The 56,063-nt window shown below is 54.3% G+C and carries 65 protein-coding genes and 1 tRNA gene (2 of these 66 running past the window's edge); 2 read left to right on the forward strand and 64 right to left on the reverse strand.

Features of this window, described 5'->3' with window-relative positions:
- From ACAF76_RS11760 to ACAF76_RS11850, 19 genes are all read right to left on the reverse strand, one after another.
- On the reverse strand, positions 1 to 674 hold the beginning of the coding sequence (locus tag ACAF76_RS11760; RefSeq protein WP_400163740.1) for an AAA family ATPase. It extends 847 nt beyond the left edge of the window; only the first 674 of its 1,521 coding nucleotides appear in the window; its start codon is at positions 672 to 674; the stop codon falls past the left edge of the window.
- Entirely contained in the window at positions 667 to 1,194 is a 528-nt protein-coding gene (locus ACAF76_RS11765; protein WP_400163741.1) for a hypothetical protein, read from the reverse strand. Before ACAF76_RS11765 ends, ACAF76_RS11760 begins: the two co-directional genes overlap by 8 nt.
- A 165-nt stretch (positions 1,195 to 1,359) precedes the next feature.
- Entirely contained in the window at positions 1,360 to 1,839 is a 480-nt protein-coding gene (locus ACAF76_RS11770; RefSeq protein ID WP_400163742.1) for a DUF5590 domain-containing protein, read from the reverse strand.
- A 33-nt stretch (positions 1,840 to 1,872) separates the two neighbouring features.
- Positions 1,873 to 2,568, reverse strand: coding sequence for a hypothetical protein (locus tag ACAF76_RS11775; RefSeq protein ID WP_400163743.1), 696 nt, complete (start codon positions 2,566 to 2,568; stop codon positions 1,873 to 1,875).
- 371 nt (positions 2,569 to 2,939) lie between these two features.
- On the reverse strand, positions 2,940 to 4,238 hold the full coding sequence (locus tag ACAF76_RS11780) for an amidohydrolase (RefSeq protein ID WP_400163744.1): 1,299 nt from the start codon (positions 4,236 to 4,238) through the stop codon (positions 2,940 to 2,942).
- 18 nt (positions 4,239 to 4,256) lie between these two features.
- Entirely contained in the window at positions 4,257 to 4,880 is a 624-nt protein-coding gene (locus tag ACAF76_RS11785) for a redox-sensing transcriptional repressor Rex (RefSeq protein WP_400163745.1), read from the reverse strand.
- A gap of 16 nt (positions 4,881 to 4,896) precedes the next feature.
- Positions 4,897 to 5,796 carry a ComEC/Rec2 family competence protein gene (locus tag ACAF76_RS11790; RefSeq protein ID WP_400163746.1) on the reverse strand — a complete coding sequence of 300 codons (900 nt, stop codon included), beginning with the start codon at positions 5,794 to 5,796 and terminating at the stop codon, positions 4,897 to 4,899.
- 43 nt (positions 5,797 to 5,839) lie between these two features.
- A complete protein-coding gene (gene dinG, locus ACAF76_RS11795; RefSeq protein ID WP_400163747.1) occupies positions 5,840 to 8,737 on the reverse strand; it encodes an ATP-dependent DNA helicase DinG in 2,898 nt (965 codons plus the stop codon).
- Positions 8,738 to 8,830: 93 nt separating this feature from the next.
- On the reverse strand, positions 8,831 to 10,297 hold the full coding sequence (locus ACAF76_RS11800; RefSeq protein WP_400163748.1) for a tetratricopeptide repeat protein: 1,467 nt from the start codon (positions 10,295 to 10,297) through the stop codon (positions 8,831 to 8,833).
- Between the two features lie 84 nt (positions 10,298 to 10,381).
- Positions 10,382 to 10,765 carry an aspartate 1-decarboxylase gene (gene panD / locus ACAF76_RS11805; protein WP_400163749.1) on the reverse strand — a complete coding sequence of 128 codons (384 nt, stop codon included), beginning with the start codon at positions 10,763 to 10,765 and terminating at the stop codon, positions 10,382 to 10,384.
- Positions 10,766 to 10,809: 44 nt separating this feature from the next.
- A complete protein-coding gene (gene panC / locus ACAF76_RS11810; protein ID WP_400163750.1) occupies positions 10,810 to 11,670 on the reverse strand; it encodes a pantoate--beta-alanine ligase in 861 nt (286 codons plus the stop codon).
- On the reverse strand, positions 11,667 to 12,527 hold the full coding sequence (panB, locus tag ACAF76_RS11815) for a 3-methyl-2-oxobutanoate hydroxymethyltransferase (protein ID WP_400163751.1): 861 nt from the start codon (positions 12,525 to 12,527) through the stop codon (positions 11,667 to 11,669). The genes panC and panB overlap by 4 nt, the downstream gene beginning before the upstream one ends.
- A gap of 266 nt (positions 12,528 to 12,793) precedes the next feature.
- On the reverse strand, positions 12,794 to 13,777 hold the full coding sequence (locus tag ACAF76_RS11820) for a biotin--[acetyl-CoA-carboxylase] ligase (protein ID WP_400163752.1): 984 nt from the start codon (positions 13,775 to 13,777) through the stop codon (positions 12,794 to 12,796).
- Positions 13,767 to 14,993, reverse strand: a complete 1,227-nt coding sequence (locus ACAF76_RS11825; protein ID WP_400163753.1) for a CCA tRNA nucleotidyltransferase — start codon at positions 14,991 to 14,993, stop codon at positions 13,767 to 13,769. The genes ACAF76_RS11820 and ACAF76_RS11825 overlap by 11 nt, the downstream gene beginning before the upstream one ends.
- Before the next feature lie 130 nt (positions 14,994 to 15,123).
- Positions 15,124 to 16,257 (reverse strand): N-acetyl-alpha-D-glucosaminyl L-malate synthase BshA, encoded by a 1,134-nt coding sequence (gene bshA, locus ACAF76_RS11830; protein ID WP_400163754.1) that lies wholly within the window; start codon positions 16,255 to 16,257, stop codon positions 15,124 to 15,126.
- 19 nt (positions 16,258 to 16,276) lie between these two features.
- Complete coding sequence (gene bshB1 / locus ACAF76_RS11835; RefSeq protein WP_400163755.1) at positions 16,277 to 16,972, reverse strand: bacillithiol biosynthesis deacetylase BshB1; 696 nt, start codon at positions 16,970 to 16,972, stop codon at positions 16,277 to 16,279.
- A 3-nt stretch (positions 16,973 to 16,975) separates the two neighbouring features.
- Entirely contained in the window at positions 16,976 to 17,380 is a 405-nt protein-coding gene (locus ACAF76_RS11840) for a methylglyoxal synthase (RefSeq protein WP_400163756.1), read from the reverse strand.
- Positions 17,381 to 17,428: 48 nt separating this feature from the next.
- A complete protein-coding gene (gene dapB / locus ACAF76_RS11845) occupies positions 17,429 to 18,181 on the reverse strand; it encodes a 4-hydroxy-tetrahydrodipicolinate reductase (protein WP_400163757.1) in 753 nt (250 codons plus the stop codon).
- Positions 18,181 to 18,519, reverse strand: a complete 339-nt coding sequence (locus ACAF76_RS11850; RefSeq protein WP_400163758.1) for a nucleotide pyrophosphohydrolase — start codon at positions 18,517 to 18,519, stop codon at positions 18,181 to 18,183. Before ACAF76_RS11850 ends, dapB begins: the two co-directional genes overlap by 1 nt.
- A 193-nt stretch (positions 18,520 to 18,712) precedes the next feature.
- Here ACAF76_RS11850 and ACAF76_RS11855 point away from each other — a divergent pair, with 193 nt between their 5' ends.
- The gene (locus ACAF76_RS11855; protein WP_400163759.1) at positions 18,713 to 19,570 is read left to right on the forward strand and encodes a YitT family protein; all 858 of its coding nucleotides are present in this window, start codon (positions 18,713 to 18,715) and stop codon (positions 19,568 to 19,570) included.
- Positions 19,571 to 19,632: 62 nt separating this feature from the next.
- Here ACAF76_RS11855 and ACAF76_RS11860 read toward each other — a convergent pair whose 3' ends face one another.
- The 43 genes from ACAF76_RS11860 to ACAF76_RS12070 form a co-directional block, all read right to left on the reverse strand.
- Positions 19,633 to 20,448: a sporulation protein YpjB gene (locus tag ACAF76_RS11860; protein WP_400163760.1), complete on the reverse strand. Its 816-nt coding sequence runs from the start codon at positions 20,446 to 20,448 to the stop codon at positions 19,633 to 19,635.
- Between the two features lie 49 nt (positions 20,449 to 20,497).
- Positions 20,498 to 21,097, reverse strand: a complete 600-nt coding sequence (locus ACAF76_RS11865; RefSeq protein WP_400163761.1) for a DUF1405 domain-containing protein — start codon at positions 21,095 to 21,097, stop codon at positions 20,498 to 20,500.
- A gap of 73 nt (positions 21,098 to 21,170) precedes the next feature.
- A complete protein-coding gene (locus ACAF76_RS11870) occupies positions 21,171 to 21,971 on the reverse strand; it encodes a c-type cytochrome (protein WP_400163762.1) in 801 nt (266 codons plus the stop codon).
- A gap of 29 nt (positions 21,972 to 22,000) precedes the next feature.
- Positions 22,001 to 22,672: a menaquinol-cytochrome c reductase cytochrome b subunit gene (gene qcrB, locus ACAF76_RS11875; RefSeq protein WP_400163763.1), complete on the reverse strand. Its 672-nt coding sequence runs from the start codon at positions 22,670 to 22,672 to the stop codon at positions 22,001 to 22,003.
- A gap of 1 nt (position 22,673) precedes the next feature.
- Positions 22,674 to 23,192 carry a ubiquinol-cytochrome c reductase iron-sulfur subunit gene (locus ACAF76_RS11880; RefSeq protein ID WP_400163764.1) on the reverse strand — a complete coding sequence of 173 codons (519 nt, stop codon included), beginning with the start codon at positions 23,190 to 23,192 and terminating at the stop codon, positions 22,674 to 22,676.
- A gap of 218 nt (positions 23,193 to 23,410) precedes the next feature.
- Entirely contained in the window at positions 23,411 to 23,839 is a 429-nt protein-coding gene (locus ACAF76_RS11885; protein ID WP_400163765.1) for a DUF2487 family protein, read from the reverse strand.
- 81 nt (positions 23,840 to 23,920) lie between these two features.
- On the reverse strand, positions 23,921 to 24,136 hold the full coding sequence (locus ACAF76_RS11890) for an IDEAL domain-containing protein (RefSeq protein WP_400163766.1): 216 nt from the start codon (positions 24,134 to 24,136) through the stop codon (positions 23,921 to 23,923).
- Between the two features lie 9 nt (positions 24,137 to 24,145).
- Entirely contained in the window at positions 24,146 to 25,267 is a 1,122-nt protein-coding gene (locus ACAF76_RS11895) for a hypothetical protein (RefSeq protein ID WP_400163767.1), read from the reverse strand.
- Positions 25,268 to 25,378: 111 nt separating this feature from the next.
- Positions 25,379 to 26,323, reverse strand: a complete 945-nt coding sequence (locus ACAF76_RS11900) for a tetratricopeptide repeat protein (RefSeq protein ID WP_400163768.1) — start codon at positions 26,321 to 26,323, stop codon at positions 25,379 to 25,381.
- A 113-nt stretch (positions 26,324 to 26,436) separates the two neighbouring features.
- Positions 26,437 to 27,084 (reverse strand): zf-HC2 domain-containing protein, encoded by a 648-nt coding sequence (locus ACAF76_RS11905; RefSeq protein ID WP_400163769.1) that lies wholly within the window; start codon positions 27,082 to 27,084, stop codon positions 26,437 to 26,439.
- Entirely contained in the window at positions 27,084 to 27,674 is a 591-nt protein-coding gene (locus tag ACAF76_RS11910) for an RNA polymerase sigma factor (RefSeq protein WP_400163770.1), read from the reverse strand. The genes ACAF76_RS11905 and ACAF76_RS11910 overlap by 1 nt, the downstream gene beginning before the upstream one ends.
- A 149-nt stretch (positions 27,675 to 27,823) precedes the next feature.
- The gene (locus tag ACAF76_RS11915; RefSeq protein WP_400163771.1) at positions 27,824 to 28,945 is read right to left on the reverse strand and encodes an amidohydrolase family protein; all 1,122 of its coding nucleotides are present in this window, start codon (positions 28,943 to 28,945) and stop codon (positions 27,824 to 27,826) included.
- Between the two features lie 275 nt (positions 28,946 to 29,220).
- The gene (aroA, locus tag ACAF76_RS11920; RefSeq protein WP_400163772.1) at positions 29,221 to 30,501 is read right to left on the reverse strand and encodes a 3-phosphoshikimate 1-carboxyvinyltransferase; all 1,281 of its coding nucleotides are present in this window, start codon (positions 30,499 to 30,501) and stop codon (positions 29,221 to 29,223) included.
- An 82-nt stretch (positions 30,502 to 30,583) separates the two neighbouring features.
- Positions 30,584 to 31,687 (reverse strand): prephenate dehydrogenase, encoded by a 1,104-nt coding sequence (locus ACAF76_RS11925; protein WP_400163773.1) that lies wholly within the window; start codon positions 31,685 to 31,687, stop codon positions 30,584 to 30,586.
- A 117-nt stretch (positions 31,688 to 31,804) separates the two neighbouring features.
- Positions 31,805 to 32,905 carry a histidinol-phosphate transaminase gene (gene hisC, locus ACAF76_RS11930; protein WP_400163774.1) on the reverse strand — a complete coding sequence of 367 codons (1,101 nt, stop codon included), beginning with the start codon at positions 32,903 to 32,905 and terminating at the stop codon, positions 31,805 to 31,807.
- Between the two features lie 29 nt (positions 32,906 to 32,934).
- On the reverse strand, positions 32,935 to 33,756 hold the full coding sequence (trpA, locus tag ACAF76_RS11935; RefSeq protein WP_400163775.1) for a tryptophan synthase subunit alpha: 822 nt from the start codon (positions 33,754 to 33,756) through the stop codon (positions 32,935 to 32,937).
- A complete protein-coding gene (trpB, locus tag ACAF76_RS11940; RefSeq protein ID WP_400163776.1) occupies positions 33,753 to 34,985 on the reverse strand; it encodes a tryptophan synthase subunit beta in 1,233 nt (410 codons plus the stop codon). Before trpB ends, trpA begins: the two co-directional genes overlap by 4 nt.
- Entirely contained in the window at positions 34,978 to 35,616 is a 639-nt protein-coding gene (locus ACAF76_RS11945) for a phosphoribosylanthranilate isomerase (protein WP_400163777.1), read from the reverse strand. The genes trpB and ACAF76_RS11945 overlap by 8 nt, the downstream gene beginning before the upstream one ends.
- Positions 35,613 to 36,422 (reverse strand): indole-3-glycerol phosphate synthase TrpC, encoded by an 810-nt coding sequence (gene trpC, locus ACAF76_RS11950; protein WP_400163778.1) that lies wholly within the window; start codon positions 36,420 to 36,422, stop codon positions 35,613 to 35,615. The genes ACAF76_RS11945 and trpC overlap by 4 nt, the downstream gene beginning before the upstream one ends.
- On the reverse strand, positions 36,415 to 37,437 hold the full coding sequence (gene trpD, locus ACAF76_RS11955) for an anthranilate phosphoribosyltransferase (RefSeq protein WP_400163779.1): 1,023 nt from the start codon (positions 37,435 to 37,437) through the stop codon (positions 36,415 to 36,417). The genes trpC and trpD overlap by 8 nt, the downstream gene beginning before the upstream one ends.
- Entirely contained in the window at positions 37,431 to 38,945 is a 1,515-nt protein-coding gene (gene trpE / locus ACAF76_RS11960; protein ID WP_400163780.1) for an anthranilate synthase component I, read from the reverse strand. Before trpE ends, trpD begins: the two co-directional genes overlap by 7 nt.
- Before the next feature lie 338 nt (positions 38,946 to 39,283).
- Positions 39,284 to 39,661 carry a chorismate mutase gene (gene aroH / locus ACAF76_RS11965; protein ID WP_400163781.1) on the reverse strand — a complete coding sequence of 126 codons (378 nt, stop codon included), beginning with the start codon at positions 39,659 to 39,661 and terminating at the stop codon, positions 39,284 to 39,286.
- 2 nt (positions 39,662 to 39,663) lie between these two features.
- Positions 39,664 to 40,764 carry a 3-dehydroquinate synthase gene (gene aroB, locus ACAF76_RS11970; protein WP_400163782.1) on the reverse strand — a complete coding sequence of 367 codons (1,101 nt, stop codon included), beginning with the start codon at positions 40,762 to 40,764 and terminating at the stop codon, positions 39,664 to 39,666.
- Positions 40,764 to 41,924, reverse strand: coding sequence for a chorismate synthase (gene aroC, locus ACAF76_RS11975; protein ID WP_400163783.1), 1,161 nt, complete (start codon positions 41,922 to 41,924; stop codon positions 40,764 to 40,766). The genes aroB and aroC overlap by 1 nt, the downstream gene beginning before the upstream one ends.
- 184 nt (positions 41,925 to 42,108) lie before the next feature.
- Positions 42,109 to 42,276 carry a hypothetical protein gene (locus ACAF76_RS11980; protein WP_400163784.1) on the reverse strand — a complete coding sequence of 56 codons (168 nt, stop codon included), beginning with the start codon at positions 42,274 to 42,276 and terminating at the stop codon, positions 42,109 to 42,111.
- Positions 42,277 to 42,351: 75 nt separating this feature from the next.
- Complete coding sequence (locus ACAF76_RS11985) at positions 42,352 to 43,125, reverse strand: CheR family methyltransferase (RefSeq protein ID WP_400163785.1); 774 nt, start codon at positions 43,123 to 43,125, stop codon at positions 42,352 to 42,354.
- Positions 43,126 to 43,256: 131 nt separating this feature from the next.
- A complete protein-coding gene (gene ndk, locus ACAF76_RS11990; protein WP_400163786.1) occupies positions 43,257 to 43,700 on the reverse strand; it encodes a nucleoside-diphosphate kinase in 444 nt (147 codons plus the stop codon).
- A gap of 106 nt (positions 43,701 to 43,806) precedes the next feature.
- A complete protein-coding gene (locus ACAF76_RS11995; protein ID WP_400163787.1) occupies positions 43,807 to 44,772 on the reverse strand; it encodes a polyprenyl synthetase family protein in 966 nt (321 codons plus the stop codon).
- Between the two features lie 89 nt (positions 44,773 to 44,861).
- Entirely contained in the window at positions 44,862 to 45,458 is a 597-nt protein-coding gene (locus ACAF76_RS12000) for a UbiX family flavin prenyltransferase (RefSeq protein WP_400163788.1), read from the reverse strand.
- Positions 45,455 to 46,324 carry a UbiA-like polyprenyltransferase gene (locus ACAF76_RS12005; protein WP_400163789.1) on the reverse strand — a complete coding sequence of 290 codons (870 nt, stop codon included), beginning with the start codon at positions 46,322 to 46,324 and terminating at the stop codon, positions 45,455 to 45,457. The genes ACAF76_RS12000 and ACAF76_RS12005 overlap by 4 nt, the downstream gene beginning before the upstream one ends.
- 42 nt (positions 46,325 to 46,366) lie before the next feature.
- Positions 46,367 to 47,086, reverse strand: a complete 720-nt coding sequence (locus tag ACAF76_RS12010) for a demethylmenaquinone methyltransferase (RefSeq protein ID WP_400163790.1) — start codon at positions 47,084 to 47,086, stop codon at positions 46,367 to 46,369.
- Positions 47,087 to 47,091: 5 nt separating this feature from the next.
- Positions 47,092 to 47,931: a heptaprenyl diphosphate synthase component 1 gene (locus tag ACAF76_RS12015; RefSeq protein ID WP_400163791.1), complete on the reverse strand. Its 840-nt coding sequence runs from the start codon at positions 47,929 to 47,931 to the stop codon at positions 47,092 to 47,094.
- A 114-nt stretch (positions 47,932 to 48,045) separates the two neighbouring features.
- A complete protein-coding gene (locus ACAF76_RS12020) occupies positions 48,046 to 48,561 on the reverse strand; it encodes a hypothetical protein (protein WP_400163792.1) in 516 nt (171 codons plus the stop codon).
- Positions 48,562 to 48,629: 68 nt separating this feature from the next.
- Positions 48,630 to 48,854 (reverse strand): trp RNA-binding attenuation protein MtrB, encoded by a 225-nt coding sequence (mtrB, locus tag ACAF76_RS12025; protein WP_400163793.1) that lies wholly within the window; start codon positions 48,852 to 48,854, stop codon positions 48,630 to 48,632.
- A gap of 49 nt (positions 48,855 to 48,903) precedes the next feature.
- Positions 48,904 to 49,542: a lytic transglycosylase domain-containing protein gene (locus ACAF76_RS12030; protein WP_400163794.1), complete on the reverse strand. Its 639-nt coding sequence runs from the start codon at positions 49,540 to 49,542 to the stop codon at positions 48,904 to 48,906.
- A 188-nt stretch (positions 49,543 to 49,730) separates the two neighbouring features.
- A tRNA-Pro gene (locus tag ACAF76_RS12035) sits at positions 49,731 to 49,807 on the reverse strand.
- 73 nt (positions 49,808 to 49,880) lie between these two features.
- Positions 49,881 to 50,444, reverse strand: coding sequence for a GTP cyclohydrolase I FolE (folE, locus tag ACAF76_RS12040; protein WP_400163795.1), 564 nt, complete (start codon positions 50,442 to 50,444; stop codon positions 49,881 to 49,883).
- 234 nt (positions 50,445 to 50,678) lie between these two features.
- Positions 50,679 to 50,951 (reverse strand): HU family DNA-binding protein, encoded by a 273-nt coding sequence (locus tag ACAF76_RS12045; RefSeq protein WP_400163796.1) that lies wholly within the window; start codon positions 50,949 to 50,951, stop codon positions 50,679 to 50,681.
- A gap of 237 nt (positions 50,952 to 51,188) precedes the next feature.
- Positions 51,189 to 52,667: a stage IV sporulation protein A gene (gene spoIVA, locus ACAF76_RS12050; protein ID WP_400163959.1), complete on the reverse strand. Its 1,479-nt coding sequence runs from the start codon at positions 52,665 to 52,667 to the stop codon at positions 51,189 to 51,191.
- A gap of 177 nt (positions 52,668 to 52,844) precedes the next feature.
- Positions 52,845 to 53,576, reverse strand: a complete 732-nt coding sequence (locus tag ACAF76_RS12055; protein ID WP_400163797.1) for a hypothetical protein — start codon at positions 53,574 to 53,576, stop codon at positions 52,845 to 52,847.
- 15 nt (positions 53,577 to 53,591) lie between these two features.
- Positions 53,592 to 53,939 carry a 2Fe-2S iron-sulfur cluster-binding protein gene (locus tag ACAF76_RS12060; protein ID WP_400163798.1) on the reverse strand — a complete coding sequence of 116 codons (348 nt, stop codon included), beginning with the start codon at positions 53,937 to 53,939 and terminating at the stop codon, positions 53,592 to 53,594.
- Between the two features lie 15 nt (positions 53,940 to 53,954).
- Positions 53,955 to 54,251: a 2Fe-2S iron-sulfur cluster-binding protein gene (locus tag ACAF76_RS12065; protein WP_400163799.1), complete on the reverse strand. Its 297-nt coding sequence runs from the start codon at positions 54,249 to 54,251 to the stop codon at positions 53,955 to 53,957.
- Positions 54,252 to 54,267: 16 nt separating this feature from the next.
- Positions 54,268 to 54,456, reverse strand: a complete 189-nt coding sequence (locus ACAF76_RS12070) for a DUF2768 family protein (RefSeq protein WP_400163800.1) — start codon at positions 54,454 to 54,456, stop codon at positions 54,268 to 54,270.
- 135 nt (positions 54,457 to 54,591) lie between these two features.
- Here ACAF76_RS12070 and ACAF76_RS12075 point away from each other — a divergent pair, with 135 nt between their 5' ends.
- Positions 54,592 to 55,083 (forward strand): hypothetical protein, encoded by a 492-nt coding sequence (locus ACAF76_RS12075; protein ID WP_400163801.1) that lies wholly within the window; start codon positions 54,592 to 54,594, stop codon positions 55,081 to 55,083.
- 113 nt (positions 55,084 to 55,196) lie between these two features.
- Here the strand turns inward: ACAF76_RS12075 and ACAF76_RS12080 are convergent, their stop codons facing one another.
- Positions 55,197 to 55,475, reverse strand: a complete 279-nt coding sequence (locus ACAF76_RS12080) for a stage VI sporulation protein F (RefSeq protein WP_400163802.1) — start codon at positions 55,473 to 55,475, stop codon at positions 55,197 to 55,199.
- 65 nt (positions 55,476 to 55,540) lie between these two features.
- Positions 55,541 to 56,063: the 3' portion of an NAD(P)H-dependent glycerol-3-phosphate dehydrogenase gene (locus ACAF76_RS12085; protein ID WP_400163803.1), read on the reverse strand. Its footprint extends 512 nt past the window's final position; the window shows 523 of its 1,035 coding nt (coding positions 513-1,035); the start codon falls outside the window, past its right edge; its stop codon occupies positions 55,541 to 55,543.

A 56,063-nucleotide genomic window follows, 5' to 3' on the forward strand; every position in this document is an offset into this window, starting at 1 on the left:
CGGTTGGTCGCGGCCATCACCAGTACACGCGGCTTGTCGCTGGTCGCCACTCCGTCCATCTCGGTCAGCAGCTGGTTCAGCGTCTGGTCGTACTCGCGCTGCTGCTGGCCGTCACGCTTGCCGCCGATCACGTCGATCTCGTCAATAAAAATAATCGCGCTGTCCTGGTTGTTTTTCTCCGCGGTCGACTTCGCTTCCTTAAACAAGTCGCGAATCCGCTGCGCCCCGACCCCGACGTACATTTCTACAAACTGCGAGCCAGACGCGGCGACGAACGCGGAGTTCGTGTAGTTGGCTGCCGCCTTTGCCATCAATGTTTTTCCCGTTCCCGGAGGCCCTGTCAGCAGGACTCCTTTCAACGGGCGGATGCCGTACTGCTCGATTTTTTCCTTGTAGACGAGAAAATCAAGCGCTTCCTTCAATTCTTTTTTGGCCCTCTCCTGTCCGCCGATGTCGGCAAACTGGATGTTTGACCTGGGAATCACATGCTTTTGCTGCTTGGATCTGCCAAGTGCGATGTTGCCCCCCGTTCCTCCCGCCTGCTGTCGCATCAGCATGAAGAAGATAATCCCGATGACGACCGCTACGAGCAAGAACGGCGTGACGTTAATCCCCAGAAACACAAGAAAGAGAATCAGGCCCACTGCCGAGCCAATCCAAATCTCTTTATGCATTCGCGTTCACCTCGTTTTCCATCGAGCGAGATACAATGGTGTAAAAATCTTCTGTTCCTTTTTTCATATAGACGTAAATATGGGTCTCATCCATGAGCGCGAACGCCTCATCGAGACCGTTGCTTGCCTTCCATTCCTCCATAAGCTCAGGAATTCGGCTGTACTGGTGCAGGTCGATCGCTTCCGTGAAGACGAACTGCCCTTGATGCCATATGGAGCGAATCTCCTCCGACGAATTGGCGACAGTAATTACAACTTTTTTGTCACCGGCCAGCTTTGTCGTTTTTTCCAGCAGCTGCTTGTACTCATTCGGAAATTTTTCCGGGTTGGTCACCGTGAGATCTATGTGAATATTCTCTGATTCCATTTTCAAACCATTCAAGGTAGCGGATTCAAGCTGTCCGATTTGCGCACGAATCGGCTCCTCGATTTGAATTTTTTGGTACAAAAACCATCCTCCAAACAGGAGTGCAAGCGTTGCCAGCAAAGAAAACACGACATTGATCTTTTTAAGTTGCACTGCTTCTCCCCCCTGCTATGTCCCAATCCTTCTCTCGTTTTTGCATCGAAACCAGTATATCACATGAGTATATACTAATTTGCATGCAGATGTTGGGTAGCATGGCAAAGAGGCCTTTTCTGCGCGAGAAAAGACCTCCGTGGAACACGTTCACATTGTATGAGATCAGGTGGACGAAAGCACGTACGAGGTGAGCAATTCGCCCGTAAACAAGTCGTAGTGCAAGTAATGGAAGCGTCCATCCTTGTCCTGCACGGTCACTTCCCAGAATCGCTTGTCGCCATCCAGTCCCGGAACCATACGGACCATGCCCGCATCCGGATAGTTTTGGGCAATGGCTGCTTCTACATTTTCCCGTGGGACAGCGAGATCCATCCGGTCGAATGCGACCTCATCCTCGGTCAGCCAGGCTACGACCGATGTTCCCACCTTGTTCTTGCCGATGACCACAGCGTAGTGCTGCTTGCCACGGTATTCGTCAATGGACTCGATTTCCGCAATCGTCGTCCGCTCTCGTACCCATTGTTCCACCTGCTGCTCAAAGTCCTGCTTCTTCGATACGACTGCAGAGGTGAGATGATACCCAAAGCCTCCCGCCACAAGAAGTAGTATGACCAAAATTCCTGCTATGATTCGGACAGCCACAACCGACGAACTCCTTTTCTCTATACGTACCAGTTACAGGCGAAAGCGCAGTATATCGTGCTTCTCTCCGGCGGAGGTGGCCATTCTCAGCTCCACATCCAGCTCACGAACCTGTTCTGATACCCCATCATACCAGAGCGTGTACTGGACGGCAATTTGTTTGGCGATTTCCGGATGCATTTCCTTTACGGGAAACGATGGACCGAGCCACATGTCAAGCAACAGTGTCACTTCATGCGCAGGCACAGACAGACGATACCCGCGCAAGCTGTGATCGTCAGCACTTTGCACAGGTGTTGCCTGCAAACTGTTCAGGACGCCTTTGAGCAGTTGTGCGTGCTCATGCGGGGTATACAGGGCATAAGGAAGCGCCGTGTGGTCCTGAAGCTCTCCATCGATCAGAACCGTCACCTGCTTTTGGTCATCACGCTTCATCTCCAACTGGTGGCCGCCAATTTCGCCGGACAGGTGGAAGCGCTCCTGTTCGTAGGTACCTTCCAGCGTGTAGTCTTTCATGCTGACGAGAAATGACCGCTCTTTCTCGTTCGTAAGCTGATCGAGCAAATACACAAGCCGCAGCTCTTCTGCCTCCTGCTGACCGTCCGCCTGTACCGTGTTCACCGCTTCCGGTTCGCCTCGGTTTCCCATCAGCCCCAGGCTGACTCCCAACAGAAACAACAACAGAAAGGCGGGAATACCCCACCACAACAGTTTGGGCCGGATATACATCTTCCTTCCCCCTGTCCCATTTTGTGTATGTCTATGTGAAATGGGAAGGTTTTAGAACAGGACGGAAAAGTTGCTACTCATAGCCCCATGGTGAGCGGTCATACTACTTGTACACCCGAAGGAGGTGAGCGCGTGAACAGGACGCTACGAACCACATCTCCTGATGTAGTGGGGTTTCTGTTGCAGGAATACCGCGTTTCCTGGGCAGCGTTGTCATCACCGCTGCGCACATCGTCTCACGCACCTGAATTTTGTTTTCGCCATCACAATCTGTCTGAGCTGTGGCGAAAATGAGTACGGCCTTGATGTGATTTCCAAATTCCCCTACCTACACCTACAGCTTTTCTCCTGTCGCACCCGGCAGGAGCCTTTTATCGTTGCAATTGCTGGAATACGCGGTTTGCTTCAAAAATCGCTTTTTCCTCGTCGATCGTGAGCAGCTCGCGGTCGCGCATCAGGAAGCGTCCGGCGACGATCGTATCCTTCACGTCGCGTCCGTTGGCAGCGTAAACCACATGGCCGACCGGGTTATTCGCCGGTTGGAAATGGGCTTGATAGCTGTCCAGGACGATCATGTCCGCCTGTTTGCCTACCTCCAGCGATCCGAGCGTATCTGCCTGGAACACACCGTCTGCACCGTAGCGCGTCGCCATGCGCAGTGCCTCATCGGCAGAAATGGCGATCGGATCGTAGTTGACCCCTTTGTGCAAAATCGCTGCCAGCTTCAGTTCCTCGAACAGGTTCAGATTGTTGTTGCTCGCGGAGCTGTCGGTACCCAACGAGACGGAGATGCCTTTGGCGAGCATCTTCGGTACAGGCGCGACACCGCTGGCCAGCTTCAGGTTGCTGACTACATTATGTGAAACCTTTACCTTGTATTTTGCCAAAACGTCGATTTCCTCATCCGTCAGGTGCACCGCGTGCGCCAACAGCGTCGGACGCTCAAACATGCCGAGTTTTTCCAGGTGGGCGACCGGGCGCAGACCGTAGTCCTGTACATTTTGCTCGACTTCAAAGCGGGTTTCGGACATGTGAATATGCAGCGGCAAGGAAAGCTCGTCTGCAATTTCGATAATTTGCGTAATGAAATCAGGTGTGCACGTGTACGGAGCGTGCGGCGCCATCATTACCGTGATGCGTCCGTCCGCCTGGTTGTGCCAATCCTTGGCAAACTGCGTGGCATCCTGCAGCTTTGCCTTGCGCTCTTCTTCGGAGCAAAGCCCGATCATTCCGCGGCACAGACGCGCCCGCATCCCGCTTTCCTGTACCGCTTTGGCGACCTCGTCCATATGGTCGTACATATCGACAAATGTAGTCGTACCGGTGCGGATCATCTCGATCAGCGACAAGTGCGTGCCCCATTTTACGTGCTCGCCTGTGAACTGGCCCTCCATCGGCCACATCTTGTCTTGAAGCCATTGCTGCAGCGGCAGGTCGTCGGCGTAGCTGCGCAAGAGGGACATGCCAGCGTGGCCGTGTGTATTGATCAGTCCGGGAAGTACATAGTTGCCTTTCTGGTCGATGACTTCATCGTAGCCGGAGAGATCGGCAGGCGTCGGTCCTACATACGTAATCTTTCCATCTGCGAATGCCACTGCTCCATCGTAGATGACTTCGTTTTGTTCGTTTACCGTGATGACGGTAGCATGAGTCAAAATCGTCTTTTTCATCAGGACAACTCCGTTCTTCTATGTAAGGTAAAAGGCCAAGCTTTGCAAATTGGAGGTCACATCCGCGTAGTGAATACGCACATGTTTGGGGGCGCGGATCGTCGTTGGTGCAAAATTCAAAATCCCCTTGATGCCGGCTTCCACCAGCAGATCGCATACCGACTGCGCGGCGGCTGCCGGAACCGTCATAATCGCCAGCCTGATGTTCTTCGCCTTGATTGTCTGTTCCAGTTCCTCCAGCGGCTGAATCAGGATTCCCGCGATTTTCGTCCCCAGTTTGCCTGGATCATTGTCAAAAATGGCAGCAATGCGCATGTTGTCGTTCATGTACACATTGTAATTGCTGATGGCGTGGCCCAAATGTCCCGCTCCGACCAGCGCCACCCGGATTTCGCTGTTCAGTTTGAGGATTTGGCGGATGTTTTCCACCAGATAGTCGACATCGTAGCCGATGCCTTTCCTGCCGAAATCGCCAAACGCAGCCAAATCTTTGCGGATCTGGGCCGGATTCACATCGAGATGCTTGCCCATTTGCTGGGAAGAGACAGTGCTTACCTCCACTTGCTGCAAATAGGTCAAGTAGCGAAGGTAGATCGGCAAGCGGCGAACGACCGCCTCGGAAATTTTTCTCTCTTTGCTCACTCGCGGTCACTCCCCCTTACTGCTTTTCTTTCAGTACCCGGTAATCCTTCCCGTTTGACAAAATCGTGATCGTCCCATCCTGGCTGGTGATGTAGGTTTCCGCCCATGATTCGCCCAGCCGCTCCAGCACTTCCTGGCTCTCTTTCAAACTGTCCAGCTTTTTGCCGGTCGAGATGATCGCGATCTGCGGGTCTACTTTGCTCAAAAACGGCTGGGAAGAGCCTTGATTGCTCCCCTGGTCGCCCACTTTCAATACCTCGGCCTTCACCTGTTCGGGATCGCGCTCCAGCAGCCGTTCTTCGGCTTTTTCATTGATGCCGCTGGTAAACAAAAAGCGCAGCTTGCCATGCTCAAGGCGAAACACAAGCGAGTTGTTTTGCGGCGAGAGAAACAGCGGCTCGTTGGGCAGCAATACGCGCAGAAATACGTCTTCATCCAGCTTGAGCAGGTCATTTTCCACGAGGGCAAGCTGCTTGTCGGCTGACGGCACCGGAACACCCTTGCGAATGACCGTCTCTGTCAGCTTCGGCATGACGACCGTGTCGATCTCCAGCTTCTCCCGAAGAGATGGATACCCTCCGGCATACTCCGGCTGATCGTTCGTTATGACCACGTAGTCCAACCGGGTTACTTTGCGATCCAATAACTGCTTGTGCAGCACCGGCCAGTCACTGGCGCTGCCTGTATCGATCAGCAGCTTTTTGCCGCCCGGGAGACGAACGAGCGTGCTTTCTCCTTCAGGCAAAGCAAAATACGTAAGTACCAATCCGATAAATTCGTCCTCGTGTTTTGCGGCGAGCGGATCTTCGACCTTGATTGCCGGGATCGCTGCCGCATGGCTGACGACGGAGCAGCCGCACAGCAACGCCGTACAAAGCACAAGCCGCAGCCAGACCCATCTGCTATTCCCTACCATCGTATTTTATCACCTAAATCCCTGCTAGACTATTGCTTCATTATTATGAATCCAACAGAGGCGGACTACTCAGGAATAGCTTGATTTGTTCACGAATTTCCGGCCAACTCCCGCCCTCCATCCGGTATGGCGGCAGCGATTGCAGGAAGGTTTTGCCGTAGCGGGCTTCGACGATTCGCGAATCGAGGACGACTACGACCCCGCGGTCCAAATGGTGGCGAATCAGTCTGCCGACTCCTTGCTTGAACAAAATGACCGCCTGCGGCAGCGCCATCGACATGAAGGCGTTTTTGCCCTGCTCCTTGATCTGTTCGGCGCGCCCCTGGTAGACGGGATGATTCGGCGGAGTAAACGGCAGGCGCACGATCACCAGGCAGCTCAGCGCTTCTCCCGGGATGTCCACACCCTCCCAAAAGCTGCTCGTCCCCAGCAGCACGCTTTGTTCCAGGTTTTGGAACAGGCTGACGAGCTTGCTGCGGTTGTTGCTGTCGATTCCGTGTCCGAGAAGCGTATACGGAAGCTCGCTTTCTGCCAGACGCTCCTTCATGCCCTGGTAGACGAGACGCAGCATGGCATGCGAGGTAAACAGGATCATCGTTCTGCCTTTGGCCGCCAGCACAACGTCGACGCACCCCTGGACAACCGCATCGATATACGCCTGATCCCCTTCCTTGCCTGGTGCCGGAAAATCGGAAGGAATGAGCAGCAATCCCTGGTTGGGGTAGTCAAAGGGGGACGGAATCTCCAGCGTTCGCACGCGCCCTTCCGGCAATTGTTCCAGTCCAAGCCGGCTTCTCACATAGGAAAAGCTGTTTTTGACCGTCAGTGTAGCCGAAGTCAGCACCAGGCTGCGTTTTTGTTCAAACAGCGGCTGGACCAATGCTTCCGAAATCTCCAGCAGTGCTGCATGGACGTGAACCTGCTTGCGGGCAGCTCGCGAATCGACCTCCATCCAATGCACGTACCGGGCGTCGTGATCCAGGAAGAAAAAGTGCAACAGCTCCATCGCGGCTTGCCAGTCGTGCACAAGCCCCGAGAGGTCCGTCTTTACGCTCCTGAGGGAAAACGTCGGCTTTTCTTCGGATTCAGTCTGAAACAGCCGTTCCAGCGCGGCAGCGACGCCCGCCATGGAGTCGACGATTTTCTTTGCCTCTCTGCTGATGCGCTCGCCTTTTCCGACGAACTGCGAATGTTTGTAGCGTACGGCTTCCCGTCCCGATTCAGCCGTCTCCTCCGCACGCTTTGCGGCCCATTGGTAGAGCGTCGTCGTCCACGTTTGCGCCTTTTCCCGCAGCGGCTGGGTCAATTGCTCCAGCTCGGCAGCCAGTTCGTTTCGTTCGCTGGCTGATTCCGGCGCGAGAGCGTTCCACTCTTCTACGTAGCGCTGCAACAAGCTGCCTTTTTCCCAGGCGAGCCGATCCAGCAAAAAGAGCAGTTGCGATGTGGAAAACTGCTTGCCGAGATGCTGCGTGGCCGCCCCTTCCAGTTGATGTGCCTCGTCGATCACCGCTGTCTCGAAGCTGGGCAAAATGCGGTTGTCTGCCTGCAGATCGCTCAACAGCAAGGCGTGGTTGACGATCAGCACGTCTGCCTCGCGGGCGCGCTCCTTGGCCTGGAAGTAATAGCAGCGGCTAAACCACGGGCAGGCGCGGTTGAGGCAGGAGCGGGTATCGCTTTTCACCTGCTGCCAAAAAAGCTGCCCCGAGGCTGGCAGGCTGATTTCTTCCACATCGCCCGTCTCTGTCTGGGTCAACCAGACCAGCATCTGCCCTTTGACCAGGCGTATTTCCTGACTGCTGCCCTCTACCCGTTCTTCCAACGCCTGTTCGAATTTTCGCAGGCAGAGGTAATTTCCTCTCCCCTTCAAGGTCGAAGCGGTAAACGAAAACGGCAGGGACTGCTGCAGAACGGCGATCTCCTTCTGGAAAAGCTGCTCCTGCAACTGGATCGTATTCGTGCTGACGACGAGCGGCTGGCCGTTTTGCTTCGCCCAGATGATGCCCGGCAGCAGGTAGCCGAGCGATTTTCCTGTCCCCGTCCCGGCTTCGACGAGCAAGTGGGTCCCGTCCTGCATCGCGGAAAATACGGCGTGCATCATCGCTTCCTGTGCGTCCCGCCGCTGATAGCCTGGAACGTGCTCGGTCATGCTGCCCTGCTCGCCGATGACGTGCTCCAGCGTGTCCGCAAAGCTGCGATCGTCGGCACGACCTCCCTGTGCCCGCTGAAAGGACGCGGTCAGCTTGTCTTTGCGTTTGCGCAGCGCCAACTGGCGATAGACGTCCCACATGCCGGAGTCGTCTTTGATCGAAGATTCCTCCCACTCTGGCAGCTCTGCGAGTTTTTCCATTTCCACATGCCGCAGCAGCGTGCCCAGATCACTGCGAAACGACGATACGAGCATTTGCAGGCGCTGAATCGTCATCATCGGAAGGTTGCGCAAAATGTCGTACAGATGCAAAAACAGCTTCGCCGTCGCCAAAGCGTCACTGTCTGCCTGGTGTGGACGGTCATGGCTGATCTCCAGGTCGGAGGCCAGCTCTTGCAGGCGGTAGCTGTTTTGCATCGGCATCAACAGGCGGGACAGCTCTACGGTATCCAGCACGTACCCGTCAAACGTATAATAGCCCTGGCTCAGCAGGGCTTCTTGTAAGAACTGAAGATCAAAACCGGCGTTGTGGGCGACGAATGTCCGCCCTTCCAGCATCGGCAAAAAACGGGGCAGCACTTCCTCCAGGCTCGGTGCATCCGCCAGCATATCATCTGTGATCCCTGTCAACTGGGTGATGAATGGCGGCAGTGCATACCCCGGATTGACCAGGGTGGAAAAGCTGTCGACGATCTGGCCGTCGTCCACCGTGACAGCGCCAATCTGGATGATATGATCTCCCTGACGCGGATGGCTCCCCGTCGTTTCAAAGTCTACAACTACAAATCGATTCAAAGCGTTTGTCACCTCATAACTCGGCCAAAAGACAAATCGGGCCACTACTCACCACTTCGGCAAAAGCGGCCGTTTTTCCTGCTGGACACCGCGCTACGACTGCAACAGCTCGCTCGTCTGCGGCTGTTTTCCCTGCTTGCTCGCACACAGATGCAAATAGAGCGGAATTTCCCGGATCTGGTCGTCGATCGAAGCAGAGCGTTGGAAATACTGTTCCGCCATCCGCCAGTTCCCTTCTGCGATGCTCAAGCGTCCCATGTGAAACAGTCCGAGCGCACGCACATACGGTTTTTCGTCCTGCAAAAATGTTTTGGCCAGATGCTTCGCTGCCTGAATATCCCCCTGTTTTTCATACGCGGAAATCATCCCCGATTGGGCCAGACGATGATCCCGTTCTTTTTCCAGCATCGTGCGAAACGCAGCCATCGCCTCCTCGATCCGCCCGTCAAACAGCATCATCCAGCCGTAGCTGAAGACGAAGTCGAGGTTATCCGGCGAAAGAGAAATCGCTTTTTTCAACAGCGTCAGAGCGCGACGGGTACCGGCGACGAGCCATGTGTTCCAGGCCAGTCCGTGCCACGTCCAGCCTTCTTTCGGCAGCTTCTCGGCGAGAAAGTGATAGCAGATTTGCGCGCGATGGTAATTGCCGACGGATTCGTACAAAAAGGCCATTTCCTGCAAAGTGTCGGTTTTCATCTCGCGAACGGGAAACTTGAGCGAGGCCGGGGGTGCAAGCTCCTGGGTCATATCCATCTCTTTGAGCATTTGCGCAGCCCGCAGCCACAGCATTTGCGCCTCCCAGTCATGCGGATGCGACTCCAGGTAGGCGTCGATCTCATCCAGCGCTTCCTGGGCATCTCCGTCCAGCAAGTAGCACAAGGCGAGATTGTACTGGGCAACTTTTTTCTCCCGCTTTGCTTCCAGCGCTGCCTTGAACGCCTGCGCCGCCTCCAGCCACTGTCCTTCTTCTGCCAGCATGCAGCCGAGTGCGTTGTAGCTGATCGCGGTCACATTGGGAGAACTGGCTGACTTGCCCAACAGGCGGAACTCGCGCATTGCCAACTCGCGCTCCTCGCAAAACAACAGACTGTGGGCGTAGTAGAGCCTGCCGATTTCCCAATCCGGCGACACTTCGATCAATTCGGCAAAACACGCTTTCGCATCCGGGTACATGCGCAGGTGGTAAAACCCTTCACCCCGCCGAAACAGCGGCTCGTACTCGCGCAAAAACGGACCGTCCGGTTTCGGTGTATGTGCTGTATATGCAGGTGACGCATCTTGCGCTTGCTTGTGCAAAATTTCCTTGTCAGCCTCCGGTTCGTACTCCTGTTCATCCGTCTCCGGCGGGAGCTGTCCTTCCAGTTGTTTCACGTAGCGAATCGTGTGCGAAAGCCGCTCTTCAAACTGAATCCACAAGTCGACGACGCGATCGCTTACCTGGCGCAGATAAAAAAGCTGGTCAGCCATCTTCATCCGCTCCTGTTCGCTCGCTTGTGGCCATTTTTCCTGGATTGTCTTCGCCTCGCTGGAAAGTCCCGAGAACCAGTCTTCGATTTTCACGAAAAAACCCACCTCCTGTGATAGGCGTAGTAGTTTCATTGTCTCACAAGGGGGTGGGCTCTATTCAGGACCTGGCGCCACGCTTTAGAGGATGGTGGCGTGAACCTCTTCTGCGATCAATTGCTTGATCTTGTTGTTTTCGTCCATGATCGCCACTCGCGGCGTGTACGTCCGTGCTTCTTCGTCGGTCATCCAGGCGTAGGCGATAATAATGACGATGTCGCCTTCCTGGACGAGTCGTGCCGCCGCCCCGTTCAGGCAGATTACGCCGCTGCCCGGCTCACCGGCAATCACGTATGTTTCCAGTCGCGCCCCGTTGTTGTTGTTGACGATCTGCACCTTTTCATTGGGCAAAATATCGAGTGCGTCCAGCAAATCTTTGTCAATCGTAATGCTGCCCACGTAGTTCAGATTGGCTTCTGTTACGGTGGCGCGGTGAATTTTGGCTTTCATCATGTTGCGCAGCATGATTGGTGTCCTCCCCTACGTTCTGCTATCCGTTCTGTCGTTTGCTATACGGTAACTATCACATTGTCGATCAGGCGTGTATGTCCAAAGCGAACTGCCAGTGCGACGATGACCGTCTGTCCGCTCTCCAGCTCATCCACGGGCGTCAGTTGCGGGTAGTGGAGAATCTCGACATAGTCGATGGACGCCAGTGGCATTTCGCTGATCATCGCGATCACTCCGTCGCGAATTCGTGCTGGCAACGCTTTTTCCCGAATCCAGGTCTGCGCCTGCTGCAAGCTGCGCGACAAGACAAGGGCCTGCTCCCGTTCTTCCGCACTGAGGTAGACGTTGCGCGAGCTCATCGCAAGTCCGTCGGCTTCCCGGACAATCGGACACGGGATGATTTCTACCGGTACAGACAAGTCCTGCACCATCTGCGTGACGACAGCAACCTGCTGCGCGTCTTTTTGCCCGAAATAAGCAAAGTCCGGCTGGACAATTTGCAACAGTTTCATCACCACTGTCGACACACCGTCGAAGTGACCGGGGCGGGATTTTCCGCACAGCGGGGCACTCACATTGGCAACGGAAACGGTAGTCATAATCGGCTGCGGGTACATTTCGCTCACGCTCGGCGTAAACAGGACATCGACGCCGCCCTCCTGCGCCAGTTGCCGGTCGCGTTCCAGATCGCGCGGATAGCGCTCAAAGTCCTCGTTTGGCCCGAACTGCAGCGGGTTGACGAAAATGCTCATCACGACCAGGTCGCATGTTTTTTTGGCTTCGGCCACCAGACTGAGATGCCCCTGGTGCAAGTAGCCCATCGTCGGCACGATCCCGACCTTTTTGCCTTGCCGCTTTGCTTCCGCGACGATGGCGCGCATCTCCGCAATCGTCGAGACTTGCTGCAACGTCTGTATCATTGTTCCCCCGCTCCTTCTTTATACAAATGCTTGATCGTTTCCTCCGAGGCGTGAAAGACATGCTCCGCTCCCGGAAACGCCCTCGCCTCCACTTCGCGGATATAGGCGGCGACGGCTTCACGGATCGTCGTCCCTACGTTCGCATACTGCTTGACAAAGGAAGGCGTAATCTGCGACGCATAGCCGAGAACGTCGTGGAACACGAGTACCTGGCCATCGCATGCCGCTCCTGCGCCAATGCCGATCACCGGAATTTCCAGCGCTTTCGCAATTTGGCGGGCGACTTCTTCGGGGACACATTCCAGCACCAGGGCAAACGCTCCCGCTTCCTGCAGCGCGATCGCGTCGGAGAGCAGCTTTTTCGCTTGCGCCAGGTCGCGTCCCTGAATCTTGTAGCCGCCTAGCTGATGGACGGCCTGGGGCGTCAGTCCGATGTGTCCGACCACGGGTATTCCCGCCAGCACACACCGCTTTACGATCGGGGCAAGCTCGCTGCCCCCTTCCATTTTGACCGCCTTCGCCAGACCTTCCTGCATCAATCTCCCCGCGTTGCCGACAGCTTCCTCCTCTGATTTGTGGTAGCTTAAAAACGGCAGGTCTGCGACGACAAAGCTGCGCTTCGCAGCACGGGTGACCGCTTTCGTATGGTGGAGCATCTCTTCCATGGTCACGGGTATCGTCGAGTCATAACCCAGTACAGCCATCCCCAGCGAGTCCCCCACCAGTATCATGTCCACCCCCGCTTCCTCTACCAGCTTGGCGGAAGGGTAGTCGTATGCGGTGATCATCGTGATCGGTTGCCCCAGCTCTTTTTTCTTGCGGATCGAAGTTGTCGTCATCTTTTTTTCAGTAGCCATCCTTTTCACCTCTGGCATGCTTGGGCCGAAAGGATTGGCTGAACAAAAAAACCTCCTCGCCGAATACGGGAGAAGGTTGTCCATGCCAAAGAGACATTTTCGCGTCGAAAACGGATTCCTTCTGTCTCGGTCCTTACAGGCTCTGAGCAGATTTTTGTCCAAAATCGTAGTGTAACCGTGCAGCAATCAAAAAACTCGAAAGGATCATACCAGGAGTGCTGTTCACCGGGTGATACAGCCTCTTCGTAAGGAGTATAACAGAAGATTTACGGATTTGCACGATAATTGACGTCAGCAGAATACACTTTATGCCGCAGTCCCGCTTCGTCCTCGACGAGAAGCACGCCTTCGTCATCCAGTCCGATCGCGCGCCCCTCCAGCTTTTGCGAGACCGTCTCCACTTTGACCCAGCGGCCGATCGTGTACGAGAGCGCTTCCCACTCTTCCCTGATCGGCTGAAACCCGTGCGCGAGATACTCATCGTAGGTCTGTTCAAAATTGCGGCAAAAACGCTGGAGCAGTTGCAACCGATTGACCTTGCCGCCCGATTCGATGCGCAAGGAGGTGGCGATCCCTGCCAGCTCCGGCGGAAAGTCGCTTTCTTCGCTGTTTACATTGATGCCGATCCCGATGACCAGGTAGTGCACGCGGTCTGCTTCGGCGTTCAATTCGGTCAAAATGCCGCACACCTTTTTATCGCCGACGAACAAGTCGTTGGGCCATTTGATCTTGACAGGCAGTCCCGTCTCTTCGCGAATCGATCTGGCCATGCAGACGGCGGTCAAAAGCGTCATTTGTGGCGTCTTCGGCAGAGGGATGACGGGACGAATGATCAGGCTCATCCAAATCCCCGAATGTTTGGGCGAATGCCACTGGCGCCCGAGTCTTCCCTTGCCCCCCGTCTGCTGCTCGGCCAAAACGATCGTCCCTTCCGGCGCGCCTTTGGCTGCCGCTTCATGGGCGATCGGCTGGGTCGATATGACTTCATCGTAATCGTAGACGAGCTGGCCGATCCGCTCGGTGCCAAGCCCGGCCATGACCTCGGCGGCGGAAAGCCGGTCGGGGGCGACGATCAGCCGGTAGCCGGACTTGCGCACCGCTTCGATCTCGTACCCGTCGCTGCGCAGCTCCTCGATATGCTTCCATACCGCTGTCCGCGAGCAGCCGCAAATCCGGCTCAGCTCTTCTCCCGATACGAAGTCGCCTGCGCGGTCGCGAAATGCCTGCAAGACCACTTGTTTAATATTCATTGCGAATGACCTCCTTCCTCGCCGCTTCGATCAGTGCCTCCCGGGTGTTGGGCAAGCCGTGCAATGCCGTCTGCTCCAACAAATAGTGCAGGACGTGCGCGACCCATTCCCCGGCTTTTTTGCCGATCTCATCTTGCAGATCGCGTCCGTTGATCGCAAGTTCTTTTCCCGATTTGACGGGCAATGCCTCGTACGTCTGCATCAGTTCCTCGGACGGGCACTCACTGCGCCGCTGCCACCAGCAAGCCCGGAGCAGCTCGTGCAGTTGCTGACAGACCGGCAACCCGTGGCGCAGCAGCATGGTTCCCCAGGCGACGGGTGCAGGGCGATCCCACTGTGGCCCGATCTCCCGCAGCATCTGCACGTACAACGCCATATCCTCAGTCTCCCGCTTTGACATGCGCAAATAGAGACAGACCTGACGAGCTTGCTCGCATGTATACCCTGCCGCGTACAAGAGCAGCGCCCATTTTTGCGCGACTGAGCCGACATGCACCAGCCGCCACGCCTGCGGGCACGATACCGCAAAGAGTTGCTGCAATCCGGGCAATGCCAGCAGCAAGGACGTATCCTGTATAATCTGGCAGCCCCGCTCGGGCGTTGGACTGTTCAGCAGTTTGTTCAGCTCTTCGCGGACTCGCTCGACGGCGATGTGCGCCAAAAGCGGCGCAGTTGTCCGCATCGCATGCAGTGTCTGTTCCTCGATCGAAAAGCCAAGCTGCGCCGCAAAACGGGCAGCACGTAGCAGGCGCAGTGCGTCCTCGCGAAAGCGCTCGCCGGGCTCGCCCACGGCACGGATGAGCTGTTGCTGCGCATCCTGCTGCCCGCCGAACGGATCGTACAGCCGTCGGTCACGGTCCATCGCCATCGCATTGATCGTGAAATCGCGCCGCTCCAGGTCGAGCTTCAGATCGGAGACGAACTGCACATCGGCAGGCCTGCGGTAGTCCTCGTATTTCCCTTCTGTGCGAAAGGTGGTCACTTCAAACAAATAGCCGTCCATTTTTACCGATACTGTACCGTGCTTCAGCCCTGTGGGCACGTGGTCGGGAAACAAGGAGATGACGTCGCCAGGATGGGCATTCGTACATATATCTATATCGTGCACCGTTCGCCCGAGCAGCCAGTCGCGTACGCAGCCACCGACAAAGTACGCTTCGAATCCGTGCTCTTCGAGTTTTTCAATAATGCGAACAGCAGCTTGTTCATACCCCACTCACGTTCACTCCTGTTTTTCTTTGCATCCCCATCCCGAGGAAGGAGGCATCATCCATGAGAATGCTGTATGGGCTGTTTATCCTGATGGCCAAATTGCTTCAGTATGTAAAAGGTGCCGCGCAGCGCTCCTAGATGGACACGTTATTTTCACTGAGAAGCTGGCGATACAGGTCCTCATACTGCGTGGCGATCCTCTCGTGGCAAAACGTCGTGTTGGAGCGCTCAATGCTGTTCTGCGAAAACTGCTGATACATCGCCTCATCCTGTAACAGGCGGATCGTCGCCGCAGCCATGCCCTCTACATCGCCAATCGGCAAAAGGAAGCCGCAGACGCCGTCGGTCACTACTTCCGGCAAACCACCGGCTTCGGTCGCCACGACAGGCACGCCGCATCCCATCGCCTCAAGGGCGACCAGCCCGAAACTTTCCTTGGAGGACGGAAGCAGCATCAGATCGGCCATGGAGATGACTTCGGCGACGTCTTCCTGCTTCCCGAGAAAGCAGACGTCTTGGTCGAGGCTGCGCTCCTTGACCATGTTGCGCACCAGGCCCATCTCCGGCCCTTCCCCGATCAACAACAGCTTCGCCGGCATTTCGGCCCGCACCCGGTCGAATACCTCGATTACGTCTGGCACCCGCTTGACCGGACGGAAATTGGAGATGTGCATGATAATTTTTTCACCGTTGGGCGCAAAACCTTTTTTGAGATGACCCACTTCTTTTGGATAATAGCGCCGCTTGTCGACAAAGTTGTACACCGGCACGATCTCCTTGTCCACGTGCAAGAGCTCTTTCGTCTGCCGGATCAGATCGTTGGAAACAGCCGTCACCAGATCGCTTTGCTCGATGCCGAAGCGGATCATATCGCTCAAGTTGGAATCGTAACCGAGTACGGTGATGTCAGTCCCGTGCAAGGTCGTCACAATTTTCAACTGCTCCCCGACCATCTGTTTGGCGAGATAGGCGCACAAGGCATGCGGCACAGCGTAGTGCACATGCAGCAAGTCGAGCTTTTCGTTTTTCGCCACCTGCGCCATCCGGTTCGCCAGGCTCAAGTCATAGGGCGGATACTTAAACACATCGTAATGGTTGACTTCCACTTCATGGAAAAAAATGTTCGGATAGTACGAACCGAGGCGAAAGGGAATACCCGAGGTAATAAAGTGAACCTGGTGCCCACGCTCCGCCAGCAGCTTGCCCAGTTCCGTCGCCACCACTCCTGATCCGCCAAGTGACGGATAACAGGTGATTCCAATATTCATTTCTGGATGACACTCCTTCTCACAAGCTGGTGAGTACATAAGGCGCCGCACTGACAAAGCCCTCTGCGTATGGAACGCCTGCCTGCTGCCCAAACAGCCGCTCCCGGTATTCCACCGATTCCAGATAGCCGTTGGTCAACGGCGTCGCCACGCTTCCTTCTTCCAGCTCAAATTGGCTTCGGTAACAGCGAAGCACTTCCATTTTCTCTGGATATACCGATGTTATATCTACGACGACCTGCGGGGTCACCGTAGAATTGATAAAGTAGTACAGCAGTTGCTCCGGGCGGTAGGCTGGTGTCGCCTCGTTCGGCTGGTATTTGCGTATGCCCGCCGAAAATACTGCCTCGCGAACGATTCTGCTGACGCTTTCGTGATCGGGATGCCGGTCCTGAAAGTACGGGGCCAGCACGATACGTGGCCGCGTAGTGCGAATCAGCTCGACCACCTTGCTGATTGCGCTCTCCCGCACCGCTTCCAGTCCCCGGTCGGGAAAACCGAAATTGTATCGCGCGGCTACCCCCAACAGGCGATCGGCAGCTTCTGCTTCCTGTTGCCGCCGCTCTACATTGCCGTTGGATGACAGCTCCGCATACGTCAGGTCAAGAATACCGGTGCGCTGCCCTTTTTTCGCCGCCAATAGCAAACTTCCGGCAGCCCCGATTTCCACATCGTCGGGGTGCGCCCCGATTGCCAATATATCCAGTCTGTCCATTTTTCATCGCTCCCCGCGCACGATATTGCGCCACTCCAGCTCCCCGTGTTCCAGAGAGCGGAGCAAAATTTCCGCCGTTCCCAAATTGGTCGCAAAGGGGATCTTGTGGACGTCGCACAGTCGCACGAGCGCCTGAATATCAGGTTCATGCGGCTGCGAGGTGAGCGGGTCGCGCAAAAAGATAATCATGTCCATTTCATTGCGGGCGACCATCGCACCGATTTGCTGATCTCCCCCCAGCGGACCGGAGAGAAACCGGGTAATCGGCAAAGAGGTAGCCTCGATAATCCGCTGTCCTGTCGTTCCGGTAGCAAACAGCTCATGCTCTGCCAAGATTGGCTTGTAAGCCACGGCAAGCTGGACGATTTCTTCTTTCATCCGGTCGTGAGCGATCAATGCAATTTTCACGGAAATTCCCTCCCCTTCTATCCCAGTGACTCTCTATTAAACAACTGTTTAATCAATCAAATGCTCCAGCCCGTACACTAAGCCGCTCATGTTCATCACCGCTTTGATCGCCATATTCACTCCAGGCATGAACGACTCCCGGTTGATCGAGTCGTGACGGATGGACAAGGTTTGACCTGTCGCACCGAACAATACCTCCTGATGGGCGACCATTCCCGGCAGACGGACGCTGTGAATACGGAATCCGTCATAGTCTGCTCCACGCGCTCCAGGGATTGTCTCCTTCTCTTCAGGATGTCCCTGTTTTTGTTCCTGGCGTACTGCCGCAATCATTTCTGCTGTCTTCAAAGCCGTACCGCTTGGAGCATCCAGCTTTTTGTCGTGATGCAGCTCAATGATTTCCACATGCGGCATGTACTTCGCAGCCATTGCGGCAAACTTCATGCACAGAATCGCGCCGATCGCAAAGTTCGGGGCGATAATACAGCCGAGCTGGCTCTCCGAATAACGTCTGTCCATCTCCTGGATCTGTTCCGGGCTCAAACCGGTCGTGCCGACCACAGGCCGTACGCCGTGCTCCAGACACAGCTCCAGGTTGCGATAGATGCTATGCGGCGTGGTGAAATCGACCAATACGTCGGGCTTCATCTCTTCCAGACGGGCTTTGACTGCGGACTCATCTTCCCGCGTGTCCAGTTCTCCGACATAGGCAAGCCGGTCGTCCTGTCCCAGCATTTTCACGACTTCCTGTCCCATCCGTCCTTTTGCTCCTGCTACTGCTACTCGTATGTGTTGTCCCATTATTCCGTCTCCTCGATTCTCGTCCAGCGATCTTTATCTCTCGTGTTGAATTTGTGCATAATACGATCAAATGCTTCCTGCAGGTCAATGCCCAGGGAGTTGGCAAAGCAGAGGACAATAAAAAAGACGTCGCCAAGCTCCTCTTCTACTGTCTTCTCGCCTTCGTCCGACTTCTTCGGCTTTTCGCCATAATGATGATTGATCTCCCGGGCAAGCTCGCCTACTTCCTCTGTCATCCGCGCCATCATTGCGAGCGGCGAAAAGTATCCTTCTTTGAACTGCGATATGTATTGGTCTACTTCTTTTTGGATTTCTTGTATGGTCTTCTGCTGTTCCATCTGGACACTCCTTTTTTCCAAACTTGCCTTATTCAATTATCGTAACCGAAAAGGCTGTGTTTGCCAAATCTGAAAGCGTCGCTTCCAACATATGGACAAGCGAAGAACACTTCCGCTATAATGGCATACGGTAAACCATGAAGCTGACTGTGGTGAAGATGCGGGCCAGCTTTGATGCAAACAGGAGGGTACGATGAAAATTCGCCTAGACAGCATAATCGCCATTATTATCGGCTCGGCAATCATGGGATTCGGAATCAACTCGTTCAACATTCCCAACCATCTGGCAGAAGGTGGCGTGACCGGGATCAGCATCCTGATCAAACTGCTTGTTCCCAGCGTGGATCAAGGGATCGTCTACCTCGCTTTGAATATCCCGCTGTTTATTTTGGGATGGAAAATACTCGGTCGGACTTCCTTTTTCTATACCATTTTAGGGACGCTTTCGCTGTCCTTGTTTCTCTCGATTTTTGACAACGTCCTCCCCTTGCCGATGAACGACCGGCTGCTCGCTTCGCTGTACGCCGGGGTAGCGATTGGCGTAGGGCTGGGACTGATCTTCCGCTACGGCGGTACGACCGGAGGCGTCGACATCATCGCCCGCCTCCTGCAAAAATATTACGGCGTCAGCATGGGCCGCACGCTGTTTCTCGGCGACATACTGGTCATCGGTGCCTCACTCATCTACTTGAACCTGGAAAGTGCGATGTATACACTGGTCGTCGTCTTTATCGCTGCTCGCGTCATCGATTTCCTGCAAGAAGGCGCGTACGCTGCCAAAGCGCTCACCATCGTCTCTGATCGTGCCACAGAAATCGCCCAGGAAGTGCTCAACCTCGGGCGCGGTGTGACCTTGCTCTCTGGAAAAGGGGCATTTTCCGGTGCAGAGAAGCAGGTCATCTACGTGGTCGTCAGCCGCAACGAAGTCATGCGGTTTAAGGCGATCATCCAGAACCTCGACCCTTCTGCTTTCGTCATCGTCAATGACGTCCACGAGGTATTGGGGGAAGGGTTTACACTCGACGAAAACAAAAAGCCGCTGCAGGACTAGCCCGTTCAGAACAGATCCAAACCAAAAACCTTGCCGATCAAAGGCAAGGTTTTTTCTTTTGCTCACGTCGTATGAAATTCAGCCTGGTACTTGCGGTACGCCACATAAGCCAAAGACAGCAGCAATGCGGTGATGATGCTGCTCATAATCAAAATGGGCGAGTCAGGCCGCATCATCAGTCGACTGAAAGCGCTCGTATCTTCCCCGACAAACGCCGTTTCGATCAGCCCGTGCAAATCCCGAAGCGCCTCGCGAATCAACAGCCAATCCCGGTCATTCTTGTGCATCTCTTTGACGATTCGCTCGTAGGCTGCCGAGATCGACGCCATTTTTGCTTCCGATACGTGAATGCTCATCGCCGGCTTGAGCGCCAGGTAGAGCCGGGTATGTTCCTCGAACTGCTCGTGAAACGTCTCGATGTCGCGTTCCACGGCGGATTTCTGCAGACTTTGCACTTGCGTCAAAAACGGCGTGTAGTAGCTTTTCCACATCGGCTGGTGCTGATGGGTCAGCGCGTCAATCGCCACACGGACGCGAGTGGCATGCCATAACAAGTCCTCTTCACTTTCACTTGGGGATTGGATGCTTTGCTTGGCTGCGAGAATCGATTGCGTGACTGCATTGAGTGCCTCGATCCGAATCGGAAGCGGCAGCGATTGGCTGGGAAAGCGCAGGCTCAACTGCTGAATGCTTTCCTGCGCGCCTGTCAGCTCGCCTTTTTTCACATACTCAAGCAGATCGCCAGCGACCCGATCCAGTTCGCGAAGCTGTTTTTCTTCTTCCGGGCGCTCCAGCTTCGTATACAAGGTGTGTATGGGCCAAGACAAGAGCAATCCGATACTCAAAAAGAACAAAAGATAGCGGATGTTTTTCTTCACAGCAAAAAACCTCCTTTCCCTTGTACAGCGTATGGAAAGGAGGACAAGATTAGACCTTGTTTCTGGCAAACATTTGGTTGGTAAACCAGATCACTGAAATCGAAAGCAAGCTGAGCAAAACGGTAAACAGACCTACAATTCCGTCATAAGGATCCAGCACAGCAGGCAGCCATGGATGGATATTCATGACGTAATCGAGGAAGTCATTGTTCAATGTCCATAGGGCGGCAATTCCGACCGACGTAATACTCAGTTTGAAAAATCGCGCGTACAAGACTGACTCGATTGCCATTCCGGCATGCGAAATAATGAGCATCACGTCTGTCCAGCGCACCTCATTGCCCATGATCCAGCCAATGACGATAATGCAAACTGCCCAGACTCCATACTTGAAATTCGTAATCCCTGCCAATGCTTCCAGAACAGGAATGTTGCGCCCTAGCAAATACGTCAGCAGGACAAGTGTAAACAATCCGCTTCCAGTCGGGCTATCAGGCACAAACGGACGTAAATACACCGGTGTTTCTGCGAGCTGACTGCCGTACCAGATAAATCCGTATATCGTCCCCAGCAAGTTGATGACAAACAGCGTCCACAAAAACCAGCGTTTATCCAATGATTGCCGAAACCACTCCCATATCCAGATCATGCTCATCGTCTCCCGCTGTATAGCCGCTAAAGAAAAAGCTGACCGCAATGTCAGCCAGCTTTTCTCTATACGCTTATTTCAGGCTTGCCAAGTATTCTGCAAGCTCCTGGATTTGCGCCTCATCTTTCATCATGCCACCCGGCATTGCACCTTTACCGTTTTTGATGATGTCCGCGATTTGGGTAGCGTCCAATTGGCTGCCGATTGTCTGCAGGTTTGGACCCATACCGCCTTCCATGTTATTGCCGTGGCAGCCCATGCAGCTTGCTTGGGCTTTCCAGACGGCATCTGCGGTAAAGCTGTTGTCGGTATCTGCTGCAGGCGGTGCTTCCGCCGCCGGCGGCGCTCCGTGGTCTCCACCAGCAGATTCTCCGCCATGCTTCAGGTGCTTCGCCTCTTCGTTGGCAGCCCAGGTCAGGTAGAAGATCCCTACCAGTGCTGTCAGCATCAAGCCGGTAGCAACCGGGCGTTTGGACGGGCGGCGTTCGCTTCCCGTATCCAGCCAAGGAGCGAGCAACAGCGCACCGAATGCGATACCAGGGATACCGAGAATACCGATGACGACCCAATCCCCGGAAGCCCATGGGTACTTCAGCAACTGGTACAGGAACAAGAAGTACCAGTCAGGCAGAGGCAGGAACGACGTGTCGTTCGGGTTTGCCTTGTCGGTCAACGGAGACGGATGGGAAACCGTCAAAATCAGAAACGCAACCAGGCAAACTGCTGCAACCATCCACTCTTTCAGCAGGAAGTTGGGCCAGAATGGCTCCGTTTTTCCCGGAAAGTCCGAGTAAGATGGAGAAATGTTAGGGATACGCTTCGCCGATACCCGGGAGTCTCCGACGAAGGTAGCATCTTTATCGTGTTTAGCCATGCTATTTCCTCCTTATGATCGAAGACGAATTAAAGTGGTCCGGAGATACCTTGCGAACGAATCATAACAAAGTGAGCTGCCAGAAGACCAAACAATGCTGCCGGCAGGAAGAACACGTGAATCGCGAAGAAGCGAGTCAATGTTTGCGCACCGACGATCTCGCCACCGGTGAGCAGCGTTTTTGCGTACGGACCGATAAACGGTACGGAGTCCGCGATCTGCAGACCTACCTTGGTCGCGAAGTACGCAGTGTTGTCCCATGGGAGCAGGTAACCGGTGAAACCGAGGCCGAGCATCACGAAGAAAATCAATACCCCAACGACCCAGTTCAATTCACGCGGTTTTTTGTACGCCCCGGTAAAGAATACGCGCAAGGTGTGCAGGAACATCATCACGATGACCAAGCTGGCACCCCAGTGGTGCATCGCACGGACGATGGAACCGAATGCCACTTCGTTTTGCAGGTATTTTACCGACTCGTAGGCATTGATGATGTCAGGAACGTAATACATCGTCAAAAACATTCCGGACAAGATTTGGATGACCGTAATAAAGAACGTAAGACCGCCAAAACAGTAGACAAATGCGGAAAAGTGATGTGCCGGGTTAACGTGCTCAGGCACTTCATGGTCGGCCAAGTCACGCCACATCGGAGTGATGTTCAGGCGCTCATCGACCCAGTCATACATTTTTTGCAACATCTTACCCACTCACCCCCGGACGAGGATTTGCTTTCAGGGCGCCCAAGTAGAGCTTCCCGTCTCGAATTTCTGTCTCGTACTCATCAAGAGAGGCCGTCGGTGGCGAACCCAGGATGTACTCGCCGTTAATCGTGTAGCGGCCCAAGTGGCAAGGACAGAAATACTCGTTTGGATGATCAGGGCTGGTGTTCCAGTCTACCGTACACCCTAAATGCTTACAGATAGGGGACAGAGCCAGAATCTCTCCGTTCTCGTTTTTGGTTATCCATGCAGACAGTGTGGTTTCTGATTCATACCAACCGTCCTTGGTATGTACCTTAAATTCAACACGCTTCGGCTCAGGACCAAAATCATCAGGACTCCCTACTGCCACAGTGCCCGAATCTGAATGTCCCTGCAGCAATGGGTCGACTGCAAAGCGGATCATTGGTGTGATCATCCCTGCAGCGAGAAACCCGCCCGTTCCCATCAGTGCGTAGTTTAGAAACGTACGTCTGGAAATTTCACGTTTGTCGCCCATCTCTTTTCCCTCCTTATCCTCAAAAATCGCGCTAAAATAGCGTTTTCACACACATACACTAGGTCAATCCCAATCATAGCTAACGCCTTTTCAGATGTCAAGATTGTCCAGTGGACATGGCAAAGGTCATTTCCGCTTCGCATCAATATTGTTGCCAATTTGTCATAATTGGCCGTTTGTCCCTCTCGTTTTTTCAGTATTTCCTAAAAACAACTTCCCTATTGACCCTGTTTTCGCTGCCAATGACGAATCACTTCCTTGTACAGGACGTCGACTGTCACCTCGAAACGCAGGGCGGATTCCAAGTCTTCGTCTCCTACCGCCAGCACGAGAGCGTTTTTGTCTTCCTCTGTCAGCTGGGCTTTGTCCCTGTCAAAGCAAAGGAGTACATGGTGGGCAAAATCAGCCGTGATGTGCGCACTCTTCCACTGGTCTCCGAACTCGTAGGCCAACGGAAAAAGCAGCACCCTTCCCTTCAGACGCTGTTCGATCCCGGCAGCGACATTGAGCAGGTAATTCATGCGCAATACATGATGGGAAAGCTCGCTGTCAGGACGAAACAAATAAAGTGGGAGCAGCGCGGTGTCAACAAAAGGCCGCAGCTCCTCCCACTGTTCAAATTCTCTCGTATTCCATTGCATAAGCATGCCCCTCTTCCCGTAGATTTGGCACCTCTAGGGTACCACGAATCCGCCAGGACAGGCAATCTCGTTGCGACTCGTCCTACCCTACGCCTTCTCGTACTCCATGATCGCCTTCAATTCGCTCGTGAGCCGCATAAACGCTTCCCTGTTTTTCGTCGCCAGCGCTTCGTCAATTTCCTTGTACAGCTCGCGTTTTCGATAGAGTCGCATCTGCTCGTCAATCACCATTTCAGACAGCAAGCCGGACACCATTTGGTTGTTTGTCCCGTATGTATTGGAATAGAAATTGAGCCACTCCATACCCATCCCTCACTTCAATGAAATTGTCGACTCCGTAAAGCCGTTGTATTTACGTAGCCATGTCTGGCTTGCATAGGTTGCCTGGTACAGCCAGTTGCCCTGCTCGTCCTGGCCGACGCGCAACAGCCCCAGGTGGACCATCATTTTGCAGACGCGATTGCTTAAAATCTGCTCCGGTTCGTCGTAGTAAAACTTGCGTATCCACGCAAGCAGCGTCTCGGCGAGCGCCTGGTGACTGATCCAGCAGCCGCTGGCAAGCATCGGGATCAACTGCACGAGCATCGGCAGATTGGGGATCGCCCGACTGTACAAGCGCATCCAGAAGCGGATCAGGTCGTGGTACAGCGAATCCTCGTACATCGTCTCTAGCCGTTCCCGCCCCGCCTCGGTCAGTGCCACCCGTCCATCCAGCTCCTCCACCCATCGGTTGTAGTAGCAAAAGTCGTACAACAGGGAAAAGCGATCGGGGTACAGGTCAAAGTGAAGCCCGTAGCCAAAGCGCCATTTTTGCGGTGCCAACGGCTCCTCCTTCACGCTCAGAAACTGGAACAACTGCTGCTGATGTCGCTTGTACATTCCTCCCTCAGCCGTGAGCGGCACTGGCTGTCGCTGCAGGAATTGTAAAAATTGCATGATATCGTCGCAAAGAGCCGTACCCTCATCGCGATACGCCTCGAGGTCGAAATCAGCCCCTTGCGCGTACCGCTGCCGCCACCGCTCCAGCCACGCCTGCAAATACGGCTCGCGAATATCTTGCGGGATCTGATACTGTCCGACTGTTTTGTTTTTCACCGGGTACACCCATCCCCGCTTCATCGCGTCAGCCAGATACCGCCGTCCTTCTTCCTGCTTCTGTTCCTTGAGCGACTCCAGCGCGATTCCCGCCTTGGCCAGCAAATCCTCCAAGGACATCACAGTGCGCCGGTCGAGGAAAAGCAGCAGAAAAAAGTGCAGTTCCTCCGAAGAAAGCTGTTCCACCTCCTGGGCGATGGTCTTCCGATGGCGCAAGCTCGACAGCAGAGAGGTAATCAATTCGTTTTTGGAATGAGGGTTGCATTCGCATCCGTAGTGGTTGGCAATCTGATGGAGCTGCCGGATATCGGTGTAGACCAAAATCTCAGCTAAATTCATCTGTGCATCCCTTCTTTAAAGCGACGTCTTCCTTAACCCCCATTCTTGCCAATATGCGGAAAAATAAACAGGAGGCCGCAGATGCGATCCTCCTGTTTCCCGTGTCGTATTTTACTCTTCACTTGAACTGTCGTTCCATTGATCGTACAGATGCTGGTATTCCTTTGCTTCGTCGTACCTGCCAGCCTGTGTCAACAGTGCGATCAGCCGCTTGATCTGATCGAGGTCAAAGCCGGACAAATCCACGTACGTCTTCAGTGCCTGGATCGCCTTATCCGTCTTTCCGAGAGAGAGGTAGATATCTGCTGACAACGGATAGGAAGCGACATACTCCTCATCCATGATCTGCAGTTGGGTCACCAATTCCTGTGCCTCTTCCAGACGTCCCAAATGGAAAGCCATCATGCTGCAGGCAAACAGCACTTCCGTAGACTGGTCCAGTACGAGCGCCTGACGGAATACTTGGTAGGCTTGTTCAAAATCACCGTTTTGCGCCAGTGAACGCCCTTTAGCCATCAGCAGGTCGAGGCTGACCTCTCCGGCCATCTCCAGATAGCGAAGCGCCTCCTGGTCGTTGCCGATGCGGAAATACAAGTTGCCCAGAGCCGCGAGAATTTCCTTGTTCTCCGGTTCCTTATGACGGGCCTGTTCCAGATACTTGACCGCGACTTCGTCCAAATCCTGCAGCGAATACAAATCGGCGAGCAGCAAGTCCAGACGGATATTTTCCACGCCGGATTCCTTGCATTCGTACAGCAAATGCTGCGCCGTCTCGAAATCGCCGGTATCCAGCGCAATCTCCGCCAAAAGCATCTGGCATTCCCGCCTCATCGCCGGGTCCAGATCGGTGTGCTGCTGCAAAATATCCGCCAAAAGCTGCGAAGCGTCGTCCAGATGGCCCAACTGGTACCACACCTCTGCCAGGTACATCATCACATCCGGCAAGTCGCGTCCGTGCTCCTGTACCTTCTGCAGCGCTGTCAGCCCCAGCTCCACTTCATCGTTTTCGATCCGTTTGATCGCTTCGTCTATTACATACAACCATTGATTTGCCATCTGCTTCACCTCATCGCTTTCTACAAGCCATCCTTGACCTATGTAGGTATAACCCCTGATACAGTCTGAAAAGACCGTCCTGGGACGGTCTTTTTGTAATCATCCTATCCGAATTATACACGAGTCAACCAGCTCATGGTAATCACCGTCACGAGAATCCCGAACACACTGAGCACGATGCTTAAGTTCGGCTTGGACGGCTCGCTGCTGCTTGCCCCGCCATCCAACGGAATGATGGAAGCCGTGGCATGCTCCAATTGTTCCTGCTTGCCATAATGCGGCCCCACCTCTACGACGTATGTACCGTCATCCGACTGGATGGAAGAGGAGATCACCTGTGTTTTGCCTTTGCCTACCGCCATCAGCTCTCCATCGATCAGCAGCGCATTCTCAGGCTCGACCGAGCTGGAACTGAGGTAGAGCGTAAATGTAAACAGCATCAGCAAAATGGCCGCCGCACTGGCGCCAATACGCCGCATTCTCGCTGTTACAGTAAAGATTTTTCTGCCGATCGGAATCGCCCATTGTTCCTCCGAGAGGATCCGCGCCATGACAGCGTCCACGATCGAGCGCGTCGGTGTCACGGAAAGGTATTCATCCCGATCCGCATCTATCCAATCGCCGCAGTCTGTCCACAATTCATAATCCGCACGACAGGCACTGCACGTAGCCAAATGATTGTCTACACGGCGCTGTGATACCTCGTTTAACAGATTTTCGGCGTAGTCAGGCAGAATTTCCTGAACTTCTTCACATCTCATCATCGATTCATCCCTTCAGCTTCATCCAAATGAGGGTCCATGATGTAGGTTTCCAACTGGCCTTTTATGCTCTGCCTCGCACGAAACAGGAGGGATTTCACGGAGCTGACAGTCAAGTTGAGAATCACAGCGATTTCGTTGTAATCCAATTGCTCATACTCACGCAGGATAAGCGCCGAACGCTGCTTTTCCGGCAAGCTGTTGATCGCCTGTCTGACCATGCGCTCCCGTTCGTTTCGCAACAGCACTGCTTCCGGCAAGCTCTTCACAGAAGCCATCGGCATCTGCTGTGCGTCCTCCAGATAGACATCGGAGTTGCGGCTTTTGCGAAGTTCGCTCAGCACCGTATTGCGGGCAATGGTGTACAGCCATGTGGAAAACGTCGCTTCTACATCCCGGAAAGAATGTATGCTTTTATACGCCTTGTAAAACGTCTCTTGACAAATATCCTCTGCGACGTGCTGCAAATTGGACTGACGCAATAAGTGAGTGACAAAGGAGAGGATCTTTCTTTCATATCGACGAATCAGCTCAGCATAACATTCCACATTACCTTCTTTTATCTCGCGGATGAGCTGGGAATCGGTCATGTTCAGGATTACCTCCTTGCGATTCCGATCCCCAGCGACCTTGTTGTTACATTAGACCGCTGGGGAGCTAAAAAGTTGCGCTGTTGCTAACCATACATTTTCGGTGTGGTACTGCAGAATCCTTTATGAAAATATCCCCGCTGCTGGGGCTATATGACAAAGGAATACGGCTTGGTATCACGCAAACAGCGGCCCATGCCAATCGTGGGTGTAAAGCGCAAATCTCGATAAATCCATTTTCCATTCGACATAACAGAAGTTGGAAGAAGCAAGTCACTAAAATTGAGAATAGTGGAAAGATCAATCTTTGTCAACCAATTTTCCTTTTTCAGGAATACGATATCAGCGTCAGATCCAGGCGCCAAGGCTCCCTTTTGCGGATATAATCCGACAGTTTTCGCGGCGTTTTTGGCAGCCAGGCGCACCAACAGGCATAGCAGCTCTTCTTCCGTACACCATTTGCGACGGTAGTCTACACGTACATCCTGGATGCGGGCGGCGATCGGGCAGAGGTCGTACCAGCGGCTGTGCAAGAGCCGCAGTCCTATGTCCGTCTGTCCCTCCCCCAGCCAGAACAGATGGAAAAACGGGTCTCCTTCTCTGTCGTCCACACTCGGAACGAGTCCGGGAAGCACGGTCCGCACTCGCCAATGTCTGGTTGCGTCCAACCAGCGAAGCCGGATCTCTTCGCGCTCAGTCTTGTCAAGCCTGGCGTAATCAGGTAGATGAAGTACCAGATTCGCATTATATGACGTCAAAAGGTTCGCGATTGTTTCCCAATTGACAGTGGAAATTTCATCCTTATGGCAAACCGAGATGTGCAGCGCGCGATAGCCCTGCCTGCACCAAAGATGGACTTCCCTTGGCGTAAAGCGGCTGCACTCCAGACGAATATGCCAGAGATAATCGATCAGGCTGTTATAATGAACCGTCTGTTGGTACAAAAGCTGGGACTTGTCCATCCAGCGCTCCGGGAAGATGACGTCGACGAGAGTCGTGCAGCCGGCGCGGACGAGATCGCGCATCTGCCGTAGGTAGTCTCGCCTGTTTTGCCCCGAATAAAAGCTGGTCCATGACGTGGTGACAAAGCCTGGCAGCACGTACATGCCCCGCGCATCGATTTCCTGCACAGCGCGTGGACCTTCCCGTTTTTCCAGATTGTCCTGGGAGATGCGGCGAATTTTGCCGCCTTCAATCCAAATGTCCGCCTCTTCTGTTCCATGTGAGAAGACAAGCGTTCCTCCGCGAATCACGGTTTTTTCGTACTTCACGTACCCTTCCCTCCCCTTGAATCGAGCCAACTTGTTGTACAAGCATATGGAAGGAAGAGGGAAAAAAGTACAAAAAAAGACCGCCGTTGAAAGCGCATTCAAACGGCGGCAGCACAACCGGTGCTGAACAATATTGGATAGGAGTGGAGAGAAACCATACTGTAGTTTTATAATAAACGGAATGTAAGCGCTTGTCAAATCATTTTTGCTAAAAAAAGGAGAAAAAAAGAGAATTTTTTGATGGAATCCCCACCAAAAAATTCTCTTGGTATGCCCTAGTGGCTGATCTGCTCCAGCAAGGAAGCAAAACCCGGGAAGGAAACGGCAATTGCCTCGTCGTTTTCGATCACAGTCTCACCGCTTGCAGCCAACCCGGCGATTGCCATCGCCATTCCGATCCGGTGGTCGCCCATGCTGTCGATCGTCGCACCGGACAGCGCCGTCTTGCCTTCGATGATCATGCCGTCTTCGGTCGGCGTCACCGTTGCGCCAAACTTGCGCAATTGACCGACGACAGTGGCGATTCGGTCTGTCTCCTTCACCTTCAGCTCCTCGGCATCGCGTATGACCGTACGTCCCGATGCCTGCGTCGCCATGACGGCGATGACCGGAATCTCGTCGATCAGGCGCGGAATCAGATCACCGGCGATTTCGATTCCTTTTAGTTCGGAGTGGGTAACGAGCAGATCGGCTACCGGCTCCTCGTTTACGACCCGCTCGTTCAGCAGCTCCAGCTTTCCGCCCATCTGCTGCACCACATCAATAATCCCTGTCCGCGTCGGGTTGATGCCGACATTCTCGATCAACAGGGAACTGCCCGGTACGACCATTACGGCTGCGATCAGGAATGCCGCAGAGGAAATGTCTCCTGGAACCTGGATAGACCGAGCCTGCAGCTCCTGTCCGCCTTGTACCTTGACCGTGCACCCGTCGCGCTCCACGCGTACGCCGAATGCCTGCAGCATTCGCTCCGTATGGTCGCGGGAAAGATGCGGTTCGGTTACAGTCGTCTCTCCCTTGGCTTGCAGCCCGGCCAACAGGATCGCTGACTTTACCTGTGCGCTGGCGACAGGCGATGTGTAGGCGATCCCTTGCAGTTCGCCGCCGCGAATCGATAGCGGCGTGAACTCCCCTTCTCGGCGCCCGTCAATTTTTGCCCCCATTTGGCGCAACGGAGCGACGACGCGGCGCATCGGACGTTTGGCGATCGACTCGTCTCCTTCCATCACCGCATGGAACGGCTGGGTAGCGAGTATTCCCGACATCAGCCGAATCGTCGTCCCCGAGTTGCCTACATCGAGACGGGAGACAGGCTCCTGCAAGCCGTACCAGCCTTTGCCGCGGACGGTCACGCGATCTTCCTGCTGCTCGATCTCGATTCCCATGCTGCGGAAGCAAGCGATCGTGCTCAAGCAATCAGCGCCGGGAAGAAATCCTTCGATCTCGGTAGTGCCATTGGCCAGGGCGCCAAACATGACCGCCCGATGCGAGATCGATTTGTCGCCCGGTACGCGAACGGTTCCTTCAAATTTATTTGTCTGTTTTACACGAAGCACACGTACACTCCCTTTCTTTTTCACAAACAGTCATGCTGTGAAGCGTCTTCGTTGTAAAGTCCGGTTGCACAATAAGTTAAGTTCAGGCACGCTTGTATACATTGTAGTCGAAATAGCGGAGCAGTTCCTCCCCTTTTTCCATTTCGAACTGGGACTGGAACGTAATCCGCAGCACGCCGTAAATGTCTTCGCGCGTCTCCCTGATCTGCAAGTTGGTAATGTTGATCTGCTTGGCCCCGAGCAATGTCGTAATCCGGCCGATTTCCCCCGGATGGTCCGGGATGTCGATGTACAGGTCGTACAGTGGCGGCAAAGCGCCTGTCTTGCGCTCCGGCAATCCATCGCGAAAATCGCGCGCGGACTTGAAAAACTGTTCGATGCCCTCTGCATCTGCATGCTCCACGAGCGCCATCACGTCCTGCATCGCTGCCGTCCAATCCTTGCCGATTTTCAGCAGGTGTTCGCGATTGTTCAGCAAAATGTCACGCCACATCCGCGGGTTGCTGGAAGCGATTCGGGTGATGTCGCGAAATCCTCCGGCCGCAAGCCGGGCATGCCAGGCGTTTTCGTCGTCGTAACCTGCGACCAGATTGACCAGCGCCGAAGCGAGAATATGCGGAAAATGGCTGACCGCCCCCACGACCTGGTCGTGTGTGTCGGCGTCCATGCGGATCACTTTTGCCCGCGTGTACTGCAACAGCTCGGTCAGTTTTTCTACTTTTTCCTCCGGTGTTCCGGGAGCTGGCGTGAGGACGTAGTACGCATTCTCAAACAAGCGCTCGGAGGCGGCTTCCACTCCGGACTTATGGGAGCCTGCCATCGGATGTCCGCCGATAAAAGTGACGTTGTCCGGTATGACCTGTACGGCGTGCTTGACGATCGCCGATTTTGTGCTGCCTGCATCGGTGACGATCACCTCCGGCCGCAGATCGAAGCTGTGCAGCGAGCCGAGAATTTCGTAAATTTGTTCCACCGGGGCAGCGAGGAAAATCACGTCTGCCTCCCGGACTGCCGTCTGCAAGTCTGTCGTGCCTGCGTGAATCACTCCCAGATTCAGCGCCTTGTCGAGCGATTCCTGCCGCACATCGAAGCCGACAACGCGGATGTTTGGGTCTCTGCGCATCGACAATGCGATCGAACCGCCAATCAATCCGACACCGACGACAGCTATGGTAGTCGTTTTCATCTCCTGTTTCGTTCCTTCCGTCATCTTGTTCTAGCTTGTGTGCAAAAAATGCCGGGAGGTCCCGGCATCTTCATTCACTGTCAGAGCCACGTTAGTTGTACGTGCAACTTCGCTCCTCTACTTCCCGGCAGACGCCAGGATTTCTTCCAGCGCCTGGAGGATGACCTCATTTTGCTCCCTGGTGCCGATCGTGATCCGTTGGAAGCCTGGATGACCAAGCGCATTTCCAGAACGGACGATGATCCCCTTGCTCAGCAGCTTGGTGAACACCTCGTCGGAGTCGAGCTTGAGGTCCACGAGGATAAAGTTCGTCTGGGACGGATAGTAGTGCAGGCCCCACTGGTCGAAGCGGTCGGTAAACTGCTTCATCCCTTCGCGGTTGCGCTCGCGGCAGTAGGTGACGAATTCCTGGTCTTGCAGTGCAACACGAGCTGCAATTTGTCCCAGCGTACCTGTATTGAACGGTTCACGTACATGCTCCAGCTTGGCGATCAGTTCTTCCGAAGCGATCCCATAGCCTACGCGCAGAGCTGCCAGACCGTAAATTTTGGAAAATGTGCGCAAAATGATCAGGTTCGGATACTTTGCCAGCATCGGTACCGTTTGCGGATAGTCCGCATCGACAACGTATTCGTAGTAGGCTTCGTCCATGACCACCAACACCTGCTGCGGAACTTTCTCCAGAAACGCTTCCAGTTGCGCTGCAGTCACGATCGTTCCCGACGGGTTGTTCGGGTTGCACACCCACACCACGCGGGTCTTGTCGTCAATCGCGGCGGCCATCGCATCAAGGTCATGCACGCCGTCCTTCAGCGGTACCTCGATCAGTTCGGCACCTTCAATGATCGCGTTGCTGCGATATTGGGAGAAGGTTGGCTGGGCCATGACGGTGTTCGTCCCCTCTTCCAAAAAGGCGCGGGAAATCATCAACAGGTTCTCGTCGGAACCGTTGCCGAAAATCAACTGTCCGGGCTTCACGCCGAGAAAATCAGCCAGTTCCCAGCGCAATTGCTGGCTCGCCCCGTCAGGATAGAGGGAGAGATTTTGCAATTGGGCAGTAATGGCTTCCTGTACTTTTGGCGAACTGCCGTACGGGTTTTCGTTGGAAGCCAGTTTGATGACATCGGTCAGGCCGTATTCGCGCTTGACATCATCGATTGGCTTTCCTGGCTTGTATACGGGGGCGTTTAAAATACGTTGCTTCGGTTGTGGTTGCATCCACTCTCACTCCTGATCACTTTTACACTTTATTGTAGCGCATTCGTCAATTCTTGTACAAAGGTTTTTATTTTTTCGACAGCCTCTCGGGCCTGGGCAGGATCTCTCAATTGTGCTTCGTAGCGCTCGATTTCGCGTACAATGGCGCTGCCGACGATGACAGCGTCCGTGTGAGGGGCAAGCGTTCGCACCTGCTCCGGCGTCGAAATGCCAAATCCGACAGCAGTCGGAGCGGTCGTACTCTGTCTGACGCGTTGCAGAAAATCGGTCAAATCATCCCGCAGCTCGCTGCGCGCTCCGGTGACGCCAAGCGACGAGACACAGTAGAGAAAGCCGGTCGCCTGCTCCCCGATCATTTTGATCCGCGCCTCTGAGGTAGGAGCGACGAGTGAAATCACATGGACGCCATGCTTGTGCGCCGCTTCAACAGCAGGACCGCTCTCCTCCACTGGCAGGTCCGGAATTACCGCTCCGTCCGCACCGGCTGCCGCCAGATCGGCAAAAAAGTGCTCGAACCCGTATTGCAGCACCGGATTAACGTACGTAAACAGCACAAGCGAGGCTTCCATCCCGGACTCGCGCAATCGGCGAACCAATTGCAGTGTGTCGGCAATCGTGACGTTGCTTTGCAACGCTCTGAGCGAGGCGCGTTGAATCGTCGGGCCATCTGCCAGCGGGTCGGAGTACGGGATCCCCAGCTCCAGCACGTCCGCACCCGCCTCGACCAGCGCGTGTGCGATCTGATACGTGGCTTCGATCGTAGGATCGCCCACAGTGATAAAAGGGATAAACCGTTTTTTGCTGCGATCCGCAAACAAGCGGTCAATTCTGTTTTCCTGGACCGTTTTCATGCCTCTTCCGCTCCTTTCGTCTCGCCAGCCAGCGCTTCCTGAATCGTCATAACGTCCTTGTCCCCGCGTCCGGACAGGCAGATGACGAGCACCTCGTCTGGTGACATCTGCGGCGCCCGCTTCATCGCTTCTGCCACCGCATGAGCGCTCTCCAGTGCCGGAATGATCCCTTCCGTCTTGCACAGAAGCTGCACAGCCTCCAGCGCTTCGGCATCGGTGATGGCAGCATAGGTGACCCGACCGGTGTCTTTCAAGTACGAATGTTCCGGTCCAATCCCCGGATAATCGAGCCCTGCCGAGATCGAGTGTGCTTCCTGTACCTGTCCGTTCTCATCCTGCAACAGATACGTGAGCGAGCCGTGAATGACCCCCGGGCGCCCCATCGTCAACGTCGCTGCGTGCTTGTCAGTGTCGATCCCGCGACCGGCTGCTTCCACGCCGCGCAGCGCGACTGACTCGTCCTGCAAAAACGGGTAAAACATGCCGATCGCATTGCTTCCGCCGCCGACACAGGCGATCACTTCATCCGGCAGCTTGCCCAGCATCGCGAGAATCTGGGCGCGCGTCTCTTCCCCGATGATTTTCTGGAATTCGCGAACCATATACGGGTACGGATGCGGTCCGACGACCGAACCGATTACGTAAAAGGTGTCCTCCACATGGGAAACCCAGTAGCGGATCGCTTCATTGGTCGCATCTTTCAACGTGCGCGAACCGGATACGGCAGGGATCACCTCTGCCCCCAGCAGATTCATCCGAAACACATTAAGCGCTTGGCGGCGAATGTCTTCCTCGCCCATGAACACCTGGCAGGACAAGCCGAGTTTGGCTGCGACCGTCGCGCTCGCCACGCCGTGCTGCCCGGCTCCGGTCTCGGCGATGATCGATTTTTTGCCCATGCGCTTGGCCAACAGACCTTGTCCGAGGGCGTTGTTCAGCTTGTGCGCCCCTGTGTGGTTCAAGTCTTCCCGCTTCAGGTAGATTTGTGCGCCTCCCAGCGCTTCTGTCAATCGTCCGGCATACGTAAGCGGCGTCGGACGTCCTGCGTACTCCTCGAGCAAATGGGTCAGCTCCTGGCGAAAGGCCGGGTCCTGCCGTGCCTCCTCAAACGCCTGCTCCAGCTCGGTCAACGCAGACATCAACGTCTCCGGTACAAATTTCCCTCCAAAATCACCAAAGCGCCCTTTCTCATCTGGTACGACGCGCTGTTGTGTCCCTGTGTTAGCCATGCGCTCTCACCCTCCCGATAAAACGTCTGATTTTCTCCGCATCTTTTATTCCGTCCGTCTCTACCCCGCTGGATACATCGATCACAGCCGGCGTATAACGCGAAATCAACTCATCGACATTGCCGGCGTTGATCCCTCCGGCGATGATAGCCGTCACCTCTTGGCAGGCAGCCTGCAACTGCGGAATCTGCTCCCAGGAAAAACGCTTGCCCGTCCCTCCTGCCTGTGCCGGATCGTGTGTGTCGAACAGGAAGGCTTCAACCGTATCGGCGTACACTCGAATCTGGTCAGTCGGATCGGCTTCCTCCCCGACGGCCAGCGCTTTCCAGACCGGCCGGGCAAAACGCTCACGCACCGTCCGGCAAAACGCAGGGCCCTCCTGTCCGTGGAGCTGGATTACAGACAGTGGCACCTGCGCCAGCACTTCCTCCAGCTCTTCGATCGTCGGATTGACGAACACGCCGACCGCCGGCGGATGACCCGCGACAGATCGCAGCAGTTCGTGCGCCGTCTTTGCATCGACTCTGCGTTTGCTTGGGGCAAAGATGAGCCCGACGTAATCGACCTCAAGACTGGTCAACAAGGCGAGCGTTTCACTGTCTTTGATTCCGCAAATCTTTACCCTGGTCACAAGCCCACCCCCGGCTTGCTCGCACTGGCATCTCCCACCAGCGCCAGAACGGCTTGGGTCACATCCTGCTGGCGCATGAAATGTTCGCCGACGAGTACAGCGCGCGCACCGGCCTGTCGTACCCGCTCGATGTCCGCAGGCGCCGATATGCCGCTTTCGCTGACAATCGTGACATCTTTGGGCAAATCGGCGATGACTTCGTGGGTGACCGCCAAATCGGTCTCAAACGTTCGCAGGTTGCGGTTGTTGATCCCGAGGAGCAACGGGTCGGTATGCCGGAACACCATCTCGCACTCCGCCCGGTTGTGGACCTCGATCAGCACATCCATGCCCAGTTCGCTCGCTGTCTGATGCAGATGGCGCAGTTGCTCGCCTTCGAGAATGGCGGCGATCAGCAAGACACAGTCCGCTCCTGCCGCCCGCGCCTCTACGATCTGGATATCCTCGATCAGAAAATCCTTGCGCAGCAGCGGACGGTCCACAGCGGCGTGAATGTGCCGCAGAAAGGCGAGGCTTCCCTGGAAAAAGGATTCATCGGTCAGCACCGACAGACACTCCGCCTGTGCCTGCTGATACGCGCGTGCGATCCCTACCGGATCAAAGTCGGGGCGAATCAAGCCCTTGGACGGCGAAGCCTTTTTCACCTCGGCGATCACGCTGACGGCGCGGCTGCTTTCTACCAGCGCACGGCGAAAGCCGCGTGGCGCCTCCACCGCTTCTGTCTCCTGCAAAAGCTGGGCGATGGTTCGTTCCTGTTTGAGCTGACGTACTTCTTCCTGTTTTTTTTGCACGATTCGATCAAGCATGTATTTTTCCTCCCGCAACCTGGCGAAGCTGCTCCAGTTTTCTCGTGACATACCCGTCGTCAATCAATTCCGCAGCGCGAATAACGCCTTGTTCCATCGAAACCGAACGCCCGGCCAGGTAGAGGATCGCACCTGCGTTGAGCAACACGATGTCGCGGGCTGCTCCGCGCTCTCCTGCAAAAATGCGTTCGATAATCGCGGCGTTTTCGGCTGCATCGCCGCCTTTGAGTTCCCTGCCATCGTAGCGGCGCAGACCGAATTGCTCGGGCTCTACCTGATACTCGCGGATCTTGCCGTCTCGCAGCTCGGCGATATAGCTGGTGCCAGTCACGGTCAGCTCATCCAGACCGTCCGAACCAGCCACTACCAGCGCCCGTTCTACCCCCAGCTCCTGCAAGACAGCCGCAACCACCGGCAAAAGCTGCGCGTCGTATACGCCCATGAGCTGGTGCGACGCCCCTGCCGGGTTGGTGAGCGGCCCGAGCAGGTTGAATACGGTGCGAATCCCCAGCTCTTTGCGAGGCCCGGCGGCATGCTTCATCGCCTGATGGTACAGCGGCGCGAACAGGAAGCAAAGGCTGGTCGCCCGCAGGCACTCTGCCGCTTCGTCGGGAGTCAGATTCACCGGAATATCCAGCGCCTCCAGTACATCCGCGCTGCCGCTCTTGCTGGATACGGCGCGGTTCCCATGCTTGGCGATCAGGACATTGTCACTTGCTGCGACAATCGCGCTCGCGGTCGAGATGTTAAACGTATGGCTGCCGTCTCCCCCTGTGCCGCAGGTATCGACCAAGCCTGGCAGGTTGAGCGGGAAACGGGTCGCGCGCTGGCGCATCGCCCGGGCGAATCCGATGATTTCCTCTACCTGCTCACCCTTTTGCCGCAGCAGGGCGAGAAAAGCGCCGATCTGTGCCGCTGTGGCTTTTCCGTCCATGATCTGTCCCATTGCTTCTTCCGCAGTATGGCGGTCCAGGTGATTTCCCAGCAACAGTTGCTCCAGCACCTTGCTTAGCATGTCGTCTCCTCCTTTTGCACAAAGAGTTGTTCTGCTTTCTCCAGCGCCGCAATCATCGCAGCCGATTTGTTCACCGTCTCCTGGTACTCACTGGCTGGCACCGAATCTGCTACGATACCCGCCCCTGCTTGGACATGGGCGTAGCCGTTCTGGAAGAACAAGGTACGGATCGTGATGCAGCTATCCAACGAACCGTCAAACGAAATGTAGCCGATCGCCCCGGCGTACAGATGGCGCGCATCCGGCTCCAGTTCGGCGATAATTTCCATCGCCCGCAGCTTGGGCGAGCCGGATACAGTACCCGCAGGGAATGCCGAGAGCAAGGCGTCGAACGGATGAAGATCATCACGCAGCTCGCCCGTGACATGGGAGACCATATGCATCACATGCGAGTAGTTTTCGATCACGAGCGCCTCTTCGACCTTGACGCTGCCGTAGCTGCTTACCCTGCCTACGTCGTTGCGTCCGAGGTCGAGCAGCATGTAATGCTCGGCACGTTCCTTTTCGTCGGCCAGCAGATCGGCAGCCAGTTCCTCGTCTTCCTGTGCGCTGGCGCCGCGTTTTCGCGTACCGGCGATCGGCCGCATCTCGACCTTTTTGTCTTCCACGCGCACCAACAGCTCCGGAGACGTCCCGACGATCGTCTCCCCTGCGTACTCCAGATAGTACATGTACGGAGACGGATTCAGCCTGCGCAGCACCCGATATACGGCAAATGGATCGACCTCGGTCTTGACGCTGAAGCGTTGCGAGAGGACGACCTGAAAAATGTCCCCGGCAGCGATGTATTCTTTGGCTTGCATTACCATCTGTTCGTACTGCTCACGGCTCATGTTGGCTTCTACAGCCAACGAGTAGGACGACTGCTTTTCTACCGGAATCAGACGGTCGAACTGGGCGGGTGCGGACACCTTGCCAGCCAACTGCTCCAGCCGCTCGCACACCTCGCTGTATTTGCGCTCGATGTCGGCGGGCGTGTCTCCCTCTTCAACGTGAAGATTGACAATTACCTGAATCTCCTGTTTTAAATGATCAAAGGCGATCATCTCGTCGACAAACAAAAAACGCAAATCCGGCAATTCCAGCGCCTCTTTTTTGTGCGGAGGCAATTCTTCAAAATAGTGCAACGTATTGTAGCCGAAAAATCCGACGGCACCTCCGCTCAAACGGGGAAAGCCGTTCAGTTTGGGGCTTTTGTAGCGATCAATTTCTTCCCGCAAAAAAGTGACGGGGTTGCCTTGCAGTTTTCGGCCTTCGCCATTGCGCCGCTTGACGGTAATCGCTTCACCTTTTGCCTCGACAGTCTGAAACGGGTTCATGCCGATAAAGGAAAAACGTGCCCATCTCGCGCCGCCTTCGACGCTCTCCAGCAAAAAGGAATCATGTGTCCGCATTTTTTGGTACAAGCGAATCGGGGTTTCCTGATCGGCCAGTACGCTCACTCGAACCGGAATAAAGGAATAGGACGCCGAAAGGGATTGTACCTCGGCAAGGGTGGGGGTATACATGGGCTCTCATCTCCTTGTTTGGACAGGAAAAAGGGTTCCTTTTTCTTGCCTGATTCCGAAGAGCGAGAGGTAGGGGGAGATAGATATAGATGGATAGAACAAAAAAATCCAGTCATCAGACCTGGATTGGGTATACGTCAATAAACCCAGCCTGGCTAATCTCTCCTCAACCTAACTCATCTCAACTCTGCTCTGCTCTCAACTACACTCGGCCGGTATGGTAGACAAACCGGTACTGCTCGCCCGTGACCTCAGTCACGGCCTGTTTTCCTCAAGCGACGGCGCTAATAAATTCGGCGCCCTCGTTTCCCTAATGGTAAAAGAGAGCGCCGGGAATGTCAACCTTGATTTGTCAGGTCGGGACGAAGCTTTACCGCATCGCGCAAGAACACATGCTGAATGTCTGACGCTGCCTTTTCCGTATTGACGTGCATCATCACACGGACACACATGGGCAACGCACCGGATACAGGGATCTCCCTGGCACACATCAGCGGGACGAACTCCCAGCCTTCTCCGTCCAGCATTCGTACAGCCTGCGCCGGGAAGACCGAACTGACATCTTCAGTCGTCGTGAAAATCATGCTGCCGATGTCTTCAGCCCGCAATTCATTGCGTGCAATGATCTCCTCCAGCATCAACTTGGTCGCTTCCAGCACTTCTTCCTTGGTGTCTTTCTCGACAGTAATCGCTCCCCTAACTCCACGTACAGCCATCTCTATGCCTCCACTTCTTCTCTCATCACAGTCAAGATCTGTTCTTCGTCGATGTATTTGACGACCTCCGCCTTGCCGATAGCGCGCGGCAGAACCAGGGCCAGCTTGCCGCCCACGGTCTTTTTGTCCCGCTTCATCGCTTCCAGCACCTCTTCAGGGGCCATACCCTCAGGCCAGGAGGTAGGCAGGTTGTACAAGCGCAAAATCTTCTTCGTCCTTTCATAGACTGGCTCCTCGGCAAAACCGATCCGCTCTGCCAGCTTCGCCGCCAGACACATGCCGATCGAGATCGCTTCGCCGTGGTTGAGCGAGGCGTAGGAAGACAGTGCTTCAAATGCGTGGCCAAACGTGTGTCCCAGATTGAGCAATGCCCGCTGCCCTTGCTCTGTCTCGTCAGCAGAGACGATCCTGGCCTTTACGCTGCACCCCGCAAAAATCGCCTTGGTCACCGCTTCCGTCTCCAGCGCCCACAAGTCTTCCGCCTGCTGCTCCAGCCAGTCCACGAAAGCCGCATCCGCGATCAAGCCATGCTTAATTACTTCTGCATATCCCGCGGCCACTTCTCTTTTCGGCAAGGTGCGCAAAGCAGCGATATCATAGATCACCGCCTTGGGCTGATGAAAAGCCCCGATCAAATTTTTTCCCAAGGGATGGTTTACCGCTACCTTGCCGCCCACAGAGCTGTCGTGCGCCAACAGTGTAGTCGGTATTTGCACGAAATCGATTCCACGCATATAGGTGGCAGCGACAAAACCCGCGAGATCGCCGACGACCCCTCCGCCCAGGGCGAGGATCGCCGATTTGCGGTCCAGTCCGGCCTGGATAGCTTCTGTTATGATCCGTTCGTAGACCGCCAGACTTTTCGACTGTTCCCCTGCCGCTACTACACTAGCCGCCGTCTGATAGCCCGCCGCTTCCAGACGCTCTCGCAGGGGCGACAAATAATGCTTTGCCACCTGCTCGTCGGTGACGATCATCAGCTTGCTTTTTGCAGATATGCCAGCCTGCTGCAGCAGGACATCTGCCTGCTCCAGCAAAGATGGTCCAATGACAATCGGGTAGGAGCGCTCTCCCAGTTCTACGGTCAACGTCAGTGCCTTCATCAGAATTTCTCCGTGTACGCCCGGTATTGATTTACGTTTTCCACCATGTCGTCGATCGAGTCGGACGGGAATTTCTCGCACATCGCCCGCGCGATTTCCCATGCGATCACCGCTTCGGCTACGACGCTGGCAGCAGGAACAGCACAGCTGTCGGAGCGCTCAATGCTGGCGGAAAACGGCTCTCTCGTATCGATGTCGACACTCATCAACGGCTTGTACAAGGTCGGAATCGGCTTCATCACTCCGCGGATGACAACCGGCATGCCTGTCGTCATACCGCCCTCCAGCCCGCCTGCACGGTTCGTTTTCCGGCTATAGCCCGTACCCTCGTTCCAGATGATCTCGTCGTGGACCTGCGAACCTGGCAAACCTGCCGCTTCAAAGCCAATGCCGATCTCCACGCCTTTAAACGCCTGGATGCTCATCATCGCCTGAGCCAGACGTCCATCCAGTTTGCGGTCCCACTGCACGTGGCTGCCCAAACCGATCGGCACGCCCTCGACACGCACCTCAACGATGCCGCCGAGCGAATCTCCCTCTTCCTTTGCCTTGTCGATCAAGGCCATCATGCGCGGCTCTGCTTCCGGGTCCAGACAGCGCACAGGCGACGCCTCGGTACGTTCAATCAGCTCGTCCAGGGTTACTTCCTGGCGCTTGGCGACAACATCGCCGATCTGCAGCACCTGTCCGCCGATACGGATGCCAAATGCGGCGAGCAATTGACGAGCGACAGCGCCTACCGCGACACGGATCGTCGTTTCACGTGCGCTGGAACGTTCCAGAATATTTCGCATATCGCGCTGATGGTATTTGATCGCCCCGTTCAGGTCAGCGTGACCGGGTCTTGGACGGGAAACACGCCGCTTTTCTTCTGCGCCTTCTACCGGTTCCGCGCTCATAATCCCTTGCCAGTGTGCCCAGTCTTTATTTTCCACGATCAGCGTGATCGGAGCCCCTGTCGTATACCCGTGGCGCACCCCGGAAACTACCTTCACCTGATCCTTTTCAATTTGCATGCGACGTCCGCGACCGTGCCCTTTTTGCCGACGTGCCAGTTGCTCGTTGATCGCTTCAATCGAAAACGGCAGGTTGCTCGGTACTCCCTCGATAATTGCTGTCAATTGCGGTCCATGGGATTCTCCCGCACTCAAATAGCGCATCTCTCGCTTCCTCCATCCTAGTTGCCCCCTGACGAGCACGGATTTGTGCCGGATTGCAGGGTAACATTCTTTATCACTTTTAAGCGCTATAATACCATACCGATACCCGAGTGAAAATAGAGAAGTGGAAAAACGGTGAAAAACGCTCCCCCTGTCGCGGGGAAGCGTCCGTATTTCACTACTGCTATAAGTGGTCGACCAAGAAAAGCGGGTGGGAGCGCGATTGACTGCCGTGATAGCCGGTGCGGACGAGATCGTCAAGCTGCTTTTGCTCTGCCCCGATGATTTGTCCGCACTCCTGCAGCGTAATCAGGCCCCGCCGGTATGCTTCGATGACTTTTTGCTTGTCCATCTGGGTCCTCCCCTGCTTGTCGTTATTCCTAGTCTTGGGAAAAAACTTCCATCCTATACAGAGGAAATGGACTTCTTAGACTTTTTTCCGGTAAAAGAATGTGTCCTCCGCCTCGAACTGGTACTGCTGCGGCTGGAAAATCTGTTCGGTGCTGCCGACAAACAGCACGCCGCCTGGCTTGAGCGCGCGGCTGAACTTGTGGTACAGCTCGTGTTTGGCTTCTTCGGTAAAGTAGATCATCACGTTGCGGCAAATGATCAGGTCGAATTGCGCGTCAAAGGAGTCTGCCAAAAGGTTGTGCTTTTTAAAGGTCACTCTGTTTTTGACCTCATCCGTAATCCGGTAGCTCATCGCATCCTTGATGAAATATTTGCTGAGAAGCTCCTTGGGGCAGTCTTGCAGTGAACGCTCGGTGTAGACCCCTTGCTTCGCCTTGGCCAGCGCTCCTTCGTCAATGTCTGTCGCAAGCAGTGTCGCATCGAACTTCTTCTTCAGCAGGATCAGGGACAGTGTATACGGCTCCTCTCCTGTCGAGCAGGCCGCACTCCAGCATTTGATTTTGCCAGACTGCTGGGCGAGGCGAGGGAGGATTTTGTTCTCCAGCACATCCCATCTGCCGGGGTTGCGGAAAAATTCCGATACATTGATCGTCATGCGGTCCAGGAATTCGTAAAACAATTCCTTGTTAGCCGAAATGGCGTCAAAATACTGGGCAAAGGTATTGTATCCCCTTTTGAGCCGAAGCGAGGTCAGACGCCGCTTCATTTGCGCTTCCTTGTACAGCGCCAGATCAATACCCGTCATTTTTTTCACGCTTTGAATAAAGCCTAGAAAATCTTTGTCTTCCATTGTTGAGATTTCCCCCATTCTGATTGCTTAAGCTATTCTGCATCACCCTGCCATTTCCCTATCATCCTTCCGACAATTTGTGACAAAAAAAGAAAAAAGACCCGACAATCGGGTCTTTTTTGTGCCATTGTTTAGATCCAGCGTTGGATCGTTTTTTCGTAGGAGAGAACTTCGCCTTCACTGAACCAGAGGGAGATTTCACGCTCTGCGCTCTCTGGAGAATCGGAACCGTGGATGATGTTCATGCCAACGGAAGTAGCGAAGTCGCCGCGGATTGTACCGGAGGCTGCATCAGCCGGATTGGTTTTGCCCATCATGGAACGCGCAGTGGAAATCACGTTGTTTCCTTGCCATACCATTGCAAACACAGGACCGGAAGTGATGAAATCAACCAGTTCGCCGAAGAATGGGCGCTCTTTGTGTTCTGCGTAGTGCTGTTCAGCCAGCTCGCGGCTTACGTTCATCAGCTTCGCGCCAACGAGTTGGAATCCTTTTTGCTCGAAGCGGGAAACGATTTCTCCTACCAGGTTGCGTTGTACGCCGTCAGGTTTTACCATAAGGAATGTTTTTTCCATTGTATGTATGCCTCCATCAATGCTATGTATTGGTGTCCTGTTATCACACCAACGAAAATTTTATCAAAACACGAGTATGCAAGCAACATGCTCGACTCGAAAAAACCTAAAATTTACGTTCCACGATAAAATCGGCAATGCCAATCAGCGAAGTCTTCGCCTGATTGTCCGGCAAATCGGCCAAAATCGCTTTGGCGCGATCAATGTAACGCTCGGCCAGCGACTGTGAAAAGGCGATTCCGTCATCTTTGCGCACCAACTGGATCGCCTCGTCGACATGATCCCAGAACGTGCCTTGGTCGATCCACTCCTGGAAGCGGTCGCGGAACCGTCCGTGACGGGCGGCGTACAGGGCGGGCAACGTAATATTTCCGTTCAGAAGGTCGCTGCCTGCCGGCTTGCCCAGTTGCTTTTCCGTCCCGGTAAAATCGAGGATGTCGTCCGTGATCTGGAAAGCCATCCCGACATTGTACCCATACCAGTACATGCTTCTGACGATCGCCTGCGAAGCCCCGCTGGCAACCGCCCCCATCTGGCAGCTAATGGCGATGAGCAGTGCCGTTTTTCGCTTGATCCGGCGCAAGTACGTACGGAACGATTGATCCCAGTTTTTCAGGTCTTTTACCTGCTCAAACTCGCCCTTGCACACTTCGACCATGGCATCAGCCAAAATCTGATGAAGCTGCGGGATCGGCAACTGCGCCACTATCGCCAGGGCGCGGGCAAGGATGTAGTCCCCTGCGTACATGGCGATCTTGTTGTCCCATTTGCGACGCACGGTATCCTTGCCACGGCGTTTGTCCGCGTCGTCGATCACATCGTCGTGGACCAGCGTGGCCATATGGATCAGCTCGAGCGGAACGGCAACGTACTTGAGCCGCTTCACGTCGTAATCTCCCCATTTTCCTCCGAGCAGAACAAAAACCGGTCGAATTCGCTTTCCGCCCGCCTTCAGAAGATGTGTAGAGGACTGATACAGCTCTGTCACCTGCGTATCAATGGACTTCTCCAGCTCATCCTCGATGTACTGAACGTCCTTTTTCATCTTGAAGTAAATATCGACAAGGTTCATCCGTCCCACCTATTCGTCTGCGTTTTTGTACATTCCCCATCCGTATCTCGTGTAACGGAGAATACCTGATAAACGTATCAGTTAGCAAGTTACTCTCCCCAGCGGCGAAAAAGAGAATGCGGTACATCGAGGGCATCCAGCGCCTTTCCGACCACGAAGTTGATCAGGTCCTCCATCGTTTGCGGCTTTTGGTAGTAGCCGGGCATGGCCGGCATGATCTTGACGCCCAATCGGCTCAGCTTGAGCATGTTTTCCAGGTGAATCGCGTTCAACGGAGTCTCGCGGGGCACGATCACCAGGCGCCGCCCTTCCTTGATCATCACATCTGCCACCCGCTCGAGGAGATTGCCGGAAGCGCCGTGGGCAATCCCGGAAACAGTCCCCATCGAACAAGGGACGACAATCATCCCGTCACAGCGGTACGAGCCGCTCGCGGCAGGGCAACTGAAGTCGCGCAGACCCCAGTAATGGAGCGTGCCGGGAAAATCCTGCTGCATATGCTGCCTGACCAGTGCTTCCCGGTCATCTGTCTGCCAGTCGAGTTCGTCGCGAAACACCTGCCACCCTGCTTCCGTCACCATCAAATGGACAAGGTGTCCGGCCCGCAGCAGTTCCTGCACGACCCGAACGCCGTAAATGGCTCCACTCGCCCCCGTTATACCGACAACCCATTTTTGCCCGTTCATGCGATCACCAGGTCAATCATGGTAAAGACAAACATAACGACGCTCAGCACGCCATTCATGTTGAAAAAGGCGACATCGAGCTTCGACAGATCCGTCGGCTTTACCAGCGTGTGCTCATAGACCAGGATCGCCCCGGAAATCAGTACGCCAACGAGGAACCAGATGGACAAATCGGCCACGACATAGAGCGAAACAAGTCCGATAAAGGTAATGACATGGCACAGTCTGGCGACGGCGAGGGCATTGGCGACGCCAAAGCGGCTCGGCATCGAGTACAGCCCTTCCTTGCGATCAAAATCGGCATCCTGGCATGCGTAAATGATGTCAAAGCCGGCTGTCCAAAACAGTACGGATGCGAACAGGATCAATCCGACGGCGTCTACCTGACCGGTAGTGGCCACCCATCCGCCCAGAGGACCGAAGCCGATTGCCACGCCGAGAATAAAGTGGCACATCCAGGTAAAGCGCTTCGTGTACGAGTACAGCACGAGTACAAATACAGCCAGCGGCAGCAGCTTGACAGCCAGGTCGTTCAGCTGGAAGGCCGCTGCAAACATGACGAGAAACGAAACGACAATAAATAACGTGACTTCCGTGACGGAAATCAATCCGGCAGGGATGGCACGATTTGCGGTACGCGGGTTTTTTGCATCAATGACGCGGTCGATCAGACGGTTCAATGACATCGCCGCGCTGCGTGCCCCGACCATCGCTACCGTGACCCAGAAGATTTCCATCCAGGTCGGCCAGGAACCTTCTACTACGATATTGCCCAAAACCGCACCCATGAACGCAAAAGGCAAGGCGAAAATGGAGTGTTCAAACTTGATCATTTCCAAAATAATTTTCAATTTACGAAGACTCATGTAATACACTTCCCATTCGAAGAAAAAATAGCGGAACGTCTGTCAGGGCTTCGTTCCCATGTGCAAAGCAGCTACGCCGCCCATAAACAGCTTTACCTGTACCGGGTCAAGTCCCGCCTTTTGAAACATGGTTGCGAGCTCGCGGCTGTCCGGGAAATTCGTCAGCGACTGCGGCAGCCATGCGTACTGCTCGTACTTGTTGATTGTCCATTTGGCGATCAGGGGCAATATCTTGTAAAAGTACAAATAAAACAACTGTCGGTACGGTTTGAACGGAGGCTTGGACACTTCCAGGGAGACAACCTTTCCCCCAGGCTTGACCACGCGCGCCATCTCGTTGAGAACCGTCTGTATGTCAGGCACATTGCGCAGGGCGAAACCAATCGTGACGAAGTCAAAGGTGTTGTCTTCGTACGGCAGCTTCATCGCGTCGCCATTGACCAATGTGACGATGTTGTCTACTTTTTTTTGCGATATTTTGTACGCGCCTATATCCAGCATGTTTTGGCTGAAGTCAAGGCCGATCACCTTGCCCTCAGGTCCGACTGTCTGCGCCAAGGCAATCGTCCAGTCGCCTGTGCCGCACGCGACGTCGAGCGCCGTTTGGCCGGGTTTGATGCCCATTTGCTTCATTGTGTAGTTTCGCCAAGCAATGTGACTGCCAAAACTGATCACATTGTTCATCTTGTCGTAGTCAGCCGCAATACTTTCAAAGACAGAATGGACAAACTCGGCTTTGTCTCTTTGGTGGGTCTGGTTCACTGGGTTTACAACTCCTCAATTACCCGCTTCAGCCGGTTCACCCGATGTTCGTAACGGGCCGTAATCGAAGCGAGCATATTGCGCGTCTCAGCCGGGTGCAGCGTACGTACCATTTGTTCGCACAACCCGATCATTTCCAGCGCTTTGGTCTCGACGATTGTCAGTACGTGCGCAATCGTAGCTCCCGGCTTTTGCAGCAAAAAGCGCGAAAAGCCGAGCGGAATGATCTTCTCCTGCCACTTCAAATGCTCCCATTCGCCGATGACGCTCTCCATCGTAGCGGTATCTTTGAACAGACCGATCCAGAAGCGGCGCACCTCTTCCCGTTTGGCGTACTCGTTCACGATCGCCACGTACAATCCGGTATCGATCGTATTTCGCAATTCCCAGTACTCGTCATCGGAAGAAAGTTTGCTGTCCCGTTCTGCCACGTACAGACTCATCTTCGCTTCATTTACGCGCTGAACTGCACCGGACAATACCTCCACGGCCTTGATCTCCCCTGCTTGGGCCAGGAGCTGGTAGTAACGGCTGCTGTAATAATCCCCGGCCAGCACCGTAAGCTGCCGCACTCGCTCCGCAGTCAGTGTTTGTTCGTACGTGTTTGTTACTTTTTCATGCATATCCAATCCCAACTGGATCAGTCCTGTCGCCGTACAAAAAATCGTTGCCCGTTCCTTGGTCATACCTTGTTCCAGCAAAAACAGGTACAAAAGCGCAAGACGATTTTCCGCCACCCGGGGAACGTCGACGTATGATTCCACGTAGGATTGTTCAATTCGCTTGTAGATCTGTTCGATGATCAGCCGAACATCTTCTACAATTGGAGTCTGTTCTTTGCTCATGCTTCCTCCTCCACAAGGTGTACACAACCTGACGATGCCTGTCTCGTACATTTCCTGTTTTCCATACTTGTCCGGTCAAAAGGCCGTCCTAACCATCATATCATACTTCCATGGTCAGGGAGTAATTCTCTCATAAAAATAAGGGTCAATCCGCACCGGAAATGTGCTTTTTACATAGGTAGAGATGTCCCCTTCCGCATCCTTGCTCAACGTGCTTTCCGCCATTGTGGCACGGTCGGACTGAATCGCTACCAGCAAGCGGGAGGTGCGCGTCGTCGCGTTTTCCTCCAGCAAACGGAAGTAGACCTGCCCGACATTTTCCGTATACGTAAACATATCGGAAGACCAGCTGTAAAAATCCTGGTACACATGCGACAACTCTACCCGCTCGCCCGGCATCACGCTCAAATCTACATAGACAGCCGGCTGCTGCCATTTGACACGCTTAATATTATAATGTGTTGATATTGTTGTAAACAAATCGATCCCATTTTTCTCGTTCAACTGGATCGGGCGGGACGCCTGGAATGTCTCTATATCCTTCCGATACAGGGTAGCGCCAGGAACGAGTGACAACATCATTGCCAAAAAGGTGGCTACGGCAATCGCCATAAACATTTTTCGGGGCATGGCAAATCCCTCCTCACCACCATTGTACAAATAAAAGAAGCAGGCTATGCCTGCCTCGAATACTCTTCTTATTCCGTTGTGTCGACCGTACCGTGATGCGAGTAGATGACCGCTTTTCCCCGTACCTTGATCGCGGACGTGTGCTCGGTGAATTGAAAAATCATCACTTCTCCCTTGTCCAGCTTCTCCGTATGGTGAAAGCGGGTGTCAGAGCCTCTGGTAAGGCCGATGACGTGTACGCCATTCTCTTTTGCCTTGACGATGACGTAGTCTTGCTGCGTGTTGGGTTGCATCCGAGCGCCTCCTCTCCTATTCGTGTGCCGCAGAAAATGGCGGTCTGCCTTACAGGCGATTCATAATCTTTTCGACGTAGCGCTGGGTTTCCTCCGGCAGCAGGTGGTATTTCTCCATCAACTGCTCATCGTTGGCAATGCCCAGCCGGCTCACCCGGGTCGGACCGGCATTGTACGCCGCCAAAGCAACCCCGACATTGCCGTCAAAACGGTCGATCAGCTCTTTCAGATACTTTGTGCCGCCAGCCAGATTCTCATCCGGATTGTATGCATCGCGGACGCGCATCGCTTGTGCTGTCGCGTCCATCAGTTGCATCAGTCCTTTGGCTCCGGCATGGGAGGTGGCAAGCGGATTAAAATTGGACTCCGCGCGAACGACTTCGCGCACCAGGTCTTCATCGACGCCGTAGGAGCGCGCAACGCGTTCAATCTTTTCCAGAATCGTGCTCACCGGAATGTTCGCTTGTCCTGCCGTATATGTATAATTCCCCGAAGTCGTTTGGAAAAAATCCCATCTTGGCGAGCCGTTCAGTTCGGCTGCAATTTGTTGCGCTGTAATCACTCGCTGCCCACCGGCCACTTCAGCCTGCAAAATGTCTGCAAACAGCGCATCTTCAGATGATGTGCCGCTCTCAAGTACATTCGTCAGTTGTGGTGTATAGGCAGGGAACATTGCTTGAATTTTCATGTCCGCGCACCCTTCCTTTTGACTCTCTCTATCATTATAGAAAAGAAAGAAGAGAATGCCAAGAGCGATGATCCGGTTTCTTTCCTTTTTTGTAAAAGCAAAGAAGCTGATACCTGTGCAATCAGGTACCAGCTTGCATGTAAGTTCGTATGTATACAACCAAATCACGTGACATGAGTGATTATGAATGGTCGGAATGCAGGGATTTGAACCCTGGACCTCACCCACCCCAAGGGTGCGCGCTACCGGGCTGCGCCACATCCCGACTGTACATCTATACTATACAATAGTTCACCTGTAATGTCAAGGATAATTTTGTATATTCCTTGCCACCCCACCTAGGAGCGAATCAAGCTGAATACTTCGGCGCGTGCAGCCGCGTCGTTTTCAAAAATCCCGCGAACAGCCGAGGTGATTGTCTTGGAACCCGGCTTCTTGACGCCACGCATCGTCATACACATATGCTCTGCCTCAACCACGACGACCACACCGGACGGCTCCAGCTTGCGGACGATGGCATCTGCTACAGTCGAGGTGATGCGCTCCTGCAATTGCGGACGGCGCGCTACCGTTTCCACGGCACGTGCCAATTTGCTCAATCCGACCACCCGACCGCCTTGTGGAATGTACGCGACATGCGCCTTGCCGAAGAACGGAACGAGGTGATGCTCGCACATGGAGTAAAACGGAATATCTTTGACGAGTACCATTTCCTCATGGTCTTCGCTAAACACAGTCTCAAAGTAGACTTCCTCGTTTATATGCATGCCTTCAAACACTTCGGCGTACATTTTGGCGACCCGCTTGGGCGTATCCAGCAATCCTTCGCGGTCAGGATCTTCTCCGACTGCTTCCAGGATCATGCGGACAGCTTGCTGGATTTTTTCTAAATCGACATTCATATGTAGTACCTCCTGCCTACTGGCTTTCCATGCTCTACTTCTCCTCGAACTGATTGTATCCATATACCCGTACCGGGAAAAGATTCAGAGACGAAACAAGCCCATCTTACCACATTTCCCTAAAAAAAACAAAAAAGAACTGAACTCGTTCAGCTCCTTCCTTGGGCGTAAAGCAGAAAAAAACCCACATTCAAAAAATGTGGATTTTTATGTAAGAATTGAAGCATCAAAGGATTACTTAATGGAATCTTTGAGTTGTTTACCTGGTTTGAACGCAGGTACTTTGCTGGAAGCGATGTCGATCTCTTCACCAGTTTGCGGGTTACGACCTTTACGAGCCGCACGCTCACGCACCTCGAAGTTACCGAAGCCGATCAGCTGAACTTTGTCACCAGATTTCAGTGCTTCAGCAATTGCATCCAGTACAGCGTCAACTGCTTTTGTTGCATCTTTCTTGGTGAGTTCAGTGGTTTCTGCCACTTTTGCAATCAGTTCTGTTTTGTTCATTTCTTGTTCACCTCCCCTCAAAGAATCCAGTGCTTCGTTATTCATTTTCTTAACCGAAACCTCGGTTTTTATACTCGAATGGCTGTTTTTACCGCTCTGACAAGCTTATAGTAATACACCGTTTTCGTAAATTCAAGTCCCACCTGTCGAATTTAAGCGAAATACAAGAAAAAAGGCTTCCCACGACTGGGAAACCTGTTACTTTCTGCCTATTTTCTGAGTCCTTTTTCCTGCCTGCTACAGTATAATTGCGATCAATCCGCCGGAGCCTTCGTTGATGATCCGACCCAGCGTTTCCTGCAGTTTATAGCGGGCGTTGTCTGGCATCATCGTAATTTTCGCCTGGATACCCTCTCGGACGATCGAGTGCAGCGAGCGGCCAAAAATGTCAGAGTTCCAGATGGACAACGGGTCTTTGTCGAAATCTTGCATTAAATAGCGAACGAGTTCTTCGCTTTGTTTTTCCGTCCCGATGATCGGCGCAAATTCGGACTCCACATCGACGCGGATCATGTGAATGGAAGGTGCGGTGGCCTTCAATCTGACGCCAAAGCGAGGTCCCTGGCGGATGAGTTCGGGTTCGTCCAAGGTCATTTCATGCAGCGATGGAGCGGCAATGCCATAGCCGGTGCTGCGTACCATGTGCAGCGCTTCCGCCACCTGGTCGTATTCGCGCTTGGCGTGGGCGAACTCCTGCATGATCTTGAGCAGATGGTCTTTTCCGCTGATCTCCACACCGACGATCTCCATCAGGATGCGGTCGTACAATTCGTCCGGGGCATACAGGTCGATCTCGGCAATCCCTTGGCCCATATGCATGCCGGCAAGCGAAGCCCGCTCTACGAAGTCGTATTCATTGAAGTAGCCGACGACGCGGTCCACATCGCGCAGCCTGCGAATGTCCTGCACGGTTTCGCGTACAGCTTCCTCGTAGTTTTGGCGCAGCCAGTGGCCATTCTCCAGGACCATCACCCAGCTTGGCAGGTTGACGTTTACTTCGTGGACAGGGAATTCAAACAGCACTTCCCGCATCACAAGCAAAATTTCCTGCTCGGTCATGTGATCGACCGAGAGCGCCACTACCGGGACATCATACTTCTCTTGCAGTTGCTCACGCAGTTTTTGCGTCTCCTCCGAGCGGGGGCGCGTCGAGTTGACGACCATGACGAACGGCTTTCCGACTTCTTTCAGTTCGTTGACGACCCGCTCTTCGGCGTCGATGTATCCTACACGCGGAATTTCCGCGATACTGCCATCGGTTGTAATCACAATCCCGATCGTGGAGTGCTCCTGGATCACTTTGCGCGTGCCTACTTCTGCCGCTTCTTCAAACGGAACCGGCTCTTCATACCACGGTGTGTTCACCATGCGCGGGCCATTTTCGTCCTCAAATCCCTTGGCCCCCTCCACAGTATAACCGACGCAGTCAACGAGGCGGACGTTGATGCTGAGTCCTTCTGTTACATGTACATTGACAGCCTGGTTCGGAACAAACTTCGGCTCAGTCGTCATAATTGTTCGCCCGGACGCGCTTTGCGGCAGCTCATCTGTCGCGCGAATCCGCTCGGCCTCCGACTGGATGTTGGGGATGACGACCTGCTCCATAAATCGCTTGATAAAGGTTGACTTGCCCGTACGCACAGGTCCTACTACCCCGAGGTATATATCCCCGCCCGTCCGTTCGGCTATGTCTTTAAAGATGTCAACTCGTTCCACCATCGATGACCTCCTTCTATTTGTCTATTTTTACACTATGACCGATTTTCCGAATTATCCCTGACCGCCAGTATTTTCCCGGGAACCTCGTACTAGTTTTGTGGACACTACAAATATATGTGCACCGGCGGGAAGTAGAACAAAAAAACGGCTCTTTTTTTGAGCCGTTTCCTGTAATCAATTCAGTTTTAGCAATTTTGGCTGGCCGTCCTCCATTTTGTACGGAAACGATTTGGCCGGAACGAAAGTCGATTCTCTCGCCATCACATAGCGCGGGTCGGTACGATCCGGCACGGTAGCCTCGCTTTCGCGCAGCACTGTCGCGATGTCCATCGCATAGTCTATCCCTACCACGCCTTTGCTGTTCATAATCAGCGGCAGCAGGTAGTTGCCGGCAGTACCGGGCACCTGCGTCTCTTTCATTCCGATCTTTGCGAAGTCGATAGAAAAATACCCTTCTCCCAAGTCTTCCTTGATCGGCAGTTTGTTGTCGTTGTTGTAGCGGTAGCGGTCGACAGCCAGTTGTACGTCCGCCACGGTACTGACTGCCCCGAGGTGAATCAGCCGGACGGTCGGGTTGGTCTCCACATCGATGAGGACGTATTTGAATACTCCCCCTTTTTCAAAGGCATTGCCCGGCACATCAGGCAAGTATTTGGGGACCATTTTGGTAAAATCAATTTCGTATTTCTCGAAAATCGGAGTGTTCAGCTCTTTGGTGACAATCGGAAGGACCGATGTATCCGCCCTGTATTGCTCGATTCCCTTCTGGGTCATATCCAGCAGCATCTCGCTGGGCACCTGGTTCTCCGCGCGTCTTTCGGCCGGGTACAAACACCCGGACAGCAAGACAGAGACGATTACCAAGCTGGCTGCAAATGAATAGAAGTTTCTTTTTTGAAACAACATGATGCGATACACCTCTTACTCTTCCTCTGCGTTTTCCCGCCGCGCTCTCTCCAGCGCAGCCTGCACGACGGATTTCAACCGGCTCTCCGGAATGCGCACTGCGCAATCCCGCTGTGTCGTTTTTGCCTGGCAGCCAAGGCGCACCCCGTTTTCCAGCTCGTGAGCAGTGAGTTTTCGCGCTTCCATTGGGGTGGGCGCGGACAACTCCCCCTGCTCCAGCACGACCTTGCACATGAGGCAGGAGGCCCGGCCGTGACAGCGCTGCGGGATGACCACACGGGCTGCGGCGGCCGCACTTACTACGGACTGCCCTGGCCTTGTCCGAATCGTTTTCCCGGCAGGCAAAAAATGAATCTTTCCCATATGTATCTACTCCTGTCAGTACGGGCGATGCGCAACCGTCACATTTCCCTCTCTGACGATCTGAATCTGGCATCCCAAACGATATCCTTCTGCTCGTTCGGCCTTGCGCAGTCGAAGTTTTTCTTCGTCTGTCAGCGCATTCAGATTTTCCGCTCCATCGACTACCAGTGTCCGGCACTGGGCGCATATTCCCCGCTGGCACGCATGCCCCCACACTATCTTGTGCTGCTTGGCCAGGGTGACGATCGTTTTGTCAGTCTCGACTGGCACCTCGTATGTGCCAGCCCGTGTTTGCATTGTCAGGTTAGCCATACCTTCCTCCCGTTTCCTAGACAAAAATGACAACCAAAATCAGAACAAACGTAGCAATCAACATCAGAAAAGCGATTGTTTTCAGCAAAAAGCGCAGCAAGCCGCTCGCCGTTTTTCTGGCGTACAGCATGAGAAAATTGCAAGCGAACATCAGCCCGATGGCCACGAAAGAGATGTTCATCTTGGTGATAGGATCGATATACATAGGGATTGCAGCTTCCTTTTCTTATTTTTGGGTATAGTATACCATACTTCACCATCCTGCGCCTGCCGCATGCGAACCTCCCCGTAGACGAACGCATAGACTGTTGATGAATTCGCCTATTTGGAGGGATGGCAGTTGAGCAATCGAAAATGGCGAAATCCGTACGCTCCCATACCAAGCAAAAAGCTGAACGATCAGGCAACCGAGATATCACTCGCCGTCATGCCAAAGAAAGTGCTCCCACCCCTTGACCTGCGTACGTCGGTATCGAAAATGCGCCATAACATCAAGGGCATCAGCAGCACGATACGCCAGGTGGAAGAGACGATGGATTCGCTGTACGGGGCTATGGAAGTATTTGACAAGCTGACGAAAAAGAACACGGAGAAACCTGCCGCTGCACCGGAAAAGCCCATGCCAAAGCGGCGCAAAGCACAACAGGCGCCTGTAGCAGTGGCGGAGGAAGAGGAGCAGGAATCCGGCACGTCGGCAAGCGCAGGCGGCAGCGGTAATCCGCTGGCCAACATCGATATCGGGCAGCTTCTCGGACTACTCCAATCTCCCCTGATCCAGAACTTGCTGACCCAAACGCTGCAAGGCAGCAAACAACGAAAAAAAGAGGGGTGATCCCCTCTTTTTTTCGTTTCTTCTGTAGGTCAGCCATGTCCCTGTAGAGCATGATTGTTCCTAGTTTTACAGTATGACGGTTTTGACAGCATGGAACGGTCATAACCGCCCAATTACTTGAGAAACTTGGTTAAACTGCTCATATCGTGCAAGTTGATCTCCTGGTCGCGGAACATTTTCAGTACCTGTTCTTCCTTCTCCGGCGTCAGTTTTCTGCCACTGATCATGGCGACAGAGCGAATCAGCTCACGAAGTTTTGCCTCGTCTTCAAAGTCGCTCGGCTTTACCTGGCCGGCCAAAGAACGCAGCTTATCCGTATCGACATTTTGACCTGTCTGTCCTTGCAGGCTTTCCATCAACCGGCGGGAAAGTTTGTCTTTCACCAGTATCATTCCTCCTACCAACTAGGCTTACAACCTATGGTATGTGCAGGAGCCTACAAGTGTGATATGTCCCGTCAGGAGCGGTCGCCTTCCGCGTAGAGATAATCCAGCTCGAACGTCTTGCCGCGCGTCATCAGTTCTTCGACACCCTGTTCCGGCGGCTTGCCTTCAAACAAAATGCGGTACAGCACCGACGTAATCGGCATCTCAACCTGCTCGCGGGCGGCCAGGGAAAAGGCGGCATGCGTCGTCCGCACTCCCTCGACGACCATGCCCATCTGTTCGAGTACATCGTCCAGTTTTTTGCCTTGGCCCAGCATGTACCCGGCGCGCCAGTTGCGGCTGTGCTTGCTGGTGCAGGTCACGATCAGATCGCCCACTCCTGCCAGTCCGGCAAAGGTCAGCGGACGGGCTCCCAGCTTCCTGCCCATTCTGCTGATCTCCGCCAAACCGCGGGTCAAAAGTGCAGCTTTGGCATTGTCCCCGTATCCGAGTCCGTCTGACAAACCTGCACCGAGCGCAATGATGTTTTTCAGTGCACCGGCGATCTCCGCTCCGACCAAGTCAGGGTTCGTATAGACGCGAAAGTTTTCATTC

Origin of the sequence: Brevibacillus sp. TJ4, assembly GCF_044627595.2 — a bacterium.
Classification (GTDB): Bacteria; Bacillota; Bacilli; order Brevibacillales; family Brevibacillaceae; genus Brevibacillus.

Coding starts and splice junctions, on each gene's coding strand:
- ACAF76_RS11775 (WP_400163743.1), bottom strand. CDS start 2,568: ATGTATATCCGGCCCAAACTGTTGTGGTGGGGTATTCCCGCCTTTCTG.
- ACAF76_RS11780 (WP_400163744.1), bottom strand. CDS start 4,238: ATGAAAAAGACGATTTTGACTCATGCTACCGTCATCACGGTAAACGAA.
- ACAF76_RS11790 (WP_400163746.1), bottom strand. CDS start 5,796: ATGGTAGGGAATAGCAGATGGGTCTGGCTGCGGCTTGTGCTTTGTACG.
- panD (WP_400163749.1), bottom strand. CDS start 10,765: ATGCTGCGCAACATGATGAAAGCCAAAATTCACCGCGCCACCGTAACA.
- panC (WP_400163750.1), bottom strand. CDS start 11,670: ATGATACAGACGTTGCAGCAAGTCTCGACGATTGCGGAGATGCGCGCC.
- panB (WP_400163751.1), bottom strand. CDS start 12,527: ATGGCTACTGAAAAAAAGATGACGACAACTTCGATCCGCAAGAAAAAA.
- ACAF76_RS11820 (WP_400163752.1), bottom strand. CDS start 13,777: ATGAATATTAAACAAGTGGTCTTGCAGGCATTTCGCGACCGCGCAGGC.
- bshA (WP_400163754.1), bottom strand. CDS start 16,257: ATGAATATTGGAATCACCTGTTATCCGTCACTTGGCGGATCAGGAGTG.
- bshB1 (WP_400163755.1), bottom strand. CDS start 16,972: ATGGACAGACTGGATATATTGGCAATCGGGGCGCACCCCGACGATGTG.
- dapB (WP_400163757.1), bottom strand. CDS start 18,181: ATGGGACAACACATACGAGTAGCAGTAGCAGGAGCAAAAGGACGGATG.
- ACAF76_RS11850 (WP_400163758.1), bottom strand. CDS start 18,519: ATGGAACAGCAGAAGACCATACAAGAAATCCAAAAAGAAGTAGACCAA.
- ACAF76_RS11855 (WP_400163759.1), top strand. CDS start 18,713: ATGAAAATTCGCCTAGACAGCATAATCGCCATTATTATCGGCTCGGCA.
- ACAF76_RS11865 (WP_400163761.1), bottom strand. CDS start 21,097: ATGATCTGGATATGGGAGTGGTTTCGGCAATCATTGGATAAACGCTGG.
- ACAF76_RS11870 (WP_400163762.1), bottom strand. CDS start 21,971: ATGGCTAAACACGATAAAGATGCTACCTTCGTCGGAGACTCCCGGGTA.
- qcrB (WP_400163763.1), bottom strand. CDS start 22,672: ATGTTGCAAAAAATGTATGACTGGGTCGATGAGCGCCTGAACATCACT.
- ACAF76_RS11880 (WP_400163764.1), bottom strand. CDS start 23,192: ATGGGCGACAAACGTGAAATTTCCAGACGTACGTTTCTAAACTACGCA.
- ACAF76_RS11885 (WP_400163765.1), bottom strand. CDS start 23,839: ATGCTTATGCAATGGAATACGAGAGAATTTGAACAGTGGGAGGAGCTG.
- ACAF76_RS11890 (WP_400163766.1), bottom strand. CDS start 24,136: ATGGAGTGGCTCAATTTCTATTCCAATACATACGGGACAAACAACCAA.
- ACAF76_RS11895 (WP_400163767.1), bottom strand. CDS start 25,267: ATGAATTTAGCTGAGATTTTGGTCTACACCGATATCCGGCAGCTCCAT.
- ACAF76_RS11900 (WP_400163768.1), bottom strand. CDS start 26,323: ATGGCAAATCAATGGTTGTATGTAATAGACGAAGCGATCAAACGGATC.
- ACAF76_RS11905 (WP_400163769.1), bottom strand. CDS start 27,084: ATGAGATGTGAAGAAGTTCAGGAAATTCTGCCTGACTACGCCGAAAAT.
- ACAF76_RS11910 (WP_400163770.1), bottom strand. CDS start 27,674: ATGACCGATTCCCAGCTCATCCGCGAGATAAAAGAAGGTAATGTGGAA.
- ACAF76_RS11925 (WP_400163773.1), bottom strand. CDS start 31,687: ATGAAAACGACTACCATAGCTGTCGTCGGTGTCGGATTGATTGGCGGT.
- hisC (WP_400163774.1), bottom strand. CDS start 32,905: ATGCAACCACAACCGAAGCAACGTATTTTAAACGCCCCCGTATACAAG.
- trpA (WP_400163775.1), bottom strand. CDS start 33,756: ATGAAAACGGTCCAGGAAAACAGAATTGACCGCTTGTTTGCGGATCGC.
- trpB (WP_400163776.1), bottom strand. CDS start 34,985: ATGGCTAACACAGGGACACAACAGCGCGTCGTACCAGATGAGAAAGGG.
- trpC (WP_400163778.1), bottom strand. CDS start 36,422: ATGCTTGATCGAATCGTGCAAAAAAAACAGGAAGAAGTACGTCAGCTC.
- trpD (WP_400163779.1), bottom strand. CDS start 37,437: ATGCTAAGCAAGGTGCTGGAGCAACTGTTGCTGGGAAATCACCTGGAC.
- trpE (WP_400163780.1), bottom strand. CDS start 38,945: ATGTATACCCCCACCCTTGCCGAGGTACAATCCCTTTCGGCGTCCTAT.
- aroH (WP_400163781.1), bottom strand. CDS start 39,661: ATGGCTGTACGTGGAGTTAGGGGAGCGATTACTGTCGAGAAAGACACC.
- aroB (WP_400163782.1), bottom strand. CDS start 40,764: ATGAAGGCACTGACGTTGACCGTAGAACTGGGAGAGCGCTCCTACCCG.
- aroC (WP_400163783.1), bottom strand. CDS start 41,924: ATGCGCTATTTGAGTGCGGGAGAATCCCATGGACCGCAATTGACAGCA.
- ACAF76_RS11980 (WP_400163784.1), bottom strand. CDS start 42,276: ATGGACAAGCAAAAAGTCATCGAAGCATACCGGCGGGGCCTGATTACG.
- ACAF76_RS11985 (WP_400163785.1), bottom strand. CDS start 43,125: ATGGAAGACAAAGATTTTCTAGGCTTTATTCAAAGCGTGAAAAAAATG.
- ndk (WP_400163786.1), bottom strand. CDS start 43,700: ATGGAAAAAACATTCCTTATGGTAAAACCTGACGGCGTACAACGCAAC.
- ACAF76_RS11995 (WP_400163787.1), bottom strand. CDS start 44,772: ATGAACCTTGTCGATATTTACTTCAAGATGAAAAAGGACGTTCAGTAC.
- ACAF76_RS12000 (WP_400163788.1), bottom strand. CDS start 45,458: ATGAACGGGCAAAAATGGGTTGTCGGTATAACGGGGGCGAGTGGAGCC.
- ACAF76_RS12005 (WP_400163789.1), bottom strand. CDS start 46,324: ATGAGTCTTCGTAAATTGAAAATTATTTTGGAAATGATCAAGTTTGAA.
- ACAF76_RS12015 (WP_400163791.1), bottom strand. CDS start 47,931: ATGAGCAAAGAACAGACTCCAATTGTAGAAGATGTTCGGCTGATCATC.
- ACAF76_RS12020 (WP_400163792.1), bottom strand. CDS start 48,561: ATGCCCCGAAAAATGTTTATGGCGATTGCCGTAGCCACCTTTTTGGCA.
- mtrB (WP_400163793.1), bottom strand. CDS start 48,854: ATGCAACCCAACACGCAGCAAGACTACGTCATCGTCAAGGCAAAAGAG.
- ACAF76_RS12030 (WP_400163794.1), bottom strand. CDS start 49,542: ATGAAAATTCAAGCAATGTTCCCTGCCTATACACCACAACTGACGAAT.
- folE (WP_400163795.1), bottom strand. CDS start 50,444: ATGAATGTCGATTTAGAAAAAATCCAGCAAGCTGTCCGCATGATCCTG.
- ACAF76_RS12045 (WP_400163796.1), bottom strand. CDS start 50,951: ATGAACAAAACAGAACTGATTGCAAAAGTGGCAGAAACCACTGAACTC.
- ACAF76_RS12055 (WP_400163797.1), bottom strand. CDS start 53,576: ATGTTGTTTCAAAAAAGAAACTTCTATTCATTTGCAGCCAGCTTGGTA.
- ACAF76_RS12060 (WP_400163798.1), bottom strand. CDS start 53,939: ATGGGAAAGATTCATTTTTTGCCTGCCGGGAAAACGATTCGGACAAGG.
- ACAF76_RS12065 (WP_400163799.1), bottom strand. CDS start 54,251: ATGGCTAACCTGACAATGCAAACACGGGCTGGCACATACGAGGTGCCA.
- ACAF76_RS12070 (WP_400163800.1), bottom strand. CDS start 54,456: ATGTATATCGATCCTATCACCAAGATGAACATCTCTTTCGTGGCCATC.
- ACAF76_RS12080 (WP_400163802.1), bottom strand. CDS start 55,475: ATGATACTGGTGAAAGACAAACTTTCCCGCCGGTTGATGGAAAGCCTG.